The 56,442-nt window shown below is 70.9% G+C and carries 54 protein-coding genes and 1 riboswitch (2 of these 55 running past the window's edge); of the genes, 32 read left to right on the plus strand and 22 right to left on the minus strand.

Annotated features, from left to right (window positions below; all coding sequences use genetic code 11):
- Positions 1-221: the end of a protein kinase gene (locus ACIGXP_RS33425; protein ID WP_399774765.1), read on the plus strand. It extends 1,444 nt beyond the left edge of the window; only the last 221 of its 1,665 coding nucleotides appear in the window; its start codon lies beyond the left edge, outside the window; it ends in the stop codon at positions 219-221.
- Here the strand turns inward: ACIGXP_RS33425 and ACIGXP_RS33430 are convergent.
- Positions 218-532 (minus strand): AzlD domain-containing protein, encoded by a 315-nt coding sequence (locus tag ACIGXP_RS33430; protein WP_363214233.1) that lies wholly within the window; start codon positions 530-532, stop codon positions 218-220. The genes ACIGXP_RS33425 and ACIGXP_RS33430 overlap by 4 nt on opposite strands.
- Positions 529-1,218: an AzlC family ABC transporter permease gene (locus ACIGXP_RS33435; RefSeq protein WP_363214232.1), complete on the minus strand. Its 690-nt coding sequence runs from the start codon at positions 1,216-1,218 to the stop codon at positions 529-531. Before ACIGXP_RS33435 ends, ACIGXP_RS33430 begins: the two co-directional genes overlap by 4 nt.
- A gap of 68 nt (positions 1,219-1,286) precedes the next feature.
- On the opposite strand from ACIGXP_RS33435, the gene ACIGXP_RS33440 reads away from it, so the two are divergent.
- Positions 1,287-1,862: an XRE family transcriptional regulator gene (locus ACIGXP_RS33440; RefSeq protein WP_363214230.1), complete on the plus strand. Its 576-nt coding sequence runs from the start codon at positions 1,287-1,289 to the stop codon at positions 1,860-1,862.
- Positions 1,863-1,987: 125 nt separating this feature from the next.
- Here the strand turns inward: ACIGXP_RS33440 and ACIGXP_RS33445 are convergent, their stop codons facing one another.
- Positions 1,988-2,191, minus strand: coding sequence for a cold-shock protein (locus ACIGXP_RS33445; RefSeq protein WP_003992177.1), 204 nt, complete (start codon positions 2,189-2,191; stop codon positions 1,988-1,990).
- Between the two features lie 297 nt (positions 2,192-2,488).
- Between ACIGXP_RS33445 and ACIGXP_RS33450 the strand changes: the two genes are divergently transcribed.
- The 6 genes from ACIGXP_RS33450 to ACIGXP_RS33475 all read left to right on the plus strand — a co-directional run bounded on the left by ACIGXP_RS33450 (position 2,489) and on the right by ACIGXP_RS33475 (position 8,760).
- Positions 2,489-3,337 carry a menaquinone biosynthetic enzyme MqnA/MqnD family protein gene (locus ACIGXP_RS33450; RefSeq protein WP_399774769.1) on the plus strand — a complete coding sequence of 283 codons (849 nt, stop codon included), beginning with the start codon at positions 2,489-2,491 and terminating at the stop codon, positions 3,335-3,337.
- Between the two features lie 128 nt (positions 3,338-3,465).
- Positions 3,466-5,298, plus strand: a complete 1,833-nt coding sequence (locus tag ACIGXP_RS33455) for a protein kinase (protein WP_399774772.1) — start codon at positions 3,466-3,468, stop codon at positions 5,296-5,298.
- A gap of 31 nt (positions 5,299-5,329) precedes the next feature.
- On the plus strand, positions 5,330-6,082 hold the full coding sequence (locus ACIGXP_RS33460) for a prepilin peptidase (RefSeq protein ID WP_399774775.1): 753 nt from the start codon (positions 5,330-5,332) through the stop codon (positions 6,080-6,082).
- A gap of 72 nt (positions 6,083-6,154) precedes the next feature.
- Positions 6,155-7,354, plus strand: coding sequence for a cyclic dehypoxanthinyl futalosine synthase (gene mqnC / locus ACIGXP_RS33465; RefSeq protein WP_363214226.1), 1,200 nt, complete (start codon positions 6,155-6,157; stop codon positions 7,352-7,354).
- Between the two features lie 7 nt (positions 7,355-7,361).
- Positions 7,362-7,961, plus strand: coding sequence for a hypothetical protein (locus tag ACIGXP_RS33470; protein ID WP_399774777.1), 600 nt, complete (start codon positions 7,362-7,364; stop codon positions 7,959-7,961).
- 103 nt (positions 7,962-8,064) lie between these two features.
- Positions 8,065-8,760, plus strand: coding sequence for a demethylmenaquinone methyltransferase (locus tag ACIGXP_RS33475; RefSeq protein ID WP_399774779.1), 696 nt, complete (start codon positions 8,065-8,067; stop codon positions 8,758-8,760).
- A 25-nt stretch (positions 8,761-8,785) separates the two neighbouring features.
- On the opposite strand, the gene ACIGXP_RS33480 is transcribed toward ACIGXP_RS33475, so the two are convergent.
- Both ACIGXP_RS33480 and ACIGXP_RS33485 read right to left on the minus strand, forming a co-directional pair.
- Positions 8,786-9,094 carry a PASTA domain-containing protein gene (locus tag ACIGXP_RS33480; protein ID WP_399774781.1) on the minus strand — a complete coding sequence of 103 codons (309 nt, stop codon included), beginning with the start codon at positions 9,092-9,094 and terminating at the stop codon, positions 8,786-8,788.
- Positions 9,095-9,203: 109 nt separating this feature from the next.
- Complete coding sequence (locus tag ACIGXP_RS33485; protein WP_399774784.1) at positions 9,204-9,734, minus strand: GNAT family N-acetyltransferase; 531 nt, start codon at positions 9,732-9,734, stop codon at positions 9,204-9,206.
- Positions 9,735-9,832: 98 nt separating this feature from the next.
- Here ACIGXP_RS33485 and ACIGXP_RS33490 point away from each other — a divergent pair, with 98 nt between their 5' ends.
- Positions 9,833-11,149 carry a geranylgeranyl reductase family protein gene (locus ACIGXP_RS33490; protein ID WP_399774786.1) on the plus strand — a complete coding sequence of 439 codons (1,317 nt, stop codon included), beginning with the start codon at positions 9,833-9,835 and terminating at the stop codon, positions 11,147-11,149.
- Here ACIGXP_RS33490 and def read toward each other — a convergent pair.
- Positions 11,115-11,795: a peptide deformylase gene (def, locus tag ACIGXP_RS33495; protein ID WP_399774894.1), complete on the minus strand. Its 681-nt coding sequence runs from the start codon at positions 11,793-11,795 to the stop codon at positions 11,115-11,117. The genes ACIGXP_RS33490 and def overlap by 35 nt on opposite strands.
- Positions 11,796-11,946: 151 nt before the next feature.
- On the minus strand, positions 11,947-12,756 hold the full coding sequence (locus tag ACIGXP_RS33500) for a C40 family peptidase (RefSeq protein WP_399774788.1): 810 nt from the start codon (positions 12,754-12,756) through the stop codon (positions 11,947-11,949).
- A gap of 751 nt (positions 12,757-13,507) precedes the next feature.
- Here ACIGXP_RS33500 and ACIGXP_RS33505 point away from each other — a divergent pair.
- The 15 genes from ACIGXP_RS33505 to recQ all read left to right on the plus strand — a co-directional run bounded on the left by ACIGXP_RS33505 (position 13,508) and on the right by recQ (position 31,902).
- Positions 13,508-13,867, plus strand: coding sequence for an NADH-quinone oxidoreductase subunit A (locus ACIGXP_RS33505; protein ID WP_003992243.1), 360 nt, complete (start codon positions 13,508-13,510; stop codon positions 13,865-13,867).
- A gap of 14 nt (positions 13,868-13,881) precedes the next feature.
- Complete coding sequence (locus tag ACIGXP_RS33510) at positions 13,882-14,436, plus strand: NADH-quinone oxidoreductase subunit B family protein (protein ID WP_143628055.1); 555 nt, start codon at positions 13,882-13,884, stop codon at positions 14,434-14,436.
- Positions 14,433-15,224, plus strand: a complete 792-nt coding sequence (locus tag ACIGXP_RS33515; RefSeq protein ID WP_399774792.1) for an NADH-quinone oxidoreductase subunit C — start codon at positions 14,433-14,435, stop codon at positions 15,222-15,224. The genes ACIGXP_RS33510 and ACIGXP_RS33515 overlap by 4 nt, the downstream gene beginning before the upstream one ends.
- The gene (locus tag ACIGXP_RS33520) at positions 15,221-16,546 is read left to right on the plus strand and encodes an NADH-quinone oxidoreductase subunit D (protein ID WP_399774794.1); all 1,326 of its coding nucleotides are present in this window, start codon (positions 15,221-15,223) and stop codon (positions 16,544-16,546) included. The genes ACIGXP_RS33515 and ACIGXP_RS33520 overlap by 4 nt, the downstream gene beginning before the upstream one ends.
- Entirely contained in the window at positions 16,543-17,409 is an 867-nt protein-coding gene (gene nuoE / locus ACIGXP_RS33525) for an NADH-quinone oxidoreductase subunit NuoE (protein ID WP_363214216.1), read from the plus strand. The genes ACIGXP_RS33520 and nuoE overlap by 4 nt, the downstream gene beginning before the upstream one ends.
- Positions 17,406-18,755 (plus strand): NADH-quinone oxidoreductase subunit NuoF, encoded by a 1,350-nt coding sequence (nuoF, locus tag ACIGXP_RS33530; protein WP_399774797.1) that lies wholly within the window; start codon positions 17,406-17,408, stop codon positions 18,753-18,755. Before nuoE ends, nuoF begins: the two co-directional genes overlap by 4 nt.
- Positions 18,752-21,256: an NADH-quinone oxidoreductase subunit G gene (locus ACIGXP_RS33535; RefSeq protein WP_399774799.1), complete on the plus strand. Its 2,505-nt coding sequence runs from the start codon at positions 18,752-18,754 to the stop codon at positions 21,254-21,256. The genes nuoF and ACIGXP_RS33535 overlap by 4 nt, the downstream gene beginning before the upstream one ends.
- On the plus strand, positions 21,253-22,617 hold the full coding sequence (gene nuoH / locus ACIGXP_RS33540; RefSeq protein ID WP_399774802.1) for an NADH-quinone oxidoreductase subunit NuoH: 1,365 nt from the start codon (positions 21,253-21,255) through the stop codon (positions 22,615-22,617). The genes ACIGXP_RS33535 and nuoH overlap by 4 nt, the downstream gene beginning before the upstream one ends.
- The gene (nuoI, locus tag ACIGXP_RS33545; protein ID WP_399774804.1) at positions 22,610-23,251 is read left to right on the plus strand and encodes an NADH-quinone oxidoreductase subunit NuoI; all 642 of its coding nucleotides are present in this window, start codon (positions 22,610-22,612) and stop codon (positions 23,249-23,251) included. The genes nuoH and nuoI overlap by 8 nt, the downstream gene beginning before the upstream one ends.
- Positions 23,248-24,090 carry an NADH-quinone oxidoreductase subunit J gene (locus ACIGXP_RS33550; RefSeq protein WP_363214212.1) on the plus strand — a complete coding sequence of 281 codons (843 nt, stop codon included), beginning with the start codon at positions 23,248-23,250 and terminating at the stop codon, positions 24,088-24,090. Before nuoI ends, ACIGXP_RS33550 begins: the two co-directional genes overlap by 4 nt.
- Positions 24,087-24,386 carry an NADH-quinone oxidoreductase subunit NuoK gene (nuoK, locus tag ACIGXP_RS33555; protein ID WP_023547474.1) on the plus strand — a complete coding sequence of 100 codons (300 nt, stop codon included), beginning with the start codon at positions 24,087-24,089 and terminating at the stop codon, positions 24,384-24,386. Before ACIGXP_RS33550 ends, nuoK begins: the two co-directional genes overlap by 4 nt.
- Positions 24,387-24,401: 15 nt before the next feature.
- Positions 24,402-26,348: an NADH-quinone oxidoreductase subunit L gene (gene nuoL / locus ACIGXP_RS33560; protein WP_363214211.1), complete on the plus strand. Its 1,947-nt coding sequence runs from the start codon at positions 24,402-24,404 to the stop codon at positions 26,346-26,348.
- A 5-nt stretch (positions 26,349-26,353) separates the two neighbouring features.
- Positions 26,354-27,925: an NADH-quinone oxidoreductase subunit M gene (locus tag ACIGXP_RS33565; protein WP_363214210.1), complete on the plus strand. Its 1,572-nt coding sequence runs from the start codon at positions 26,354-26,356 to the stop codon at positions 27,923-27,925.
- Entirely contained in the window at positions 27,922-29,571 is a 1,650-nt protein-coding gene (gene nuoN / locus ACIGXP_RS33570; RefSeq protein WP_363214209.1) for an NADH-quinone oxidoreductase subunit NuoN, read from the plus strand. The genes ACIGXP_RS33565 and nuoN overlap by 4 nt, the downstream gene beginning before the upstream one ends.
- A gap of 348 nt (positions 29,572-29,919) precedes the next feature.
- Positions 29,920-31,902 (plus strand): DNA helicase RecQ, encoded by a 1,983-nt coding sequence (gene recQ / locus ACIGXP_RS33575; RefSeq protein ID WP_399774809.1) that lies wholly within the window; start codon positions 29,920-29,922, stop codon positions 31,900-31,902.
- A 61-nt stretch (positions 31,903-31,963) separates the two neighbouring features.
- Here recQ and ACIGXP_RS33580 read toward each other — a convergent pair whose 3' ends face one another.
- From ACIGXP_RS33580 to fahA, 10 genes are all read right to left on the minus strand, one after another.
- Positions 31,964-34,729, minus strand: coding sequence for a fumarate reductase/succinate dehydrogenase flavoprotein subunit (locus tag ACIGXP_RS33580; protein ID WP_399774813.1), 2,766 nt, complete (start codon positions 34,727-34,729; stop codon positions 31,964-31,966).
- A gap of 11 nt (positions 34,730-34,740) precedes the next feature.
- Positions 34,741-35,529 carry an ABC transporter ATP-binding protein gene (locus ACIGXP_RS33585; RefSeq protein WP_399774816.1) on the minus strand — a complete coding sequence of 263 codons (789 nt, stop codon included), beginning with the start codon at positions 35,527-35,529 and terminating at the stop codon, positions 34,741-34,743.
- Positions 35,513-36,427 (minus strand): ABC transporter permease, encoded by a 915-nt coding sequence (locus ACIGXP_RS33590; RefSeq protein ID WP_363214205.1) that lies wholly within the window; start codon positions 36,425-36,427, stop codon positions 35,513-35,515. Before ACIGXP_RS33590 ends, ACIGXP_RS33585 begins: the two co-directional genes overlap by 17 nt.
- Positions 36,424-37,767: an ABC transporter substrate-binding protein gene (locus ACIGXP_RS33595; protein WP_399774819.1), complete on the minus strand. Its 1,344-nt coding sequence runs from the start codon at positions 37,765-37,767 to the stop codon at positions 36,424-36,426. Before ACIGXP_RS33595 ends, ACIGXP_RS33590 begins: the two co-directional genes overlap by 4 nt.
- A gap of 14 nt (positions 37,768-37,781) precedes the next feature.
- Positions 37,782-38,009, minus strand: a complete 228-nt coding sequence (locus tag ACIGXP_RS33600; protein WP_031166915.1) for a ferredoxin family protein — start codon at positions 38,007-38,009, stop codon at positions 37,782-37,784.
- 35 nt (positions 38,010-38,044) lie between these two features.
- Positions 38,045-38,833 (minus strand): GntR family transcriptional regulator, encoded by a 789-nt coding sequence (locus tag ACIGXP_RS33605; RefSeq protein WP_399774823.1) that lies wholly within the window; start codon positions 38,831-38,833, stop codon positions 38,045-38,047.
- Between the two features lie 133 nt (positions 38,834-38,966).
- On the minus strand, positions 38,967-39,905 hold the full coding sequence (locus ACIGXP_RS33610) for a M56 family metallopeptidase (RefSeq protein WP_363214202.1): 939 nt from the start codon (positions 39,903-39,905) through the stop codon (positions 38,967-38,969).
- Between the two features lie 278 nt (positions 39,906-40,183).
- A complete protein-coding gene (locus ACIGXP_RS33615; protein WP_399774826.1) occupies positions 40,184-40,570 on the minus strand; it encodes a GntR family transcriptional regulator in 387 nt (128 codons plus the stop codon).
- A complete protein-coding gene (locus ACIGXP_RS33620; protein WP_399774829.1) occupies positions 40,567-41,340 on the minus strand; it encodes a hypothetical protein in 774 nt (257 codons plus the stop codon). The genes ACIGXP_RS33615 and ACIGXP_RS33620 overlap by 4 nt, the downstream gene beginning before the upstream one ends.
- A 108-nt stretch (positions 41,341-41,448) precedes the next feature.
- Positions 41,449-42,666, minus strand: coding sequence for a fumarylacetoacetase (gene fahA / locus ACIGXP_RS33625; protein ID WP_399774831.1), 1,218 nt, complete (start codon positions 42,664-42,666; stop codon positions 41,449-41,451).
- Between the two features lie 305 nt (positions 42,667-42,971).
- On the opposite strand from fahA, the gene ACIGXP_RS33630 reads away from it, so the two are divergent.
- The 3 genes from ACIGXP_RS33630 (at position 42,972) to ACIGXP_RS33640 (ending at position 46,452) form a co-directional block, all read left to right on the plus strand.
- Positions 42,972-44,216 (plus strand): ATP-grasp domain-containing protein, encoded by a 1,245-nt coding sequence (locus tag ACIGXP_RS33630; RefSeq protein ID WP_399774897.1) that lies wholly within the window; start codon positions 42,972-42,974, stop codon positions 44,214-44,216.
- Between the two features lie 45 nt (positions 44,217-44,261).
- Positions 44,262-45,464, plus strand: coding sequence for an FAD-dependent oxidoreductase (locus tag ACIGXP_RS33635; protein ID WP_399774834.1), 1,203 nt, complete (start codon positions 44,262-44,264; stop codon positions 45,462-45,464).
- A gap of 175 nt (positions 45,465-45,639) precedes the next feature.
- Complete coding sequence (locus ACIGXP_RS33640; protein WP_399774836.1) at positions 45,640-46,452, plus strand: HAD family hydrolase; 813 nt, start codon at positions 45,640-45,642, stop codon at positions 46,450-46,452.
- 152 nt (positions 46,453-46,604) lie between these two features.
- Here ACIGXP_RS33640 and ACIGXP_RS33645 read toward each other — a convergent pair whose 3' ends face one another.
- Entirely contained in the window at positions 46,605-47,093 is a 489-nt protein-coding gene (locus tag ACIGXP_RS33645; protein ID WP_363214196.1) for a transglycosylase SLT domain-containing protein, read from the minus strand.
- A 5-nt stretch (positions 47,094-47,098) separates the two neighbouring features.
- Positions 47,099-47,272, minus strand: a riboswitch (cyclic di-AMP (ydaO/yuaA leader).
- Between the two features lie 576 nt (positions 47,273-47,848).
- Here ACIGXP_RS33645 and ACIGXP_RS33650 point away from each other — a divergent pair.
- The 4 genes from ACIGXP_RS33650 to ACIGXP_RS33665 all read left to right on the plus strand — a co-directional run bounded on the left by ACIGXP_RS33650 (position 47,849) and on the right by ACIGXP_RS33665 (position 52,479).
- Entirely contained in the window at positions 47,849-48,859 is a 1,011-nt protein-coding gene (locus tag ACIGXP_RS33650) for a polyprenyl synthetase family protein (RefSeq protein WP_363214195.1), read from the plus strand.
- A gap of 422 nt (positions 48,860-49,281) precedes the next feature.
- Complete coding sequence (locus ACIGXP_RS33655) at positions 49,282-50,487, plus strand: outer membrane lipoprotein carrier protein LolA (protein WP_399774838.1); 1,206 nt, start codon at positions 49,282-49,284, stop codon at positions 50,485-50,487.
- Between the two features lie 107 nt (positions 50,488-50,594).
- Positions 50,595-51,611: an ABC transporter ATP-binding protein gene (locus tag ACIGXP_RS33660; protein WP_399774841.1), complete on the plus strand. Its 1,017-nt coding sequence runs from the start codon at positions 50,595-50,597 to the stop codon at positions 51,609-51,611.
- A complete protein-coding gene (locus tag ACIGXP_RS33665; RefSeq protein ID WP_399774843.1) occupies positions 51,598-52,479 on the plus strand; it encodes an ABC transporter permease in 882 nt (293 codons plus the stop codon). The genes ACIGXP_RS33660 and ACIGXP_RS33665 overlap by 14 nt, the downstream gene beginning before the upstream one ends.
- Positions 52,480-52,540: 61 nt before the next feature.
- Here the strand turns inward: ACIGXP_RS33665 and ACIGXP_RS33670 are convergent, their stop codons facing one another.
- On the minus strand, positions 52,541-53,134 hold the full coding sequence (locus ACIGXP_RS33670; RefSeq protein ID WP_363214191.1) for an NAD(P)H-dependent oxidoreductase: 594 nt from the start codon (positions 53,132-53,134) through the stop codon (positions 52,541-52,543).
- 196 nt (positions 53,135-53,330) lie between these two features.
- Here ACIGXP_RS33670 and ACIGXP_RS33675 point away from each other — a divergent pair, with 196 nt between their 5' ends.
- Positions 53,331-54,665, plus strand: a complete 1,335-nt coding sequence (locus ACIGXP_RS33675; RefSeq protein WP_399774845.1) for a tetratricopeptide repeat protein — start codon at positions 53,331-53,333, stop codon at positions 54,663-54,665.
- Positions 54,666-54,701: 36 nt separating this feature from the next.
- On the opposite strand, the gene ACIGXP_RS33680 is transcribed toward ACIGXP_RS33675, so the two are convergent.
- From ACIGXP_RS33680 to ACIGXP_RS33690, 3 genes are all read right to left on the minus strand, one after another.
- Positions 54,702-55,181 carry a VOC family protein gene (locus ACIGXP_RS33680; protein ID WP_363214189.1) on the minus strand — a complete coding sequence of 160 codons (480 nt, stop codon included), beginning with the start codon at positions 55,179-55,181 and terminating at the stop codon, positions 54,702-54,704.
- A 94-nt stretch (positions 55,182-55,275) separates the two neighbouring features.
- Positions 55,276-56,226, minus strand: a complete 951-nt coding sequence (gene rarD, locus ACIGXP_RS33685; protein ID WP_399774849.1) for an EamA family transporter RarD — start codon at positions 56,224-56,226, stop codon at positions 55,276-55,278.
- Positions 56,227-56,337: 111 nt separating this feature from the next.
- A protein-coding gene (locus ACIGXP_RS33690) for an SDR family oxidoreductase (RefSeq protein ID WP_399774852.1) crosses the window boundary here: on the minus strand, positions 56,338-56,442 show its 3' portion. 750 nt of this gene lie beyond the right edge of the window; the window shows 105 of its 855 coding nt (coding positions 751-855); the start codon falls outside the window, past its right edge; it ends in the stop codon at positions 56,338-56,340.

A 56,442-nucleotide genomic window follows, 5' to 3' on the forward strand; every position in this document is an offset into this window, starting at 1 on the left:
ACGGCACCACCCTCGACGAGTGCCGGCTCATACTCGGCAGCGCCAAGAAGCACAGTTGGACGCTGGCCGGGGCGGCGGCCGGCACCGAGTTCTGCATCAAGGACACCGAGGGCGACATCGGACTGTACGTGATCCAGACCAAGTCCACCGCGCTCCCGGACATCGCCTTCCTGCAGGGAGACCTGACGATCTGGCGGAAGGCGGCCCGGCCGGGGGCCTAGCCCACCCCGGCAAGCCGCAGCAGCGCGGCCGTCGCCGCCGCGCCCAGCACCACCACCGCGAACGGTGCCCGGCGCCAGGCCAGCACGCCGCCGACCAGGACCCCGGCGGGCCGGGCCCAGCCCGCGAAGCCGCCGGACTCCGTCAGCGCACCGGTGGCCAGCAGCGCGACGAGCAGGACCACCGCTCCGGCCGAGGCGAGCTCCTGCGCACGGGCCGGTATCTCGACCCGCCCGTGCAGCACCGGCCCCACCAGCCGGAAGGCGTACGTGCCCACGGCCAGCGCGAGGATCACGACAACAGCGGCGTTCATACGGCGGCCTCCACAGGCTGTCGGCGATACAGGAAGAGCCCCGTCAGGGCGAGCAGCACCGGCACCCCGGCGGGCACGGCGGGCGTCGCCACCAGGGCGACGACCGCGCCGATCACCGCACACCGCCGTACCGCCGCGTCCCCCCGCAGCTGGGGCAGGACCAGGGCGACCAGTACGGCGGGAAACGCGGCGTCGAGCCCGTAGCGGGCCGTGTCGCCCAGCGCACCCCCGGCGAGCGCACCGGCCAGCACCCCGGTGTTCCACACGGCGAACAGCCCGAGCCCGGAGATCCAGAAGGCCCGCCGCTGCCGTACCGGGTCGGGCTGGGCGAGGGCGAAGGCGACCGTCTCGTCGGTGACCAGGTGGGCGCCGAGGAAGCGGGCCACCCGTCCGGTCCCGAGGATCTCGGCGACGGCCAGGCTGAAGGCGGCCGTACGGGTGTTCAGCAACAGTCCGGTCGCCGCCGCCGCGAGCGGGCCGCCCCCGGCGAGCAGCACTCCTACCGCGCTGAACTGGGCCGATCCCGCGTACACCACCAGTGACATCAGTACCGGCACCCACACCGGCAGCCCGCCGGCGACGGAGACTGCACCGAAGGAGACACCGACGACGCCGCTGGCCAGCCAGACCAGAGAGCTGTCGCGGAGCAGGGAACGATCACTGGGTGTTCGGAGAAACGAACGCATGTTTTCTACAATGAACAGCGGGTACTCTGTCCGTCAAGCCGAACGGTCGTACCGATGGAGCGAACGAGATGTCCGAGCCGCCTCCCCGTCCCCCCGCCCGGCTCCCTCTGGAGTGGATCGCCGCATCGCTCAAGCGTGAGCGCACCCGCACCGGGCTGTCCCTGTCCGAGCTGGCCAAACGCGCCGGAATCGCGAAGTCCACGCTCTCCCAGCTGGAGGCGGCGAGCGGCAATCCCAACGTGGAGACGCTCTGGGCGCTCGCGGTCGCCCTGGGGGTGCCGTTCAGCGCACTGGTGGAGCCGCCGGCGCCGAGCATCCAGGTGATCCGGGCAGGCGAGGGCCCGGCGGTCGCCTCGGCGCAGGCGAACTATGTCGCCACCCTGCTGTCCGCGAGCCCGCCGTCGGCCCGGCGGGACATCTACCGCCTGAGCGCCGAGCCCGGGGCGGCCCGGGTGTCGGAACCGCACATCCCCGGCACGGTCGAGCATCTGATCGTGAGCTCCGGCCGGATGAAGGCGGGCCCGGCGGGGGAGGAGGCGGAACTCGGCCCGGGGGATTACATGACCTATAGGGGAGATGTGCCGCACTCCTACGAGGCGCTGGCGCCGGGTACGACCTTCGTTCTCGTCATGCAGCACACGTAGAGAATTCGCACAGAATTCATCAACGGCCGGGACCGGCGGTGGGCCCGGGAAAGGCAGGAGCCCCGTCGCCGGAACGGCGCGGGGCTCCTTGGGTACTGCTCTCAGGTTCTGCGATCAGGCAGTGATCAGACGGGGGTGACGTTCTCCGCCTGCGGACCCTTCGGGCCCTGCGTCACGTCGAAGCTCACCTGCTGGTTCTCCTCGAGGGAGCGGAAGCCGGAGGCGTTGATCGCGGAGTAGTGAACGAAGACGTCGGGGCCGCCGCCCTCCTGGGCGATGAAGCCAAAGCCCTTTTCGGCGTTGAACCACTTAACGGTTCCGGTAGCCATAAGCCCTCCTTGGGCTCAAAAGGGTTGCCCTGCTCCAGAACCTGCACGTGCGAAACGGTGCTGCGCAACTGCATACGTCTGAAAACGACGAGAGCCTGCGGTTACATGCTCCGCAGGCTCTGTACTGCAAGGGAAACCAAACTGCAACTTGCGGCAAGCCTAGCATCCGGGCAGCCGAAAGCAATAGAGGGCAAGATCACTTCACCCGGATGTTTGAACGGCCGTTGGGCCATTTGACGGCGAGGTGACGGCGGGGCCGGTCCCGGCACCGTACCCCACGGGGTCTAGGGTCGCGATGTGGACAATTCTCGCACCCGGCCGCGCGTCGGCCACATCCAGTTCCTGAACTGCCTGCCCCTCTACTGGGGGCTCGCGAGAACCGGCACCCTCCTCGACTTCGAGCTGACCAAGGACACCCCGGAGAAGCTCAGCGAGCAGCTCGTGCGCGGCGACCTCGACATCGGCCCCGTCACCCTCGTCGAGTTCCTGAAGAACGCCGCAGACCTGGTCGCCTTCCCGGACATCGCCGTCGGCTGCGACGGCCCGGTGATGTCCTGCGTGATCGTCTCGCAGGTCCCGCTGGACCAGCTGGACGGCCGCCGGGTCGCCCTGGGCTCGACCTCCCGCACCTCGGTCCGCCTCGCCCAGCTCCTCCTCGCCGACCGCTACGGCGTCCGGCCCGACTACTACACCTGCCCGCCCGACCTCAGCCTGATGATGCAGGAGGCGGACGCGGCGGTCCTGATCGGCGACGCGGCACTGCGGGCGAACCTGCTGGACGGCCCGCGCTACGGCCTTGAGGTCCACGACCTCGGCGCGCTCTGGAAGGAGTGGACCGGACTGCCGTTCGTCTTCGCGGTCTGGGCGGCCCGCCGCGACTACGCCGACCGCGAGCCGGACATCACCCGCCAGGTCCACCAGGCCTTCCTCGAATCCCGCAACCTCTCCCTGGAGGAGGTCGCCAAGGTCGCCGAACAGGCCGCCCGCTGGGAGGCCTTCGACGAGGTGACCCTGGCGCAGTACTTCACCACCCTCGACTTCAGCTTCGGCACCCCGCAGCTGGAGGCGGTCGCCGAGTTCGCCCGCCGGATCGGCCCGACGACCGGCTTCCCGGCGGACGTGAAGGTGGACCTGCTGCGTCGGTGAGCACGCGTCACTAGGCTGAGCGGGACAGGCCTGGACACGGGCCTTGAGTGCGTGTCTTGAGCGCTACGGGCCTTGAGACGTGTCGTGGGTACGGGCCTTGAGGCCGGAGGCGTTGGGGGGAGCGCGCCATGCAGCCGCTGGACGTGGACGAGCCGGCCACCGTCGGGCCCTACCGGTTGCTCGGCCGGCTCGGCGCCGGTGGCATGGGCCGGGTCTACCTCGGCCGCAGCGCGGGGGGCCGTACGGTCGCCGTGAAGATCGTGCATCCGCACTTCGCGCTGGACGAGGAGTTCCGCGCCCGCTTCCGGCGCGAGGTGGCGGCCGCCCGCCGGGTCGGCGGCGCCTGGACCGCGCCCGTCCTGGACGCGGACCCGGACGCCCCGGTGCCCTGGGTCGCCACCGCCTACGCGGCCGGCCCGTCCCTCGCCGCGGCCGTCACCGACACCGGCCCGCTGCCCGCGCACACCGTACGGGCCCTGGGCGCGGGCCTCGCCGAGGCGCTGACGGCCGTGCACGAACGGGAGCTCGTGCACCGGGACGTCAAGCCGTCGAACGTCCTGCTGACCCTCGACGGACCGTTGCTGATCGACTTCGGTATCGCACGGGCCATGGACGGCACGGCGTCCCTGACGTCCACCGGTGTCTCGGTCGGCTCCCCGGGCTACATGTCACCCGAGCAGATCCTCGGCAAGGGCGTCACGGGCGCCGCCGACGTCTTCTCCCTCGGCGCGGTCCTCGTCCACGCGGCCACCGGGCAAGCGCCCTTCCGCGGTGACTCCTCGGCCGCACTGCTCTACAAGGTCGTCCACGAGGAGCCCGAACTGGGCTCGCTCGACGGCGCGTTGCGGGAGGTCGCCATGGCCTGCCTGGCCAAGGACCCGGCGGCCCGGCCGGTGCCCGCCGAGGTGAGCCGACGGCTCGCCCCGGAAGGCGCCACCCGCCTGATCGCCGGCGGCTGGCTGCCGGGTCCCCTGGTGGAACAGGTCAGCCGCAGCGCCGTCCGCCTGCTCAATCTGGACACGGGGGAGACGGTGCGGTCGGGGCCGGTGGCCTTCGACCGGCCGGCGGTGCCGGGGCCGCCGGTGCCTGCGTCAGCGTCTGCTTCGGACTCCGGCTCGGGCCCCGCCTCCGCTCCCGCCCCCGCCGAGCCGGACTCCGTCACCGGGGCCGGTGCTTTCGGGCCCGCGCCCGTGATGAGCCCGCAGGACCCTGGCACGCCGGTGCCTTCCGGGCCGGCGACCGGTGCGGCCGGGAAGGCCCCGGGGACCGCGACCGGTGCGGCCGGGGTTGGCCCGGAGTCCGCGACCGGTGCGGACGGGGTGCCGTCCGGGGCGCCGACCGTCGTGCCCGCGCCGCGGGACGCGTCGCCGCCCGGCCGGGTCTCGGTCAGCCTGGCGGCGGCCTCCGCGCCGGCAGACAGCGGCAGGGGCCGCCGGCTGAGCTGCACGGTGGTGCTGGCCGTCGCGGGAGCGCTGGCCGTGGTGTCCCTGGTGGCCGGCGCGGTGCTGCGGCCCTGGTTCCAGCACGACAGTGACGCGGGCGCGGGCAGCGCCCCCCGCTCCCCGGCGCCGAGTGGGGCGGTCAGCAGTGCCCCCGGCGGGAGTTCCCGGTCCGGTGCGATCCCGGCCCGCTATCTCGGCACCTGGGAAGGGCAGGGCAGCGAACTGGGACTGCCCGCGGGCACCTTCCGGATCACCGTCCACCAGGCGAGCGTGGGGGAGGAGTTGGGGCGGCTGAGGAACACCGACCAGATCGGCGGTGTGTGCACGGACGTCCTCACCCTGAAGAAGGTGACGAAGTCCCGGATCCTCGCGACCTCGGTGGGCGCACGGGACAACCCCGGGCACTGTGTGGCGAGTCCGCGCCAGGTCGAACTGACCCCGGTCGGCGACGACCTGCAGTTCACTTCGGACAGCGCGGCCGAGGGCAACGCGCAGGCCCGGATGTCGAAGGTCGGATGAGAACCGTGAGCGCGACGGGGAGCGGAACCGGATGAGCACAGGGGCGCTGATGGCCGCCGCCGCGCTGTGGGGTGTTCTGACGGGCGCGCTGCTGCCCCGCGCCGCCTACCGTTTCGCCGTCCCCTCCGGTGAGCCGTGGCGCGACCGCTGCCCGGACGGCCACCCGCTGCGGGGCTGGATCGGCCGCACGGGGTGCGGCGCGTGCGGAGAAGAGGGGCAGGTACAGGGGCGGGGGCACGGACAGCGCACCGAGGTACTCCCTGCCGCCCTCGCCACCGCCCTGACCTGCGCCGCTCTCGCCGCCGCCACCGGCACCCGGCCGGAACTGGCGGTATGGCTGCTGCTCGCGCCCGTCGGGGTGCTGCTGGCCGTGGTCGACCTCCGGGTGCAGCGGCTGCCCGATCCGCTGACCCTGCCCCTCGCCGCGGCCGCCCTCGCCCTGCTGGGCCTCGCCGCGCTGCTGCCCGAGCACGCCGGCCACTGGCTCACCGCGCTGTACGGAGCCCTCGCGCTCGGCGCCGGCTACTACGCGCTGTACCGCATCAACCCGGCCGGCATGGGCTTCGGCGACGTGAAACTGGCCGTCGGCATGGGCGTCGTACTCGGCTGGTACGGCTGGTCCACGGTCCTGCTCGGCGCCTTCGCCGGTTTCCTGTTCGGCGCGCTGTACGGCGGCGCGCTCGTCGTCGTACGGCGCGCGGGACGCAAGTCGGCGATCCCGTTCGGCCCGTTCCTGCTGGCCGGTGCCTTGACCGGCCTGCTGATCGGCGCGTACGCGGCCTGACGTCTGTGCGGGGAAAGGGCTGGCGTAGGCTGAGTCAGCCCGTCCACAACCCTTGACGAAAGGGACGCCCTGGTGACCGAGAAGGCCGACCTCCAGTCTGTCCTCGACCGTGCCGCAGCCGGTGGGCGGATCACCCCGGAAGAGGCGCTCGTCCTCTACCGCGACGCCCCGCTGCACGCGCTGGGCGCCGCCGCCGACGCCGTACGCCGCCGCAAGTACGCCGGCACCGAGCACATCGCGACGTACATCATCGAGCGGAACATCAACTACACGAACGTGTGCGTCACGGCGTGCAAGTTCTGCGCCTTCTACGCGGCCCCCAAGGACAAGGACAAGGGCTGGACCCGCGACCTCGACGACATCCTGCGCCGCTGCGCGGAGACCGTCGAGCTGGGCGGCACCCAGATCATGTTCCAGGGCGGCCACCACCCGGACTACGGCGTCGAGTACTACGAGAAGCACTTCAAGGCCATCAAGGACGCCTTCCCGCAGCTGGTCATCCACTCGCTGGGCGCCTCCGAGGTCGAGCACATGGCCCGTATCTCCGGCGTGTCGGTCGAGGAGGCCATCACCCGGATCCACGAGGCCGGCCTGGACTCGTTCGCGGGCGCCGGCGCGGAACTGCTCCCCGAGCGCCCCCGCAAGGCCATCGCGCCCCTCAAGGAGTCCGGCGAGCGCTGGCTGGAGATCATGGAGACCGCGCACCGGCTGGGTGTGGAGTCGACGTCCACGATGCTCATGGGCACGGGTGAGACGAACGCCGAGCGGATCGAGCACCTGCGGATGATCCGGGACGTCCAGGACCGTACGGGCGGCTTCCGCGCGTTCATCCCGTACACCTACCAGCCCGAGAACAACCACCTGAAGGGCCGGACGCAGGCGACGATCTTCGAGTATCTCCGCATGATCGCCATCGCCCGCCTCTTCCTCGACAACGTCCAGCACATCCAGGGCTCCTGGCTGACCACGGGCAAGGAGGTCGGCCAGCTCTCCCTGCACTACGGCGCGGACGACCTCGGCTCCATCATGCTGGAGGAGAACGTCGTCTCCTCGGCCGGCGCCAAGCACCGCTCCAACCGCCTGGAGATCATCGACCTGATCCGCAAGGCGGGCCGCGTCCCGGCGCAGCGGGCCACGACGTACGAGCACCTCGTCGTCCACGACGACCCGGCGAACGACCCCGTGGACGACCGTGTGGTCTCCCACATCTCCTCCACGGCCATCGAGGGCGGCACTGCCCACCCCGAACTGAAGCTGCTGGCGTCGAACTAGGGGTGCCGTGCTGACACTTCACGTCGCCGAGCGGTCTCCCGAGGCGGCGGTTCTGGTCGACGGGGCGTCCGTCGCCGCCGTCGGCCCGTACGGAGAACTGGCCGCCGCCGAGCCCCGGGCCAAGGTGCGGCGCTGGCCCGGCATCCTCACTCCGGGGCTGCTGAACCCGTACGGCCCGGAGCTGCTGGAGGCCACCTACCACCCCGACCCCCGCGAGGCCGACGTCCTCGGCACCGAGCCGATCGGCGGGGCGCGGGCCCGGGAGATCTTCCGCGGCGATCCCGCACGCCTCGGCGCGAGCGCGCGACGCGGGGTGCAGCGGATGCTGGCACACGGCACGGTGGCGGTGGCCGGCGAGTTGCGTTCGCGGGCCGCGGTCGACGCCGTGCGCAGGGCCGGGCTCGCGGTGGGGCAGCGGCCGGACCGCCTTCCGGGCCCGGCGGCGCTGTCCCCGACCCCGCTGATCCTGCTGCCGCGGCTCGTCCCGGGCGGCCCCGCCCGCTTCGCCGTGTTCGACGTGGCGGACCGCGCCGAACTGGTCCGCCGCGGCGCCGGCACCTGCGTGGCAACCGTGATCGGCGGGCGGTTGGTGTACCGGGGCCGCTGATCCCGGGGCACCGGAGGCAGACCTCGTCGGCCGGCTGTGCGCCGCGCGGGCGTGGACGAGGGCGCTGCCGGGGTGCCGTACCCCCTGCTGCCACAATGGGCGGGTGACCCGCGCTTCCCTGAACAAGCAGCCGCACGAAGTCGCCTCGATGTTCGACGACGTGGCGGAACGGTACGACCTGACGAACGACGTGCTGTCGCTCGGCCAGGACCGGCGCTGGCGCAAGGAGGTGGCGAAGGCGGTCGACGCGCGCCCCGCGCAGAAGGTCCTCGACCTGGCCGCCGGCACGGCCACCTCCTCGCTGCCCCTAGCGCGGACGGGCGCGTACGTCGTCCCCTGCGACTTCTCGGTCGGGATGCTCCAGGTCGGCAAGAGGAAGCACACCTGGCTGCCGTTCACGGCCGGGGACGCGACGAAGCTGCCGTTCAAGGACGACACCTTCGACGCCGTCAGCATCTCCTTCGGTCTGCGCAACGTCCAGGACACGGACGCGGCCCTGCGGGAGATGTACCGGGTGACCCGCCCCGGCGGCCGCGTGGTGATCTGCGAGTTCTCGTCCCCGACGTGGGCGCCGTTCCGCACCGTCTACACCGAGTACCTGATGCGTGCCCTGCCGCCGGTCGCCCGCGCGGTGTCCTCGAACCCGGACGCCTACGTCTACCTCGCCGAGTCCATCCGTGCCTGGCCCGACCAGCCCGCCCTCGCCGAAAGGCTGCGCAAGGCGGGCTGGTCGAAGGTGGCCTGGCGCAACCTCACCGGCGGCGTGGTCGCCCTGCACCGGGGCTTCAAGGAGAGCTGAGCCGTCTCTTTCCGGAGCGGCGGGCTCAGCGGTTGATCATCTCGAAGGCGTCGCCGGGCTCACCGAGTTCACGTTGGAGCCCGCCCGCGGGCGGCCGCGGGATCCGTGGCTCGCGCACGCCTCCGCCGCTCTCTCCCTCACCGAAGTCGAACCACACGTACACCATCGACTCCCGCGGCACCTCGGCGCCGGGCTGCGGGTACTGGCGTACGACGTAGTCGACGACCGTGTGGTGGAAGTCCGGGCGGTCCGGCGCGTTGAGGAACAGGCCCCGCGCCCGGGCCGTTTCGCGCGCGTCCACGGCCATCAGTCCGACCAGCCGTGGTACGCGCACTTCGGGTGTTTTGGGTGTTATGCGCACAGATGTCACCCCCAGCGGTACTGGAAGGGTAACTCCCGTACGCCCCGGCCGGAAGGAGTCGGTGTCTTTCTGTAACAGATGACTACGCTGCGTTATTCGCGCGGGTGTTGAGGGCGAGCCGGAAACAGAGTGCCGACTCCTGCAGTGTGGGGTGCGGGTAGGTCTCCGCCGGCCGCATCCCGAGCCGCCGGGTCACCGCGACCGACCGCTCGTTGCCCGGCCGGACCATCGCCACCACCTCCGGCACCCCGGCTGCCCGCACCCGCTCCAGCGTCTCGCGTGCGGCCGCGGTGACATACCCCTTGCCCCAGTGCGCCCGGCCCAGCCGCCAGCCGATCTCGATCTCGCCGACCGGTCCCCAGTCGGGCCGCCACGGCTGCGCCCCGGTGAAGCCGATGACCTCCCCCGCCTCGTCCAGCAAAGTCCACAGGCAGAAGCCGAGTTCCGCGTCGTGCCGCCGCTGGCGCGCGGTGAGTTCCTCGTAGACCGAGAGCGCGGCCGGTCTGCCGCCGTAGAACTCCATCACCTCGGGGTCGTCGAAGACCCGGTGCCAGGCGACCGCGTCCTCGTGAGTGGGAACGCGCAGCCGTACCGCGGGGAGGGATCGGTTCACTGGGCAGCCCTTCAGCCGGGTGATCAATTCTGCTGAATAGACTGCCCATGTCCAGTGCCGGTCGGCACGCAGATTTCGAACCTTGGGGAGATCCCGCCGTGACCGTCGAGACCGAGCCCCACTCCGAGCGAGTCCCCGAGCCCTTCTCCGAGAACACCGCGGACGTCATCGTCGTCGGCGCCGGGCCGGCCGGCTCCACGGCCGCGTACCACCTCGCCAAGGCCGGCCTTGACGTCCTGCTCCTGGAGAAGACCGAGTTCCCGCGTGAGAAGGTCTGCGGCGACGGTCTCACCCCGCGTGCGGTGAAGCAGCTCGTGGCGATGGGCATCGACATCTCCGAGGAGGCCGGCTGGCTGCGCAACAAGGGCCTGCGCATCATCGGCGGCGGCGTCCGCCTCCAGCTGGACTGGCCGGATCTCGCCTCCTACCCGAACTACGGACTGGTCCGCAAGCGCGACGACTTCGACGAGCAGCTCGCCCGCAACGCCCAGAAGGCGGGGGCGCGGCTGTACGAGCGCTGCAACGTGAGCGGTCCGGTCGTCGACGACCGCACCGGCCGTATCACCGGCGTCACCGCCAAGCTCGGCGAGGAGAAGCGCGAGACCACCTTCCACGCGCCGTTGGTGGTGGCCGCCGACGGCAACTCCACCCGCCTGTCCCTGGCGATGGGCCTGCACCGCCGCGAGGACCGCCCGATGGGCGTCGCGGTCCGGACGTATTTCGAGAGCCCCCGCCACGACGACGACTACCTGGAGTCCTGGCTGGAACTGTGGGACCGCCGCGGCCCCCAGGACCGTCTGCTGCCCGGCTACGGCTGGATCTTCGGCATGGGCGACGGCACGTCGAACGTGGGCCTCGGCGTGCTGAACACCTCCGCCGCCTTCAAGGAGCTGGACTGGCGCGAGATCCTCAAGGCCTGGTGCGCCTCCATGCCCGAGGACTGGGGCTACACCCCCGAGAACATGACCGGCCCGATCCGCGGCGCCGCCCTGCCCATGGCCTTCAACCGCCAGCCGCACTACACGCGCGGGCTGCTGCTCGTCGGTGACGCCGGCGGCCTGGTGAACCCGTTCAACGGCGAGGGCATCGCCTACGCCATGGAGTCCGGCCAGATCGCCGCCGACGTCATCGTCCAGGCCCACGCACGGGCCACGCCCGCCCAGCGCGAGATCGCCCTCCAGCGCTACCCGCGCATCCTCAAGGACACCTACGGCGGCTACTACACCCTCGGCCGCGCCTTCGTGAAGCTCATCGGCAACCCGAAGGTCATGCAGGTCGCCGCCCAGCGCGGCCTCACGCATCCGACGCTGATGAAGTTCACCCTCAAGCTCCTCGCGAACCTCACCGACCCCACGGGCGGCGACGCGATGGACCGCATCATCAACGGCCTGAGCAAGGTGGCTCCGAAGGCGTGAGCCCTTCCCGGGCCCCCTCCCAGGCCCGGCTCAGCTCCTCCGCTGTGGCGGTCCGGCGGGCGAAGACCTCGTCCCGCCGGGCCGCCATCTGCCGCAGCGCGTCCTTTTTCTCCCGCTTGGAGAGCCGGTCCAGGTAGATGTACCCGTTGGTGTGGTCCGTCTCGTGGATGAGGCAGCGCGCGAAGTACCCCGTGCCCTCGATGACGACCGGTCGGCCGTCCTTGTCCTGCCCGCGCACCACGGCCCTGTCCGGCCGCGGTACGGCCATCACGGCACCCGGCACCGACAGACAGCCCTCACCCTCGTCCAGCAGCCGTCGCCCGTGCGTGGGCGTTTCGAGCACCGGATTGACGATGTGTCCGACATGCCGGATACCGTCGTCGTCGGGGCAGTCGTACACGAACAGCCGGAGATCGACCCCTACCTGATTCGCCGCCAGTCCCGCTCCCTCGGCGACATACAGGGTGAGGAACATGTCGTCGATGAGTGCGGCGAGATCGGGCCCGAACTCCGTGACGTCCCGGCACGGCTTGTGCAGGACCTCCTCGCCGGCCTCGGTGATCCGGCGCACCGCACCACGCCGGGCCTCCGGGGCGTGGCGGGGGTAGTGGTCGGCGGGCCTTCCCTGTACGAACACGCGTGGCATCGCGCGGTTCCCTTCGCTCATGGACGGACCGCCGGGCGGCGGCCCGTGCCGAGCATGTCAGGAACACCGCCCCGGGCGTGCCGGGAACGGCGCAAGGGCCGCTGCCCCCGAGCGGCTGCGGCCCTACGCGCGTTGAGAGGCGCGGGAGTGCTCAGAGCACCCGCACGGCGCCGGTCGGCGGGTCGTACGACAGCGGGTGCTCCCCGACGCCGCTGGAGGGGTTCTGCGCGCCGACGAACATGCCGTCGCCCACGTACACCGCGACGTGGTAGGCGCTGCCCGCGCTGCCCCAGTACAGGATGTCGCCCGGCTGCAGGTTGCTCAGCGACACCTGGGTGCCGACCGTCGACTGGTCCTGGGAGACGCGCGGCAGGCTGATCCCGACCTGCTTGAACGCCGTCTGCACCAGGCCGGAGCAGTCGTACGCCGACGGGCCGGTGGCACCGGAGACGTAGGCCTTGCCGATCTGCGCCTTGACGAAGGCGATGACGGCTGCGGCCGAACCGGTGGCCGTCGAGGTGCTCGTCGAGGTGCCGGAGTCCGTCGTGGCGGCGAGCGTCGTCCGCTCCGCGTTGCGGGAGGCGCGCGCGGCGGCCTCCTTGCGGGCGGCCTCCTCGGCCTTCTTCTTGGCCGCGGCCGCCTTCTGCTTCGCCTCGGCGAGGTCCGCCTTGGCCTGCTTCGCGGCGTTTGCGGCGGCCGCGTCACGCTCGGCCTGCAGCTGGTAGTTCGCGGCGGCCTGCTGGGTGGCGTCCGCGGACTGGGCCGCCTGAGCGGCCAGGTCGGCCGTCAGGGTGGGCAGTTCGAGGGTCTGCGTCACCGGCTCGGCCGCGTTCGCCGAGCCGGACGCCCCGGCGACTGCCAGGGTGCTGAGGACGCCACCGGCAACTCCGGCCCGCATCGCGAGGGTCGACGCGCTGCGGCGGGGCTTCCGGTGGCTGCGTATGTGAGCGGTGTGGGACATGGGAACAACCGGTACCAGGGGCTCCTTCATATCTTCAAGAAACGTGGGCTGCGCCACAGTTGCTCAATCGAGGCCGGGAATCCCGGGTGTGTTGTTCTTTATTGACGCCGTAACGGACATAGCGGACCTCGGTGATCAAGGCCTTGATCACGGTCTTTGATCATTACGTCCGAATTGCCCCCCACCTACCACCGGTTGGGGTCGTTGGCCAAGCCCGGTTCTTGGGAGCACCTCACCGGTGTGGCGGAGGTCACGGAACGGTTACCGGAAGCGCGGCGTCCTGTGCGCGCGGCGCTCGTGAACGCGTGCACGCGCCCACCCCTCCGTCCACACTGCACGTGCGCCTCCCTCTGATGTGTGAACGCCGTCCTCTACCAGGCCCCCGCGTCCAGCGCCAATTTGCATGCAGCGGAAGTCTCTTGATATTGAGACGCCTGCTCCGGCCTGCAATGACAAGCAAAAATGTCACTTCTGGTGATCAAGTGAACGCTTCGCGTATGAAGATCACTCATCATCCGACTTCATGATCCTTCGTCAGGTGGTGGAGATCACAAAGCTTGTGGAATACCCCGTGTCGCAGATCACAGAGTCGCGGGCATAAGATGCGTGGCAACTGGGCTTGTGACCTGCTTCACATGTTCTCGATCTTCGCACGGGACGACGGGGCTCGTGGGACCGGTGAGGCGGAAGTGAGCGCAGTGCACCAGTGCAACCGCCAGCAGTCAGCGCCGACTGAGAGGAGCGAGGAGCGGTGAACGCGTATGCGCCCATCCTCGTACTGGGAGCCCTCGGGGCAGGCTTTGCGATCTTCTCCGTGGTCATGGCCACGCTGATCGGTCCGAAGCGGTACAACCGCGCCAAGCTCGAGGCCTATGAGTGCGGTATCGAGCCGACCCCCACGCCGGCCGGCGGCGGGCGCTTCCCCATCAAGTACTACCTGACGGCGATGCTCTTCATCGTCTTCGACATCGAGATCGTCTTCCTCTACCCCTGGGCCGTCACCTTCGACGCCCTGGGGATCTTCGGGCTCGTGGAGATGCTGCTCTTCGTGCTCACCGTCTTCGTCGCGTACGCGTACGTATGGCGGCGCGGCGGCCTGGAATGGGACTGAGGGGCCTCAACGACATGGGACTCGAAGAAAAGCTGCCGAGCGGCTTCCTGCTGACCACCGTCGAGCAGGCCGCGGGCTGGGTGCGCAAGGCGTCCGTCTTCCCCGCCACCTTCGGCCTCGCCTGCTGCGCCATCGAGATGATGACCACCGGCGCCGGCCGTTACGACCTGGCGCGCTTCGGCATGGAGGTCTTCCGCGGCTCGCCGCGCCAGGCAGACCTGATGATCGTCGCCGGCCGGGTCAGCCAGAAGATGGCGCCGGTGCTGAGGCAGGTCTACGACCAGATGCCCAACCCGAAATGGGTGATCTCCATGGGCGTCTGCGCCTCCTCGGGCGGCATGTTCAACAACTACGCGATCGTCCAGGGCGTCGACCACATCGTCCCGGTCGACATCTACCTGCCGGGCTGCCCGCCCCGCCCCGAGATGCTGATGGACGCGATCCTCAAGCTCCACCAGAAGATCCAGTCCGCCAAGCTCGGCGTGAACGCCGAGGAAGCGGCCCGCGAGGCGGAGGAGGCGGCGCTCAAGGCCCTGCCCACGATCGAGATGAAGGGGCTGCTGCGGTGAGCGACGCGAACGGCAACGGCACGGGCGGCGTGAACGGGTCCGCGAAGGGGGTGAACGGCTCCGCGAACGGGGTGAACCCCGAGAAGGACCTCTCCGCCTCCAACCTCCCCGGCCAGCGAGGCCAGGGCGGCGAGGAGATCCGCGTCCAGCGCGGCATGTTCGGCGCCAACAACGGCGGCGACACCTCCGGCTACGGCGGCCTGGTCCGCTCGGTCCGACTCCCGGGACCGGCGACCCGCCCCTACGGCGGCTGGTTCGACGAGGTCGCCGACGAACTGGAGGGCGCCCTGGAGGAACAGGGACTCCTCCCCGACAACGCCATCGAGAAGACGGTCGTCGACCGCGGCGAGCTCACCTTCCACATCGAACGCGAGCACCTGCTGCGCGTCGCCCGCACCCTGCGCGACGACCCGGCCCTGCGCTTCGAACTGTGCACCGGCGTCAGCGGCACCCACTACCCGCACGACAAGGGCCGCGAGCTGCACGCCGTCTATCACCTGCGCTCGATCACCCACAACCGGCTGATCCGCCTCGAAGTGAGCGCCCCCGACGCCGACCCGCACATCCCGTCGCTCGTCTCCGTCTACCCGACCAACGACTGGCACGAGCGCGAGACCTACGACTTCTTCGGGATCGTCTTCGACGGTCACCCGGCCCTGACCCGGATCATGATGCCGGACGACTGGCAGGGCCACCCGCAGCGCAAGGACTACCCCCTCGGCGGCATCCCCGTCGAGTACAAGGGCGCCCAGATCCCGGCTCCGGACCAGCGGAGGTCGTACTCGTGAGCAGCACCCAGTCAGCAGCCGCCCGGGAAACCACCGAGGGCACCGTCTACACGGTCACCGGTGGCGACTGGGACGAGGTCGTCCAGTCCGTGACCCGCGCCGACGACGAACGCATCGTCGTCAACATGGGTCCCCAGCACCCCTCCACCCATGGAGTGCTCCGTCTGATCCTGGAGATCGAGGGCGAGACGGTCACCGAGGCCCGCTGCGGCATCGGCTATCTGCACACCGGCATCGAGAAGAACCTCGAGTACCGCACGTGGACGCAGGGCACCACCTTCGTCACGCGCATGGACTACCTGACGTCGTTCTTCAACGAGACCGCCTACTGCCTCGCCGTGGAGAAGCTCCTCGGCATCGAGGACGACATCACCGAACGCGCCAAGATCATCCGGGTGCTCCTGATGGAGCTGAACCGGATGTCCTCCCACCTGGTGTGCATCGCCACCGGCGGCATGGAGCTCGGCGCCACCACGATCATGATCTACGGCTTCCGTGATCGTGAAATGATTCTCGATCTCTACGAGCTCATCACGGGCCTCCGGATGAACCACGCGTACATCCGGCCCGGCGGACTCGCCCAGGACCTGCCGCCCGGCGCGGTGGACCAGATCCGCGAGTTCGTGAAGAAGATGAAGAAGAACCTCCCGGAGTACGACAAGCTCGCCACCGGGAACCCCATCTTCAAGGCCCGCATGCAGGACATCGGCTACCTCGACCTGGCCGGCTGCATGGCCCTCGGCGCAACCGGCCCGATCCTGCGCTCCACCGGCCTGCCGCACGATCTGCGCAAGGCACAGCCGTACTGCGACTACGAGACGTACGACTTCGAGATCCCGACCGCCGACACCTGCGACGCCTACGGCCGCTTCCTGGTCCGGCTGGAGGAGATGCGCCAGTCGCTCGGCATCGTCGAACAGTGCCTGGACCGGCTCGCGCCCGGCCCGGTCATGGTCGCCGACAAGAAGATCGCCTGGCCCGCCCAGCTCGCCCTGGGACCGGACGGTCTCGGCAACTCCCTCGACCACATCAAGAAGATCATGGGCACCTCCATGGAGGCCCTGATCCACCACTTCAAGCTCGTCACCGAGGGCTTCCGCGTCCCGCCGGGACAGGCGTACGCGGCCGTCGAGTCCCCCAAGGGCGAACTCGGCGTGCACGCCGTCTCCGACGGCGGCACCCGCCCCTACCGGGTCCACTTCCGCGACCCGTCCTTCACCAACCTGCAGGCCATGGCGGCGATGTGCGAAGGCGGCCAGGTCGCCGACGTCATCGTCGCCGTCGCGTCCATCGACCCCGTGATGGGAGGCGTCGACCGGTGACCACCTCTTCTTCGGAGCGGGGCGTCAGCCTGGGCATGCCCGCACTGCCCGCGCCCGCGTACCCGGACGACGTCCGGGCCCGGCTGGAGGCGGACGCGCGCGAGGTCATCGCGCGCTACCCGGACTCCCGGTCCGCCCTGCTCCCGCTGCTCCACCTCGTGCAGTCGGAGGAGGGCCATGTCACGCGCACCGGAATGCAGTTCTGCGCGGACATGCTGGACCTGACCACCGCCGAGGTCACCGCCGTCGCCACCTTCTACACCATGTACCGGCGGCGGCCGTCCGGTGACTACCAGGTCGGCGTGTGCACCAACACGCTGTGCGCGGTGATGGGCGGAGACGCGATCTTCGAGACCCTCCAGGAGCACCTGGGTGTCGGCAACGGCGAGACCACCGACGACGGCAAGGTCACCCTGGAGCACATCGAGTGCAACGCGGCCTGCGACTTCGCCCCGGTCGTGATGGTCAACTGGGAGTTCTTCGACAACCAGACGCCGGGCAGCGCCAAGCGCCTGGTCGACGATCTGCGCGCGGGACGGCCCGTACAGCCCACGCGCGGGGCGCGGCTGTGCACCTTCAAGGAGACCGCGCGGATCCTGGCCGGCTTCCCCGACGAGCGGCCCGGGGCCGTCGAGGAGGGCGGCAGTGCGGGACCGGCGTCGCTGGTGGGCCTTCGCCTGGCAAGGGGAGAGACCGCACCCGCGCGCGTGGTCCATCCGCGCGGAGGTCCGCAGGAGGAACGGCAGGACAGGGTGCACGAGCCGTCGCCGGCCGAGCACCTCAGCTCCCATGACGCGCCGCAGGAGACATCGGCCTCCGACCCGGCTCACCCCGCAGGGCCTACTGCAGAGGAGGGGGAGTGATGACCGTGGCACCCGAACTGAAGGACTCGAGCCCCGAGAAGCTGCTCGCACCCGTGCTGTCGGCCTTCTGGGACGAGGACCGGTCCTGGACTCTGGACGTCTACCGGAGGCACGAGGGGTACGAGGGGCTCCGCAAGGCGCTCGCCATGTCACCGGACGACTTGATCGCGTACGTCAAGGAGTCCGGGCTGCGCGGCCGCGGCGGCGCGGGATTCCCGACCGGAATGAAGTGGCAGTTCATTCCGCAGGGTGATGGAAAACCGCACTATCTAGTTGTCAACGCCGACGAATCGGAGCCCGGGACCTGCAAGGACATCCCGCTCCTCTTCGCGAACCCGCACAGCCTCATCGAGGGCATTGTGATCGCGTGCTATGCCATCAGGTCGTCGCATGCCTTCATCTATCTGCGTGGTGAAGTCGTCCCCGTTCTGCGGCGGTTGCACGAGGCCGTGCGCGAGGCCTACGCGGCGGGCTACCTCGGCGAGAACATCCTGGGCAGCGGGCTCGACCTCCAGCTCACCGTGCACGCGGGCGCCGGCGCGTACATCTGCGGTGAGGAGACCGCACTGCTCGACTCGCTCGAAGGCCGCCGTGGTCAACCGCGGCTCCGTCCCCCTTTCCCTGCTGTCGAAGGGCTCTATGCCTGCCCGACTGTTGTGAACAACGTCGAATCGATCGCGTCGGTTCCCGCGATCCTGCACAACGGGAAAGACTGGTTCAGGTCGATGGGCAGCGAGAAGTCGCCGGGCTTCACGCTGTACTCGCTCAGCGGCCACGTCGCCAGCCCCGGCCAGTACGAGGCCCCGCTCGGCATCACGCTCCGCCAGCTCCTCGACATGAGCGGCGGCATGCGGCCCGGCCACCGGCTGAAGTTCTGGACGCCGGGCGGCTCCTCGACACCGATGTTCACCGACGAGCACCTCGACGTCCCCCTGGACTACGAGGGCGTCGGCGCCGCCGGCTCGATGCTCGGCACCAAGGCGCTGCAGTGCTTCGACGAGACGACCTGCGTGGTACGGGCGGTGACCCGCTGGACCGAGTTCTACGCCCACGAGTCCTGCGGCAAGTGCACACCGTGCCGCGAAGGGACGTACTGGCTGGTGCAGCTGCTGCGGGACATCGAGGCCGGCAAGGGCGTCATGTCCGACCTCGACAAGCTCGCCGACATCGCCGACAACATCAACGGCAAGTCCTTCTGCGCCCTCGGCGACGGCGCCGCTTCCCCGATCTTCTCCTCGCTGAAGTACTTCCGCGGGGAGTACGAGCAGCACATCACGGGCCGGGGCTGCCCCTTCGACCCGGCCAAGTCGACGGCCTGGGCGGACCGCCCGGAGGTGAACGCATGACCGTGACCACCAACGCTCCCGCGGGTGGCGGAGAGGCGGCGGTCCCGCCGGAAGACCTCGTCACGCTGACGATCGACGGCATCGAGATCAGCGTGCCCAAGGGCACCCTGGTCATCCGGGCCGCCGAACAGCTCGGCATCGAGATCCCCCGGTTCTGCGACCACCCCCTGCTCGACCCCGCCGGCGCCTGCCGTCAGTGCATCGTCGAGGTCGAGGGCCAGCGCAAACCCATGGCCTCCTGCACCATCACGTGCACCGACGGCATGGTGGTGAAGACCCAGCTCACCTCGCCGGTCGCCGAGAAGGCGCAGCACGGCGTGATGGAGCTGCTGCTCATCAACCACCCGCTGGACTGCCCGGTCTGCGACAAGGGCGGCGAGTGCCCGCTGCAGAACCAGGCGATGTCGCACGGCAACCCCGAGTCCCGCTTCGACGGCAAGAAGCGGACCTACGAAAAGCCCGTGCCGATCTCCACGCAGGTGCTGCTCGACCGCGAGCGGTGCGTGCTGTGCGCCCGCTGCACCCGGTTCTCCAACCAGATCGCGGGCGACCCGATGATCGAGCTGGTCGAGCGGGGCGCGCTGCAGCAGGTCGGCACCGGCGAGGGCGACCCGTTCGAGTCGTACTTCTCCGGCAACACCATCCAGATCTGCCCGGTCGGTGCCCTCACCTCGGCGGCCTATCGTTTCCGCTCCCGCCCCTTCGACCTCGTCTCCTCTCCGTCGGTCTGCGAGCACTGCTCCGGCGGCTGCGCCACCCGCACCGACCACCGGCGCGGCAAGGTCATGCGGCGGCTCGCCGCCAACGACCCCGAGGTCAACGAGGAGTGGATCTGCGACAAGGGACGCTTCGCGTTCCGGTACGCGCAGCTCAGGGACCGCCTCGACACGCCCCTGGTGCGCAACGCGGACGGCGTCCTGGAGCCGGCCTCCTGGCCGGAGGCGCTGGAGGCGGCCGCGCGCGGACTGAGTGCGGCACGTTCCCGTGCCGGTGTCCTCATCGGCGGCCGCCTGACCGTCGAGGACGCCTACGCCTACAGCAAGTTCGCGCGCGTGGCGCTCGACACGAACGACATCGACTTCCGCGCGCGCGTGCACAGCGGCGAGGAGGCCGACTTCCTGGCCTCCCGGGTGGCCGGACGCGGCCGCGACCTCGACGGTACGGGCGTCACGTACACCGCTCTGGAGAAGGCTCCGGCCGTGCTGCTGGTCGGCTTCGAGTCGGAGGAGGAGGCGCCCGGCGTCTTCCTGCGACTGCGCAAGGCCTGGCGCAAGCACAGGCAGCGGGTGTTCGCGCTGGCGACGCACGCGACCCGGGGCCTGCAGAAGGCGGGCGGCACCCTGCTGCCGGCCGCGCCGGGCACCGAGACCGAGTGGCTGGACGCCCTCGCGAGCGGCGCCGGCCTGGAGGAGCCCGGCACACGGGCCGCTGAGGCCCTGCGCACCGACGGCGCGGTCATCGTCGTCGGCGAGCGGCTCGCGTCGGTCGCCGGCGGCCTCACCGCCGCCGTACGGGCCGCCACCGCGACCGGCGCCCAGCTGGTGTGGATTCCGCGCCGGGCCGGTGAGCGGGGCGCCATCGAGGTGGGTGCACTGCCGTCGCTGCTGCCGGGCGGCCGCCCGGCGACCGACCCGCGCGCGCGGGAGGAGGTCGCGGCCGTCTGGGGGCTCGCCGAACTCCCGCTGCGCTACGGCCGCGACACCCACCACATCGTCGAGGCCGCCGCCACCGGCGAACTCTCCGCACTCGTGGTCGCCGGGGTGGAGGTCGCCGACCTGCCCGACCCGGCACGCGCGCGTGAAGCACTCGAGAGTGTCGGCTTCCTGGTGTCGCTGGAACTGCGGCCCAGCGAGGTCACCGAGCACGCCGACGTCGTCCTGCCGGTCGCCGCGGTCGCCGAGAAGGCGGGCACCTTCCTCAACTGGGAAGGCAGGGTGCGTCTCTTCGAGGCGGCCCTCAAGCCGGAGCAGATGACCCGCCGCCTGGCACCGACCGACGCGCGCGTGCTGCAGATGCTGGCCGACGCCATGGACGTCCACCTGGGCCTGCCGGATCTGCGCACCACGCGCGCGGAGATCGACCGGCTCGGCTCCTGGGACGGCCCGCGCGCCGCCGAGCCCCAGGAGTCCGCGGGCACGCTGCCCCGCCCGGCCGTCGGCGAGGCCGTACTCGCCGGGCACCGGCTGCTGCTCGACCACGGCGTCCTCCAGGAGGGCGACGAGGCGCTCGCCGGTACCCGGCACGCCGCACGCGCGCGCGTGTCCGCCGCGACGGCTGCCGAGGCAGGCATCAAGGACGGTGACGTGCTCGCCGTCACCGGCCCCGCCGGCACCGTCGGACTCCCGCTGCAGATCACCGAGATGCCCGACCGGGTGGTCTGGCTGCCGCTGAACTCCGTCGGTGCGGGCGTCGCCTCCGGCACCGGGGCACAGCCCGGCTCACTCGTCCGTATCGGCCCGGCGGCACTCGCCGAACAGGCCCCCAAGGAGGTGGAGGCATGAGCCCGTACCTCGCAGCTGAAGACCTCTCGATGTTCGGCCGCGACCCGTGGTGGCTGGTCGTCGTCAAGGCCGTGTTCTGCTTCGCCTTCCTGATGGTGACCGTGCTGTTCTCCATCGTCTGGGAGCGCAAGGTCGTCGCCTGGATGCAGCTGCGCATCGGCCCCAACCGGCACGGCCCGTGGGGGATGCTCCAGTCGCTGGCCGACGGTGTGAAGCTGATGCTCAAGGAAGACATCATCGTCAAGCGCGCGGACAAGGTGGTCTACGTCCTCGCGCCGATCGTCGCGGCCATCCCGGCCTTCATGGCGATCGCGGTGATCCCCTTCGGACCGGCCGGCAACGAGATCTCGATCTTCGGCCACCGCACCACGATGCAGCTGACCGACCTGCCGATCGCGATGCTCTACATCCTTGCGGTCGCCTCCGTCGGCATCTACGGCATCGTTCTTGCGGGTTGGAGTTCTGGATCCACCTATCCGCTCCTCGGCGGCCTGCGCTCCTGCGCGCAGATGATCTCCTACGAGATCGCCATGGGCGCCGCGTTCGCCTCGGTGTTCCTCTACTCGGGGTCGATGTCGACGTCCAGGATCGTGGAACAGCAGCACGACCGCTGGTACATCCTGCTGCTGCCGGTCTCCTTCATCCTGTACATCGTCACGATGGTCGGTGAGACCAACCGCGCCCCCTTCGACATGCCGGAGTCCGAGGGCGACCTGGTGGGCGGATTCAACACCGAGTACTCGTCGATCAAGTTCGCGATGTTCATGCTCGCCGAGTACGTGAACATGGTGACGGTCTCGGCCGTCTCGACCACCCTGTTCCTCGGCGGCTGGCGCGCCCCCTGGCCGCTCAGCTCCTTCTGGGCGGGCGCGAACCACGGCTGGTGGCCGTTGCTGTGGTTCGTCATCAAGGTCCAGCTGCTGCTGTTCTTCTTCATCTGGCTGCGCGGCACGCTCCCGCGGGTCCGCTACGACCAGCTGATGAAGCTCGGCTGGAAGGTTCTCATCCCGGTCTCCGTGACCTGGCTGATGCTGGTGGCGACCGTGCGGGCCCTGCGCAACGAGCACTACGACTTCGCCGACATCGCCCTTTATGTGGGCGGCGGAGTCCTCGCCCTGCTGCTGATCTCCTTCGTCGCCGACATGTTCCGCGAGAAGGCCAGGGCGGTCGGTCGGTCCGCCGCCGAGCAGCCCGGATTCGACCCGATGGCGGGCGGATTCCCCGTGCCGCCGCTGCCGGGACAGGAGCTGCCCCCGGTGCCGAGGCGCCGCCCGCACCGCGGACGGGAGCTGATTGTCAGTGGCGGGTCGGACACTGTCAGTGACGGATCTTCGGATGGAAAGGAGGCGTCCGATGGCTGAGGAGCCCAAGGAGACCAAGCCCGGTTTCCTGAACCCCGTGGCCGGCTTCGGCGTGACCTTCAAGGCCATGTTCAAGAAGCGGCTGACCGAGCAGTATCCGGAGCAGAAGAAGACCACGGCTCCGCGGTTCCACGGACGGCACCAGCTCAACCGCCATCCGGACGGCCTGGAGAAGTGCGTCGGCTGCGAGCTGTGCGCGTGGGCCTGCCCCGCCGACGCCATCTACGTGGAGGGCGCCGACAACACCGACGAGGAACGCTACTCGCCGGGCGAGCGGTACGGCCGCGTCTACCAGATCAACTACGCCCGCTGCATCCTGTGCGGGCTGTGCATCGAGGCGTGCCCCACGCGCGCGCTGACGATGACCAACGAGTTCGAACTGGCCGACTCCAGCCGCGCCAACCTCATCTACACCAAGGAACAGCTCCTCGCCGGCCTAGAGGAGGGCATGGTCGACACACCGCACGCGATCTTCCCGGGGACGGACGAACAGGACTACTACCGGGGCCTCGTCACGCACGCCGCGCCCGGCACGGTCCGCCAGGTCGCCCTCTCCGAGGGCGAGGTCCCGCAGGAGGCCGCGTCGACCTTCGGTGAGGAAGAGCCGGCCTCGGAGAAGGTGATCGGCCGATGATGACGCACCTCGCCGCCTACACCACCTCCACCGGTGAGGCCTTCCAGTTCTGGGTCCTCGGCACGGTCGCCGTGATCGGCGCCCTGTGCACCGTCTTCATGAAGAAGGCCGTGCACAGCGCGCTGTGCCTCGCCGGGACCATGATCGTCCTGGCGGTGTTCTACCTCGCCAACGGCGCCTATTTCCTGGGGATCGTGCAGATCGTCGTCTACACCGGCGCGATCATGATGCTGTTCCTGTTCGTGGTGATGCTCGTCGGCGTGACGGCAGCGGACTCGTTGAAGGAGACCATCAAGGGCCAGCGCTGGCTGGCCCTTCTGTGTGGGGTCGGCTTCGGCGTCCTGCTGCTCACCGGCATCGGGAACGCATCCCTGAAAGAGTTCGACGGCGCCGGCCAGGCCAATGCGAACGGCAATGTGGAGGGCCTCGCCTCCCTCATCTTCACCAAGTACGTCTTCGCCTTCGAAATCACCGGCGCCCTCCTGATCACGGCCGCCGTCGGCGCCATGGTGCTCACCCACCGCGAGCGCACCGAGCGCGCCAAGACCCAGCGCGAGCTGTCCGAACAGCGCGTCCGCGAGGGCACGCACCTGCCGCCGCTGCCCGCCCCGGGTGTCTACGCCCGGCACAACGCGGTCGACATCGCGGGCCTGCTCCCCGACGGCACCCCGTCCGAGCTGACCGTCAACAAGACGCTGCGCGAGCGCGGCCAGATCCGTGACGTGTCCGCGGAGGCGCTCAACGATCTGCGTGCACTGGAACAGCGCGCGGAGGAACGCCTGGAACGCACGGCGATCGAACCGGCGACGTTCAAGCGGCCCGAGGAGGCGTCGAAGTGAACCCGGTCAACTACCTCTACCTCGCCGCCCTGTTGTTCACGATCGGCGCGACCGGCGTACTGATCCGGCGCAACGCCATCGTGGTCTTCATGTGCATCGAGCTGATGCTGAACGCCTGCAACCTCGCGTTCGTCACCTTCTCCCGGATGCACGGCAACCTCGACGGCCAGATCATCGCCTTCTTCACGATGGTCGTCGCCGCCGCGGAGGTCGTGGTGGGCCTCGCGATCATCGTGTCGCTGTTCCGTACCCGCCACTCGGCCTCGGTCGACGACGCCAGCCTGATGAAGCTGTAAGGGGTCGGAAGAATCGTGGAGAACCTGATCGCGCTGCTCATCGCGGCGCCCCTGCTCGGAGCGGCCGTCCTCCTGGTCGGCGGCCGGCGGCTCGACGCCGTCGGCCACTGGATCGGCACGCTGCTCTCGTTCGTCTCCTTCGCCTTCGGTGTCGTCCTTTTCGCCGACCTGCTGGGCAAGGGGGCCGAACACCGCACGCTGACGCAGCACCTGTTCAGCTGGGTCCCGGTGGCCGGCTTCCAGGCGGACGTCACCTTCCGCCTGGACCAGCTGTCGATGACGTTCGTGCTGCTGATCACCGGCGTCGGCTCGCTGATCCACCTGTACTCGGTCGGGTACATGGAGCACGACGAGCGGCGCCGCCGCTTCTTCGGCTACCTGAACCTGTTCCTCGCGGCGATGCTGCTGCTCGTCCTCGCCGACAACTACCTGCTGCTGTACGTCGGCTGGGAGGGCGTCGGTCTCGCCTCGTATCTGCTGATCGGCTTCTGGCAGCACAAGCCCAGCGCCGCGACGGCCGCGAAAAAGGCCTTCCTGGTCAACCGCGTCGGCGACATGGGCCTGTCGATCGCGATCATGCTGATGTTCACCACCTTCGGCAGCTTCGCCTTCGGCCCGGTCCTCAGCCACGCGACCGAGGCCTCCGAGGGCAAGCTCACCGCGATCGGCCTCATGCTGCTCCTCGCCGCCTGCGGCAAGTCCGCCCAGGTGCCGCTGCAGTCCTGGCTCGGTGACGCCATGGAGGGCCCGACCCCGGTTTCCGCCCTGATCCACGCGGCGACGATGGTGACGGCGGGCGTGTACCTCATCGTCCGCTCCGGCGCCGTCTTCAACGCGGCGCCCGACGCTCAGCTCGCGGTCACCGTGGTCGGTGCGGTCACGCTCCTGTTCGGTGCGATCGTCGGTTGCGCGAAGGACGACATCAAGAAGGCACTGGCCGGCTCGACCATGTCGCAGATCGGCTACATGGTCCTCGCCGCGGGCCTCGGCCCCATCGGCTACGTCTTCGCGATCATGCACCTGGTGACGCACGGCTTCTTCAAGGCCGGGCTGTTCCTCGGCGCCGGCTCCGTCATGCACGGCATGAACGACGAGGTCGACATGCGCAAGTACGGCGGCCTGCGCAGGTACATGCCGGTCACCTTCGTCACCTTCGGCCTCGGCTACCTCGCCATCATCGGGTTCCCGGGCCTGTCCGGGTTCTTCTCCAAGGACAAGATCATCGAGGCGGCCTTCGCCAAGGGCGGCACCGAGGGCTGGATCCTCGGCGGTGCGGCCCTGCTGGGCGCGGCCATCACCGCTTTCTACATGACGCGTGTGATGCTGATGACCTTCTTCGGAGAGGAGCGTTGGAAGAACCAACCCACTCGCTCCCCGGAGGCACCGAGCGCCGAGCCCGCCGCCGAGCACCGCGGCGAGCACGCCGAGCCCCACCCGCACGAGTCCCCGAAGGTCATGACGATCCCGATGATCGTGCTGGCCGTCGGCTCCGTCCTGGGCGGTGGCTTCTTCAGCATCGGCGACCGCTTCCTGCACTGGCTCGAGCCGGTCACCGGACACAGCGAGGGCAACTCCCCGGTCGGCACCTGGACGGTCACCGGCGCGACCATGCTCTGCCTCGTCATCGGCGTCGGCATCGCCTGGGCCCAGTACGGCCGCAAGCCCGTCCCCGTCGTCGCCCCGCGCGGCTCCCTGCTCACCCGCGCGGCCCGCCGCGACCTGCTGCAGGACGACTTCAACCACGTCGTCCTGGTACGCGGCGGCGAACACCTCACACGCTCCCTGGTGTACGTCGATCACACCCTGGTCGACGGCGTCGTCAACGGCACGGCAGCCGGCTTCGGCGGCCTGTCCGGACGGCTCCGCCGGATCCAGAACGGCTTCGCCCGCTCCTACGCGGTCTCGATGTTCGGCGGTGCGGCACTTCTGGTCGCCGCGACCCTGCTGATGAGGGCGGTCTGATACCGATGTCCTTTCCTCTGCTGACAGCGACGGCGGCGCTCCCGGCCGTCGGGGCCGTCGCCACGGCCGCCGTACCGGCCGCGGGACGCACCGCCGCCAAGTGGCTGGCGCTGCTCGTCTCGCTCGCCACGCTCGCCCTGGCGATCACCGTCCTGGTCCGCTTCGACCCGGACGGCGCCCGCTACCAGCTCACCGAATCGCACGCCTGGATCAAGGACTTCGGGGTGCGGTACGAGCTGGGTGTCGACGGCATCGCGGTGGCGCTGGTCGCGCTGACCGCCCTGCTGATCCCGTTCATCATCCTCGCCGGCTGGAACGACGCCGACCCGCTGGAGACCGGCAGCCGCCGCTGGCGGCCCACCCAGGGTTTCTTCGCGCTGATCCTGGCCGTCGAGGCGATGGTGCTCATCTCCTTCGAGGCCACCGACGTCTTCGTCTTCTACATCTTCTTCGAAGCCATGCTCATCCCGATGTACTTCCTCATCGGCGGCTTCGGAGACCGCGCCCACGCACAGGGCGAGGCGGCGGCGTCGACACAGCGGTCGTACGCGGCGGTGAAGTTCCTGCTCTACAACCTGGTCGGCGGTCTGATCATGCTGGCCGCGGTGATCGGCGTCTACGTAGTGGCCGGGAACTTCAGCCTCCAGGAGATCGCGCAGGCCCGCGCCAACGGTTCACTGCACATGGCGACGAGCACCGAACGCTGGCTGTTCCTGGGCTTCTTCTTCGCCTTCGCGGTGAAGGCGCCGCTGTGGCCGCTGCACACCTGGCTGCCCAACGCCATGCAGGAGGCCACCGCTCCGGTCGCCGTCCTCATCACCGCGGTCGTCGACAAGGTCGGCACCTTCGCGATGCTCCGCTTCTGCCTCCAGCTGTTCCCCCAGGCCAGCAAGTGGGCGACGCCCGTGATCCTCGTACTGGCCCTGATCAGCATCGTCTACGGCGCGCTGCTAGCCGTCGGCCAGCGGGACATCAAGCGCCTGGTGGCCTACGCGTCGATCTCGCACTTCGGCTTCATCATCATGGGCATCTTCGCGATGACCAGCCAGGGCCAGTCCGGCGCGACGCTCTACATGGTCAACCACGGCATCTCGACGGCCGCGCTGATGCTGGTGGCAGGCTTCCTGATCTCCCGGCGCGGGTCGCGGCTCATCGCCGACTACGGAGGTGTGCAGAAGGTGGCCCCGGTGCTCGCCGGCACCTTCCTGATCGGCGGCCTCGCCACGCTGTCCCTGCCCGGCCTCGCCCCGTTCGTGAGCGAGTTCCTGGTCCTGGTCGGCACCTTCACCCGCTACCCGGTGATCGGCATCATCGCCACCTTCGGCATCGTCCTCGCCGCGCTCTACACCCTCGTCCTGTACCAGCGGACGATGACGGGCCCGGTGAAACCCGAGGTATCGGCGATGCCCGACCTGCGCGCGCGTGAACTCGTGGTCGTCGCCCCGCTGATCGTCCTGCTGATCTTCCTGGGCGTCTATCCGAAGCCCGTCACGGACATCGTCAATCCGGCGGTCAAGCAGACCATGTCAGACGTACACAAGAAGGACCCCAAGCCCGAGGTGGAGGCGGCCAAGTGAGCACAGCAGCCGTCCACAGCCTGTGGACAACCGCGGCCGATCCGATCTCGAAGATCCCGGCACCGAAGATCGAATACGGACAATTGTCGCCGACACTGATCGTCGTCGGCGCGGCGCTGGTCGGAGTGCTCATCGAGGCGCTCCTCCCGCGCAGGTCCCGCTACTACGCGCAGGTGTTCGTGTCCGTCGTCGCCCTGTGCGCCGCGTTCGCCGCGGTGGTCGGGCTGGCGGCCGACGGCTACGGCACGACCAAAGCCCACATCGCCGCGATGGGTGCCATCGCGGTCGACGGCCCGTCCCTGTTCCTGCAGGGCACGATCCTGCTGGCCGGCCTGGTCGGCTTGTTCACCTTCGCCGAGCGGCGCCTGGACCCGGCCGCGCACGGCAACCGCGTCGACTCCTTCGCCGCCCAGGCCGCCTCCGTACCGGGCAGCGACAGCGAGAAAGCCGCAGTGAAGGCCGGCTTCACCACCACCGAGGTCTTCCCGCTGCTGCTCTTCGCCATCGCCGGCATGCTGGTCTTCCCCTCGGCCAACGACCTGCTGACGCTGTTCGTGGCCCTGGAGGTCTTCTCCCTGCCGCTGTACCTGCTGTGCGCGCTGGCCCGCCGCAAGCGGCTGATGTCACAGGAAGCCGCAGTCAAGTACTTCCTGCTCGGTGCGTTCGCCTCCGCGTTCACGCTCTTCGGCATCGCCCTGCTCTACGGCTACGCCGGCTCCGTGTCGTACGCGGGCATCGCCCAGGTCGTCGACGGCACGGTCAGCAACGTCGACCCGGCACTCGCCAACACCATGGGCAACGACGTGCTGCTGCTGCTCGGCAGCGCCCTGATCGTGATGGGCCTGCTGTTCAAGGTGGGCGCGGTGCCGTTCCACATGTGGACGCCGGACGTCTACCAGGGCGCGCCGACGCCCGTGACCGGCTTCATGGCGGCGGCGACGAAGGTGGCCGCATTCGGAGCGCTGCTGCGCCTCCTGTACGTCGTTCTGCCGGGCATGCGCTGGGACTGGCGGCCGGTCATGTGGGCGGTGGCGATCGTCACCATGCTCGGCGGTGCGATCGTCGCGATCACGCAGACCGACATCAAGCGGCTGCTGGCGTACTCGTCCATCGCGCACGCCGGATTCATCCTCGCGGGTGTCATCGCCACCTCGAAGGACGGCGTCTCGTCGGTCCTCTTCTACCTGGCCGGCTACTCCTTCGTGACGATCGGCGCCTTCGCGGTGGTCACGCTGGTGCGTGACGCGGGCGGCGAAGCGACCCACCTGTCCAAGTGGGCCGGGCTCGGCCGCAGGTCGCCGCTGGTGGCGGCCGTGTTCGCGGTGTTCCTGCTGGCCTTCGCGGGCATCCCGCTGACCTCCGGCTTCGCGGGGAAGTTCGCCGTGTTCAAGGCGGCGGCGGACGGTGGTGCAGCACCGCTGGTCGTGATCGGTGTGATCTCCTCGGCGATCGCAGCGTTCTTCTACATCCGCGTGATCGTGCTGATGTTCTTCAGCGAACCAAAGCCGGAAGGCCCGACCGTGGCCGTGCCGTCCCCGCTGACCATGGCGGCGATCGCCGTGGGCGTCGCGGTCACGCTGGTACTCGGTGTGGCCCCGCAGTACTTCCTGGACCTGGCGAGCCAGGCAGGGGTGTTCGTGCGCTGAGTCCCTGCACCGGGCCCCGGTTCCCCAGGGAACCGGGGCCTTCGCACGCCGTCACCCCGGTGCTCCGGGGTACGGGTTGCCCGCCCGTTCGACGGGGTCCGGATCGGCGGCACCGGCGGTCTGTGCGGCGGGCCCCCGCTTGTCCCGCCCGAGCAGCACGTCCCCACTGTGACCGCCGGGCCGTCCCGGACGCCCGATGAAAGGACCGGGCTGCTCCGTGCGAGGACGTGCACGGTGCCTGCTGATCTCCCCGGGCCTGTGGATAACTCCGAGGCTGTCGGTCCGGACCCCTATGGTGGAGGCAGCGGTCGAGAGACGACACACGGGGGACCGACGGGGGACAGGACGATGGGCGTGACGGGCGGGATCAGCGAGATGCCACAGGTGACCGAGGGGCTGGGCGCGGCCGACAGCGAGGCGCTGGCCACGCTGCACCGGGTCTTCGGATACGAGGCCTTCCGGGGCGAGCAGAAAGCGATCATCGAACATGTGGTGGCGGGCGGCGACGCCGTCGTCCTCATGCCCACCGGCGGCGGCAAGTCGCTGTGCTACCAGATCCCGGCCCTGGTCAGACCCGGCACGGGCATCGTGATCTCCCCGCTGATCGCGCTCATGCAGGACCAGGTGGACGCCCTGCGCGCCCTCGGCGTGCGGGCCGGCTTCATCAACTCCACGCAGGACTTCGACGAGCGGCGCATGGTCGAGGCCGAGTTCCTGGCCGGCGAGCTGGACCTGCTGTACCTGGCACCCGAGCGGCTGCGTCTGGACGCCACGCGGGATCTCCTCTCACGCGGCAAGATCTCCGTCTTCGCGATCGACGAGGCGCACTGCGTCTCCCAGTGGGGCCACGACTTCCGCCCCGACTACCTCACCCTGTCCCTCCTCGGCGAGCGCTGGCCGGACGTCCCGCGGATCGCCCTCACCGCCACGGCCACCCGCGCCACCCACGAGGAGATCACCCAGCGGCTGAACCTGCCGACGGCCCGCCACTTCGTCGCCAGTTTCGACCGGCCCAACATCCAGTACCGGATCGTGCCCAAGGCCGACCCCAGGAAGCAGCTGCTCGCCTTCCTGCGGCAGGAGCACGCGGGCGACGCCGGCATCGTGTACTGCCTGTCGCGCAACTCGGTGGAGCGGACAGCGGAGTTCCTGACCGCCAACGGCATCGAGGCCGTGCCGTATCACGCGGGTCTGGAGGCGGGCACACGCGCCGCCCACCAGTCGCGGTTCCTGCGCGAGGACGGCCTGGTCGTGGTGGCGACCATCGCCTTCGGCATGGGCATCGACAAGCCGGACGTACGGTTCGTCGCCCACCTGGACCTGCCCAAGTCGATCGAGGGCTACTACCAGGAGACCGGCCGCGCCGGCCGCGACGGACTGCCGTCCACGGCCTGGATGGCCTACGGCCTGAACGACGTCATACAGCAGCGCAAGCTGATCCAGTCCGGCGAGGGCGACGAGGCGTTCCGCCGCCGGGCCGCTGCCCACCTCGACGCCATGCTCGCGCTGTGCGAGACGGCCCGGTGCCGCCGCGGCCAGCTGCTCGCCTACTTCGGCCAGGACCCCGACGCCGCGGGCTGCGGCAACTGCGACACCTGCCTCACCCCGCCCGAGACCTGGGACGGCACGATCGCCGCGCAGAAGGTGCTGTCGACGGTGGTCCGGCTGCAGCGGGAGCGCGGGCAGAAGTTCGGCGCCCTGCAGATCGTCGACATCCTGCTCGGCAAGCGCACCGGCAAAGTCATCCAGTTCGACCACGACCAGCTGTCCGTCTTCGGCATCGGCCAGGACCTCGCCGAGGCCGAGTGGCGTGGCGTCATCCGGCAGCTGCTGGCTCAGGGACTGCTCGCGGTCGAGGGGGAGTACGGCACTCTGGTGCTCACCGAGGCGAGCGGCTCGGTGCTGCGGCGTGAGCGGGAGGTGCCGCTGCGCAAGGAACCGAAGAAGCCGGCCGCCTCCCGGTCGCGATCCGCAGGCTCCTCCGGAGGCGACCGCAAGGACAGGACAGCCGCGGCGGAACTGCCCGACGAACTGCTGCCCGCCTTCGAGGCGCTGCGTGCCTGGCGCGCCGAACAGGCCCGCGAGCAGGGCGTGCCGGCGTACGTCATCTTCCACGACGCGACTCTGCGGGAGATCGTCAGCCGGCGGCCCGGGTCGGTGCGCGAGCTGGGCACGGTGAGCGGTGTCGGCGAGAAGAAGCTGGCGACGTACGGGGAGGGCGTGCTGGCCGTACTGGCCTCCCTGGACGGGTCGGCCCCGGCCGCCGGCGACGCACAGGACGCCGACTGGCCGGAGCCGGACGAGGACCCGGAGCCGGACGCCTGGATATAGCGCATCACCGGCCGGCGCCGGTACAGGAGCCGCGGGGGCGGGGAGTCGCTGGGTACGGGAGTCACAGCCCCCGCGCCGCGTAGGCCCTGACGTCCGCGTCCGAGTCGCTGGTGGCCGTGGCGAGGACAGCTCGTGCCTCCGCCGTGGCCTGGTGCCGGGTCAGGGCCAGCACGGCCGCCTTGCGCACGTCGGCGTTCGGGTCGCCCAGAGCCTTGGCCAGGGCGGGGACGGCGGTCTCGGCGGACGCGACCGACAGCGCGGTGGCGGCGCCGGAGCGGACCTGCCAGGCCGGGTCCGACAGGGCGGCCACGGCTCGGGTGGCGAGCGGGGCCGGGCAGCCGGTGCCGGTCAGCGCGGCGAACGCGGCACCGCGCACCAGAGGATCGATGTCCCCGGTGAGCCGGTCCAGGGCGGCGGTGAGCAACTCCCGGTCGGCAGCGGTGAGGGACGCCGGGCCGACGGCGGCCAGGGCCTTGGCCACGGTGACCCGGACCTCCCGGGAGGGATCGTCCGCGGCATCCGCCAGCGGTCGTACCGCGTCGACGGAGACGAGCGCCCGTACGGCCTCGGTGCGTACGGCGATGTCGGGGTCGGCCAGCGCCGCCGCGAACACCCCGGCGTCGCCGAGTCGCAGAGCGCGCAGCACATCGAGGGCGGCGGCACGGACGACGGGGTCGGCTGCGGCGAGGGCGCCGGTGAGGGCGGAGCCCAGAGCCGGTTCGGGCGGCAGGGTCTCGACCAGCTCGCGCAGTGAGGCCGCGGCGGTCGCGCGGACCTCGGCGTCGGAGTCGGCTAGGGCACCGGCCAGGGCCTGCCCGGTGCCGGGGGGCACGGTCTCGGTGAGGACCGAGACGGCCGTACGCCGGACGGCGGGGTCATTGTCCGCCAAGTACGGCTCGACGAGGTCGAGTTCCGGCTCCGCCTCGGCCAGCTCCAGCAGCTGCAGGAGCCGGGGCGAGGCGGTGCCCGGCGTGCCGGGCCGGTCGGCGGAGGCGGTGGCACGCGCGGACGTCGGTCCAGCGGCGACCGGCGCCACCTCGCGCGGCCCGGCCGTGGCCACCTGCTCGGCATGGACCTCGCCCAACCGCCGGGAGGGACCGCCGGCCGGCGAGAACTCCTCGACGGGAACGAGATAAGGAGCCACGGGACGGGCCGTGAACTCCATTGCACCAGAGGGGGACTTGTGCAGATCGAGATGGTGGAACCAGGAGACGTCGTCACGGCCGGGGTGGTCGAGACGGTCGTGGTACAGGCCCCAGCGGGACTCCGTGCGGGCGAGCGAGGCGCGGGCGGCCATCTCGGCGCAGTCACGGATGAAGGTGACCTCCGCGCAGCGCATCAGCTCGTGCGGGGTGCGGGCGCCCATGGCGGAGATGTCGGCGCGCATCCGCTCGAAGGCCTCGAGAGCGAGGGAGAGACGCGCACCGGACTTCGGCGGGGCCACGTAATCGTTCACGAATCGGCGCAGCTTGTACTCGACCTGGGTCTGCGGCGGGCCGTCCGGGTTGCGCAGCGGGCGGTAGATCAGCTCGTGTGCCTCACGGACCTGGTCCGCGGGAAGCTCGCCCTGGTAGGCGGTGTACTGGGCGGCGTCCGCGCCTGCGAGGTCGCCGAAGACAAAGGCGCCGATCATGTAGTTGTGCGGGACGCAGGCGAGGTCGCCGGCGGCGTACAGGCGGGAGACGGTCGTACGCGCGTGGTCGTCGACGCGGACGCCGGAGGCGGAGTGGCCGCCGCACAGGCCGATCTCGGAGATGTGCATCTCGACGTCGTGGGTGCGGTAGTCGTGCCCGCGGCCGGCGTGGAAAGTGCCGCGGGTGGGCCGCTCGGTGGAGTGCAGGATCGACTCCAGCGCGGAGACAGACTCCTCGGGGAGATGGCTGAGTTTGAGGAAGACCGGCCCGCGGTCGCTGGCGACCTCGGCGGCGAACTCGGCCATCATCTGCCCCGACCAGTAGTCGGAGTCGACGAAGCGCTCGCCGTGCCGGTTGACCTGGTAGCCGCCGAAGGGGTTGGCGACGTAGGCGCAGGCCGGGCCGTTGTAGTCCTTGATCAGCGGGTTGATCTGGAAGCACTCGATACCGGTCAGCTCGGCGCCCGCGTGGTAGGCCATGGCGTACCCGTCACCGGCGTTGGTGGGGTTCTCGTAGGTGCCGTACAGGTAACCGGAGGCGGGCAGACCGAGCCGGCCGCAGGCGCCGGTGGCGAGGATGACCGCACCCGCGCGAACGGTGACGAAGGCGCCGGTACGGGTGTGGAAGCCGACGGCGCCCACGGCCCGCCCCTCGGCGGTGAGGATCCGGACCGGCATCACCCGGTTCTCGATCCGGATCCGCTCCCGCATCTCGCGCCGCCGCAGTTGCCGGTAGAGGACCTTTTTGACGTCCTTGCCCTCTGGCATCGGCAGTACGTACGAGCCGGAGCGATGCACCTGGCGCACCGCGTACTCACCGTGCTCGTCCTTCTCGAACTTGACGCCGTACGACTCCAGCCGCTGGACCATCGCGAAGCCGCGGGTGGCGGTCTGGCGGACGGTGGACTGGTCGACGATGCCGTCATTGGCGCGGGTGATCTCGGCGACATAGTCGTCGGGCTCGGCGCGACCGGGGATGACGGCGTTGTTGACGCCGTCCATGCCCATGGCGAGCGCGCCGGAGTGGCGGACGTGGGCCTTCTCCAGCAGCAGCACGTTCGCACCGCGCTCGGCGGCGGTCAGGGCGGCCATGGTGCCGGCGGTGCCGCCGCCGATCACGAGGACGTCGCAGGCCAGCTCCTCGGCGTCGGCGACGGCGGGAATCTCCAGGGAAGTGGACGCGGGGGTGGTCACCGGGGTGCCTTTCACGAGCCGAGCGAGGTGAGGATGTCGCGGCGCAGGGCCACACGGGCCGGGTCGTCGACGGCCCCACGGTCACGCGGCCCGGGTACGTCGCGTACGGCGGCCACCCGGCCGGAGCCGAGCAGGGCCACACGGTCGCCGAGGAAGAGGGCCTCGTCCACGTCGTGCGTGACGAAGACGACGGTCGCGCCCGTGCCGCGCAGCACCTCCACCAGCAGGTCCTGCATGCCGGAGCGGGTCTGCGCGTCGAGGGCTCCGAAAGGCTCGTCCATCAGGACGGCGCGGGGGCTGTCGGCCAGCGCGCGGGCCAACTGGGCGCGCTGGCGCTGCCCGCCGGAGACCCGGTGCGGCAACTGCCCGGCCTGCGCACTGAGTCCGACACGGGCGAGCCAGGACTCGGCCCGGGAACGGCGTGCGGAGCGCGGTACGCCGCTGATGGCGAGCGGCAGTTCGACATTCCCGCGCAAGGTGCGCCAGGGCAGCAGCGCGTCCTCCTGGAAGACCAGCGCACGGTCGGCCGAGGGCCCCGCCAGCGGGACGCCGTCCACCTCGGCGGCGCCGCCCAGGGGAGGCAGCAGCCCGGCGAGGGTGCGCAGCAGCGTGGACTTGCCGCAGCCGGAAGGGCCCACGACGGTCAGGATCTCGCCGGGAGAGACGTCCAGGTCGACGTCGTACAGCACCGGCGCGTCCGGGCGGCCGAGCACGGCGGAACGGAAGGTGAGCCGGGTGCCGCGCACGGCCTTCGAGGACGGCGCGACGGGCGCGGTGACGGTCTCAGACGAGGTGCTCATCACGGGCCTCCTCGGTGTCCTTCTGGCCCTCCTGCTCGCGCTGGGCCTGGTGCTCGGGATCGCCGTCGGCGCGCACGGGGGCGGCGACGGGCCGGGGCACGCGGGTGCGGCCACCGGGGACGTACGAGGTGCGGGGCAGCCAGCGGGTCAGACGCCGGCCGAGGAGTTCCACGGCCGTGGAGGTGACCCAGCCGAGGACACCGATCGTGACCATGCCGACGAAGACCCCCGGATAGTTCACCACCGTGTAGTCCTGCCAGGTGCGGTAGCCGACGCCGTACTGGCCGGAGATCATCTCGGCGGAGATCACGCAGATCCACGACACGCCGATGCCGACCGAGAGCCCGCCGAAAATGCCGGGCAGTGCGCCCGGCAGTACCACCGAGCCGAGGATCCGCAGCCGGCTGCCGCCCATGGTGCGCACCGCCTCCTCCCAGACGGGGGTGAGCGCGCGGACCGCGTGCCGGGTGGAGACCAGCACCGGGAAGAAGGCTGCGGTGCAGGTGATGAAGACGATGCCCTGCTCATTGGAGGGGAAGAGGAGGATCGCGACGGGGACGAGGGCGATCGCCGGTATCGGGCGGATCACCTCCAGGACCGGACCGAGCAGATCCTCGGCGAGGTGCGAGCGGGCCACGAGCACGCCCGTTGCCACGCCCAGGACGGCCGCCAGCGCGAAGCCGGTGAGGATCCGGGTGAGGCTGTCGGTGAGGTCGGTCCAGTAGTCGCCGCCGGAGAGCCGGCCGGCGAAGGCGCGGGCCACGTCGGTGACCGTCGGGAACTGCGAGAACCGCAGCCACAGGGTCACGTCGAGGCTGGTCAGCAACTGCCACAGGCCGAGGAAAGCAGCCAGGGAGGCCGTCCGCAGCGCATACCTGGCCAAGGGCCGCCGGGTCATGAGGACCGCTCCAGTGCGTCGCGGTACGACACCGTCCGGGCGCCGCCGTGGGCGGTGACATAGTCCTGTGCGGTCGCCCCGGTGACGAACGGCAGCAACTGGTCGCCATCGGCCACCCACACCGCCTTGTCGGCGAACCAGAGGGTGCCGGTGGTGGCGTCGGGTACGTAGGAGGCGCGGATGCCGGCCTGGTGACCGGCCACGTAGGCCAGCAGCTCCTTCGGGGACTTGAAGGAGACGGCCTTCTCGCTGCCCTTGGGCCACACCTCGCTCGCGGCCGGCGGGGGTGCGGCGGCCAGGCGCTTGGCGTAGGTGGAGCCGAGGGCCTTCTTGACGTACTGGTCGTCGACGAAGGAGTCCACGTCGATGTCACCGGTCAGTTTGGCGGCCTTCAGCACGGACACGTCCTGCTTGAGCGCGGAAACGAGCTGCGGCTTGACGGCCGGGTCGAAGGTGGCGATGCCGTGGGCACCGTTGTAGAGATAGACCACTTCGGCGGGCAGGCTGGTGGCCTCGGCGACCTTCTCGGAAGCGGCGACGGGGTGGGCGTTGAGGTAGTCCGTCGCCTCCGCCTGGGCCTTGAGGAAGGCTTCCAGGACAGCCGGACGCTGCTGGGCGAAGTCCTCGCGGGCGGTGACGCCGTGGAAAGTGGGCAGGTTCAGCTGGGCGCCGTCGTACAGGGCCTTGGCCCGGCCCTGGTAGGCGAGGAGGCCCGGCCAGGCGACGAACTGCGACAGGGCGTCCACGCTGCCGGAGGAGAGCGCAGAGGCGCCGACGGCAGGCTGTTGGTTGAGTTTGGAGATCCCCTTGTCCGGGTCGATGCCGGCGCGTTGCAGGGCCCGTACGAGAGTGCCGTCCGCGGCGGAACCGACGCTGGTGGAGACCTTCTTGCCCTTCAGGTCCTTCAGAGAGGCGAGTGTCGAGCCGGGCGCGGTGACCACGGTGTTGAGGCCGCCGCGCAGGTTGTAGCCGGTCACCGAGACCAGGTGGGTGGGCCGGCCGAGTTGTTTGCCGCGGGCCGCGTTGAGCAGCAGCGGGAAGTCGCCCATCGAGCCGATGTCGATCTTGCCGGCGGTCATCTGGGCGGTGATCGGGGCGCCGGTGGCGTAGTCCTGCCAGTCGACCTTGTAGGTGTGGCCGTCGTGCAGGGAGTTGAGCTGCTTCTCGAAGTAGCCGAGGGAGCGCAGCAGCGTGCCCGCGGTGACGGTGTTGATGGTCTTGGACTGGTAGCCGACGGTCACGGTGACCGTGGAGCCGCTGCCCGCTTCGGCGCTGCCGCCGCAGGCGGACAGGGGCAGGAGGAGTGCGGCGGCGGATACGGCGACTGTGGTTCGTTTCATGGTGGTTGTACCTCTCACCGCAGCAGATAGGGCATGTTGACCGTGACGGCTCCGGTGGGGCAGCGGGCCGCGCACGGGCCGCAGTACCAGCACTCGTCGACGTGCATGTACGCCTTGCCGTTGGTCTCGTCGATGGCCAGGGAGTCCAGCGGGCACATGTCCACGCAGAGGGTGCAGCCGTCGATGCACTTCGACTCGTCGATGGTCACGGGCACGTCGGCCCGCTGGGGCGCCAAGGGCATGGCTGTCTCCAGGAAACGTGCAGGCAGGGGGCGTGTTACGACCGGTGGAGCAGGCCGCTCATGGTGATCCGGTCGCCGCGGAAGCGAATGAACTCCAGGTCGACGGGGCGGCCGTCGGCGAGGTGTGTGAGGCGTTCCAGCATCAGTACGGCGGCGCCGCGCGGGGCCTGGAGTACGGCGGCGGAGTGAGTGTCCGCGTTCACCGCCTCCAGGGAGATCTCGGCGTGGCCGAGGCGCTGGCCGGTGATGGCTTCCAGGAGGCGGAAGACATCGGTGTTCTCCAGGTCGGCACCGAGCAGGGCGGTGCCGATGTCGAGCGGGATGTAGGTGAGGTCGAGGGAGAGCGGGAGGCCGTTCAGGCGGCGCAGGCGTTCGATGTAGAGGACGTCGGCGCCGGCGGGGATGCGGAGGCGGTCGGCCACCGGTGCGGGTGCGGGGGCGGGGCCCATGGTGCGGACCTCGTTGGTGACGCGGCCGTGTTCGCGGAGGGTTTCCGCGAGGCCCATCAGGCGGTCGAGCCCGTGCGGGTACTTCTGGGCGACGACCACGGTGCCGACCCCGGGCAGCCGCTCCACCAGGCCTTCGGCCCGGAGGAGGTCCAGGGCCTGACGGACGGTGTTGCGGGAGGCGCGGTAGTCGGCGGCGAGGGTCGACTCGTGGGGGAGGGGGCCGTTCCGGAAGGCGCCGGTGAGGATCTGGTGGCGCAGCAGGTCGGCCAGCTGCCGGGCCCGGTCCGCACGCAGCCGTCGACGCGCGCGGTGGGCGGCGACGGTGGTCGCTGCGCCCTGACCTGCGTGGTCTCGGGAACGTTCGGTGGGTGGCATGGCCGAAACCATACCGACCCGGTAGGGAATAGGGTGTTGCTGCAGTGTTGCGCCAGGTGAGGGGGCGTTGGATACGGCGCTGAGCTGCGCGTTTCCCGCTGGGAGCGGGAAGATCTGCCACCCGGCGGTCCGGTCAGGACAGTGCCGTCAGCCCCGGCGCGAACGTGATCAGGAGCGGCAGCAACGGCACCAGCGCGGCCACCGTCGTCGTCAGCGCCCGGTGCCGGCGCAGCAGCCGTGGCGGCGGCTCCAGCAGGCGGTCCACGCGCTCGCCGAGGAGGCGCCGGCTGGAGTCGCAGGACAGGACGCCCCGGTGCTGGTTCAGTTCGATCAGCGCGAGGGCCGTCGTGAGGTGTCCGCAGCGCCGGGACGCCGTGTCGTCGGCGGCCAGCTCGACCAGGCGGTGCGTCTGGTCGCAGAAGTGCGCGAAGAGCGGCACGCGCGGGAAGCCCGTGGCGAGCGCGGTGGACAGGTGCAGCAGCCAGTCGTGGTGGGCACGCGCGTGCCCGCGCTCATGGGTGAGGACGGCGTCCAGCTGGTGGTCGGTGAGGCGCTGCAGCGCTCCCGTCGTGACGACCAGTTGCGGTGGGTGTCCCGGCATCCACCAGGCGTCCGGGTATTCGTCCTCCAGCACCAGCATCGGGCCGCGCGCCGCCGGCAGGCCGGCCGGCAGATCGGGGGCGCGCTCCTGGAGCTGTGCGCGGGCCTGGCCGCGGCTGCGGCGGGCCTCGACGAGTTCCCGGCCCAGCATCGCCGTCGTCCAGGCGGCTCCGCAGGCCAGCAGCACGGTGAGGGCGGCGGCCCACACCGGCGCGGCGGAGAGGTCGTAGGCGGCGGTGACGGAGGGCGGCGCGGGGGCGAAGACACGGTCGCGGACGGTGTGGAAGACGGCCGCCGTGCCCAGCACCAGTGCCGCCAGGCAGCACAGCAGGACGGTGGCGACCAGGCACTGCCACACCCACAACGCGACCACCGGTTCCCGCTCGGGCCAGGCCGCACGGGTCAGCGCGCGTGGCGCCGGCAGGGCGGCCGTCAGGGCGACGACGCTCAGCAGGAGCAGGCAGACGGTCATGCCGGGGCTCCGGTTCCTGGTCGGAGAGTTGTGCGGGTGTCGGTGGTGCGGGTGACGCGCCGAGGGCGCGTCGCGTGTGGTGCGTGTCCGCCCAGTATGACGGTGAGAGGCGGCGAGAGTCAGGTCTCGGCGGTGATCGGTCCCGCGGTTGCGGACGCCCGCACTTCTTCCCGTCGGGCGTGCCCGCTTTTCCTGCCGCCGGGGTGCCCGGTTTCCTTCCGTCGGGCGCGCCCGGTTTCCTTTCCGTCCGGCGTGCCCGGCCGTCGGGTGCGGAAGCGCTACGTCTCCCGCTCCTGGAACGCGCGCCGTACCGCCTCCAGGACCTCGTCCTCTGTGAAGCCCAAGGCTGCCGCCCAGGCGACGAAGTCCCGCGTACCGTCGGTGAGTGCCGCCGTCTCGTGGCGGCGGGCGCCCGGGGGAGGCGGCGCCACCCGCGTCCCCGCGCCGCGCCGGGTCCGGATCAGGGACGCCGCCTCCAGTTCGCGGTAGGCGCGGGCGACGGTGCCCGCTGCGAGGCCGAGGTCCGCGGCCAGTTGCCGTACCGTCGGCAGCCGCTCTCCCTCGGCCAGCCGTCCGCTGCTGATCAGGGCGGCGAGCTGGGCGCGGATCTGCTCGTAGGGCGGTACGGGGCTGGTCGTGTCGACCCGGACGGCGGTGCCGCTCACCGGCGTGTCCCCGCCCGGCGGCGCCACCCCGCCCGCGGCGAGCAGACGGTGAAGACCATCCACGGCGCGGTCGCCAGCGAGATCAGCGTGAGCGGCAGCAGGACCGCGTCGGCCGCGGTGCCCGCGGCGCCGTCGCACGTCATGCTCGAAAGGGCGCCCGAGGCCGTTGAGGCCGCGCCCAGCAGCGAGGTGGAGACGACGATCCCCCAGGCGGCCACGATCGCCAGCGAGCGGTCGCGGCGGGACTGTTCGTCGCCGGGCCGGGTGGCGATCCGCCGCAGCGCCCAGCCGCACGCCCCCGTGGCGACGGCGAGGGAGGCCAGCATCGGCAGGCCGTAGTAAAGACCGGGCCAGGGGCCGTGTGTCTCGGTCATGCCCCGGCAGGCCAGGGTGAGTTCACGGCCGGCCCGGCCCAGATCGTCCGGCGAGGCCACCGCGCCCGCCGTCGCCAGCAGTGCCACCAGGGCGATCGCGAGGACGGCCAGCAGCCGGGTCATCCGCGGCGGTACGTAGTCGCGGACGCGGCGTGGTACGAGCCCGGCGGTACGGACGGCTCCCCGGGCCGGCGCGGTCAGCGCGTCGCCCACCAGGACGCCGGCGACCGCGCACAGACCGAACGCCGGGACGGCGTACAGCACGCCGTCGCCGTGGTCGAGTGTGGACAGCCAGACGGCCGCCAGGGCGCCCGTGGCCAGTCCCGTCCAGCGGGCGTAGCGGTCGACCGGCGCCCGGGAAGCGGCCGCCGGCGTCGTCGTGTCGAGATCGGTCATGGAAATCCCCCGTGAGCAGCACCACTTGTACTCACCGCTTGTATCAAGCGGTGAGTACAAGATGCTCGTCCGGCGGGCTTGTGTCAACTTCTTGCTACAAGAGCCTGCTCATCCCGCCACGACCCGGCCGCTGACCTCACCCAGGCCGACACGGCGCCCGTCCGCCCCGGGGGCCCATGCCGACAGGGTGACCACGTCGCCGTCCTCCAGGAAGGCCCGCTTGCCGTCGGGCAGTTCGAGGGGGTCGCGGCCGTTCCAGGTCAGCTCCAGCAGTGAGCCGCGCTGACGCTCCTCGGGGCCGCTCACCGTGCCCGAGCCGTACAGGTCGCCGGTGCGCAGCGAGGCGCCGTTCACCGTCATGTGGGCGAGTTGCTGGGCGGCGGTCCAGTACATGGTCGAAAAAGGCGGCTCGGAGACCACATGGCCGTTGATCGCGACGGAGATCCGCAGGTCGTAGCCGCCCGGCTCGGTGCCGGGTGCCGAGTCGTCCAGGTACGGCAGCAGCGCGTGCGTGCGCTGCGGAGGCGCCACGCGCGCGTGCTCCAGCGCTTCCAGCGGGGTGATCCACGCCGACACCGAGGTCGCGAAGGACTTGCCGAGGAAGGGGCCGAGGGGGACGTACTCCCAGGCCTGGATGTCGCGCGCGGACCAGTCGTTCAGCAGGCACAGCCCGAAGACGTGGTCGCGGAAGTCGGCCAGCGCGACCGGACTGCCCATCGCGGACGGCACGCCCACGACGAAGCCGACCTCCGCCTCGATGTCCAGCCGGATCGACGGCCCGAAGACGGGTGCCGGGTCGGCCGGGGCCTTGCGCTGCCCGGAGGGCCGTACGACGTCCGTGCCGGAGACGACGACCGTGCCGGAACGGCCGTGGTAACCGATCGGCAGATGCTTCCAGTTGGGGGTGAGGGAGTCCTCGGCGTCCGGGCGGAAGATCTGGCCGACGTTGCGGGCGTGGTTCTCCGAGGCGTAGAAGTCGACGTAGTCCGCCACCTCGAAGGGCAGGTGCAGGGTCACCTCGGACAGGGGGTGGAACAGCGGCTCGACGGCCTCGCGGTGCGCGGGGTCCGTGACCCAGGCGGTGACGGCGCGCCGTACCTCCGACCAGGTGGGGCGACCGGCGGCCAGCAGCGCGTTGAGGGTGGGGCGCGCGAGCAGCGCGTGGTGGGGCGAGCGGAGGGCGGCGGCAGCGGCGCCCGCGTCGAGGACGTGGTCCCCGAGCCGGACGCCGACCCTCCGCTCCGTGCTGCCGGAGGGCGAGAACACGCCATAGGGAAGGTTGTGCGGGCCGAAGGGGTCGCCCTCGGGGACGTCGAAGGGGGGCATGGGGTGCTGCCTCACTCTCATCCGGGCCGTGCGCGGCGATCGTTCCATGTGGTCGCGCCACACGTTACGGCTGTGATGCGTGTCTTGGGCAGAGCCCCCTGCGGCACCCGGGACGGTGTCCGAAAGGTGCGAGTCGAAGAAGCTTCGAAAGGTTGCTCGCATCCTGTCTAAAGAGTTCGCAATGTCCGGAAAAGCCTTGTCGGAGGCGGCAATTCCGGCTTAGCGTCCTTTGGGGACACGGACGGGGTGGGTCCGTTCCATTGGGGGGACGCGTGGGGGGACCCGTGGCCGGAGACACCGTCGGTGTGCCGTTCGAGGCGGACCGGGACGTACCAGGACTGATCGTCAAGTTCGGCGACTATCCGCTGCACCACGGCGGCGTGGGGGCGATCCGCAGTCTGGGCCGGCTCGGCGTGCCCATGTATGCCATCACCGAGGACGCGTACACGCCCGCGGCCTCCTCGCGTTATCTGAAGAAGGCCTTCGTGTGGCCGACGACCGGTGCGGAGGACCCGGGCCGCCTGGTCGAGGGCCTGCTGCGCATCGGCCGCCGTATCGGCCGCCCCACCGTCCTCGTCCCGACGGACGAGGAAGCCGCCGTACTGATCGCCGAGCACCAGGACGAGCTGGCCGGTTCTTTTCTCTTCTCGCGGGTCGACTCCGCCCTGCCGCGCCGGCTCGCCAGCAAGCAGGGCCTGCACGAACTGTGCGTGGAGCACGGCATCGCGAGTCCCGCGTCGGCGTTCCCCGAGTCGTACGAGGACGTCGTCGCCTTCGCCGACACGGCCCGCTTCCCGGTGGTGGCCAAGAACCGGGAGGCGTTCGTCCGGCGCACCCGGCCCGCCGTCAACGGCACCACGCGGATCGCCACCCGTGAGGGCCTGCTCGCGCTCGCCCGCGACTGGGGCACGCGGCCGGGTGTGATCCTCCAGGAGTACCTGCCGCGCGAGGAGGCCGAGGACTGGATCGTGCACGCCTGCTTCGACCAGGACTCCAGCCCTCTCGCCCTGTTCACCGGCGTCAAGGTCCGCTCGTGGCCGCCGCACGCCGGCATGACGGCGAACGCGTACGTCGTCGACAACCCGGAACTCGCCGACCTCGCCGCACGTTTCATCAAGCAGATCGGCTTCAGCGGCATCATCGACCTCGACCTGCGCTTCGACCGGCGCGACGGACAGTACAAGCTCCTCGACTTCAACCCCCGCATGGGCGCCCAGTTCCGGCTCTTCGAGAACGAGTCGGGTGTGGACGTCGTACGCGCCATGCATCTGAACCTGACCGGCCGCCCCGTTCCGGAGGGGGAACAGCGCGCCGGCCACCGCTACATCGTGGAGAACATCGACCTCCCCGCCCTCCTCGCCTACCGCCGCAGCGGCTATACGACGCCGCACGCGCCGGCGAGGGCGAGCGGGACGGAGCTGGCCTGGCTCGCGGGTGACGACCCGCTGCCGTTCCTCACGATGCTCGCCCGCTTCGTGCGCCCGGGCGCGAAGCACCTCTATCAGCTGTGGCGGACCAACCGCCGCGGCAGCAGCACCACCACGAAGTAGGAAAGGCCACCAAGCGTGGCGCACCGTGTCCTGGGGAGGGACTTCGTGACACGACCGGTTGCAGTCATCGGGGCCGGGCCGTTCGGCCTGTCCACCGCCGCCCATCTGAGGGCGCGCGGCATCCCCGTCCGCGTCTTCGGCGACCCCATGGTCAGCTGGCGCGACCACATGCCCGAGGGCATGCTCCTGAAGTCGACGCCCGCCGCCTCCAACCTCGACTGCCCGCAGCCCGGCCACACACTCGCCGACTACTGCGACGCGGCCGGGATCCGCCGTCTGGTGACCGACGAGGACATCATCCCGGTGGAGACGTTCATCGCCTACGGCGAGTGGTTCCAGCAGAAGCTGGTCCCCGGCCTGGAGCGGGTGCGGGTCGTCTCCGTGGACCGCGACAAGAGCGGCGGCTTCGAACTGAAGCTGGATTCGGGCGAGATGTTCACCGCGCGCGCCGTCGTCGTCGCCACCGGCCTGTCGGGCCTGGCGCACCTCCCGGCGGAGCTCGCGGGAGCCGCGGCCGACGGACCGGCGCCCACGGGCCCGGTCTCGCACAGCTCCCAGCACCACGACCTGGGCCGCTTCGCCCGCAAGGAGCTGATCGTGATCGGCGCCGGCCAGTCCGCGCTGGAGACGGCCGCGCTCGCCGCCGAGGCGGGGGCACGCGTGCGTGTCGTCGCGCGCGGCCGCGGCCGGGTCGCCTTCGGCGCCCCGCCCTGGGACCAGCCGAAGCTGCGCCCCGAGTCCCCCTTCGGCCGGGCCTGGTCGCTGTGGGCGCTCAGCTACTACCCGCACCCCTACCGCTATCTGCCCGAGGCCACCCGTCACCTCCTGGTCCGCCGGGTCCTCGGACCGCTCGGCGCCTGGTGGCTGCGTGAGCGCTTCCAGAGCGCCGTGCTGGTCCAGGACGTCGAGCGGGTCGTGGGCGCCGAGGCGCCGGACGGCAGCCCCGTCCTCACCGTCCGCACCCACGGCGGCCGTACCGAGCGGCTCACCGCCGACCATGTCATCGCCGCCACCGGCTACCGCGTCGACATCGCAGCGATGGACTTCCTCGGCCACGAACTGCGCACCCGGCTCGCCGTGAGCCGCGGCACGCCCAAGCTCGGCCCCGGTTACGTCTCCTCCGTCCCCGGGCTGTATTTCACGGGACTGCCGGCGGCGTCGTCGTACGGCCCGGTGATGCGCTTCGTCTGCGGTACGGAGTTCGCCTCTCCGCGCCTGACGAAACACCTGGCGGCGGCCCACGGCTGAAGCCTCCGGGAAATCCGGCCCGGGTCCGTCACATCTCCCGCCCGCGAACCACCGTGTTCGACCGCAGCCACACCGCCATCGGGGAGCCGGCACACACCAGTTGGGGCTGGGCAGTACGTAAGTGCGCAGGACCACAAGGTGAGTCGGCGGGGTGAGGTATCCGTATTCTCTGATCATGGCAGCCTCCCCCGCGTACGCTCTGATCGCCACCGACCTGGACGGAACGCTGCTGCGCGGCGACGACACGGTCTCCGACCGGTCGCTCGCCGCGCTCGCGCGGGTGGCGCGGGCCGGTGTCCGGCATCTGGTGGTGACGGGCCGCCCGGCCCCGCGGGTACGGCCCCTGCTCGAGCAGCTCGGCTGCACGGGGCTCGCGGTGTGCGGACAGGGCGCGCAGGTCTACGACGCCGCGTCCGGTCGTCTGCTGTGGTCGGTCCGGCTGGACCGGGAGCTGGCCGAGACCGCGCTCGGCAAGATCGAGGCCGAGGTGGGGCAGGTCTACGCGGCCGTCGACCAGGACGGCGTCGACGGGCTCACGCTCATCGAGCCGGGCTATCTGATGCCGCACCCGACCCTGCCCGCGGTACGGGTCGGCCGGCGCGACGACCTGTGGTGCGAGCCCATCAGCAAGGTGCTGTTGCGCCATGCCGAGCTGTCCGACGACGAGTTGGCGTCGGTCGCGCGCGCGGTGGTCGGCTCGCTGGCGACGGTCACCATGTCGGGGCCGGGAACCGTGGAGCTGCAGCCGTCCGGGGTGACCAAGGCGACCGGCCTCGCGCTGGCCGCCGAGCGGCTCGGGATCGCCGCGGAGGAGGCCCTGGCGTTCGGCGACATGCCCAACGACATCCCGATGTTCGACTGGGCCGGACACGGGGTCGCCATGGCCAACGCGCACCCCGAACTCAAGGCGGTGGCCGACGAGGTCACCCTGTCGAACGAGGACGACGGCATCGCCGTCGTCCTCGAAAGACTGTTTCCGACCGGCTGACCGGCACCGACCGACTGGCCGGCCCTTCAGTACGCGGCCGTCCGGCGCAGGCCCGGAGGATGCACGGCGGCCGCCCGGCACGCCCCCGTCCGTCAGGTGCGGGGGCGTGCCGGGCGGCCGGTGTCCGTCCCGCCTGCCGGCCGGCGGAGCTGTCAGTACGCGCCGAAGACGTTGTCGATCGACCCGTACCGCTTGGCCGCGTAGTTGCAGGCGGCGGTGATGTTCGCGACCGGGTCGTAGATGTTGAAGGAGGTTCCGGCCACGTGGTACGCGTTGAACGTCGGGTCGATGACCTGGAGCAGGCCCTTGGACGGGATGCCCTTGGCGGCGTTGGAGTCCCAGAGGTTGATGGCGTTGGGGTTGCCCGAGGACTCCCGCATGATGTTGCGGTAGATGCCGTTGTAGCTGCCCGGGATGCCCTTCTGGGCCATGATCGCGAGGGACTCGCGGATCCAGCCGTCAAGGGTGTTCGGGTAACCGGCGGGGGTGGTGGAGACCGTGGTGGCGGCCGGGGTCGCGGCGGAGGCGCTGGTCGCCCCGATGAGCGGCAGGGCGAGGACGGCGGCACCGGTACCGGCGGCGGCGAGGGCGCGGACGATGCGGTTGTTCCGGGTACGGCGGTGCTGAGCGGCAGCAGGCATGGGGAAGTTCCTCTCCGGCGCCTGCGAGGTGAGCTGTCGGGTTCGGGCGGGGAGGTGCCCGACCGTGCCCGGGAAGGCACGGCTTCACCCCTAGCCGTTCCGGTGCGACGTGTGCCGTCCGGCCCGGCGACTTACCTGGGTCCCCCGCTCCTGCCATACGGATGAGTCCGTGGATGGTTATGCGGGCGGTGGCAGGATTCGGCGTCCGCCCGACGGCCCGGAACGTATGCGAGAGCACATGTCGGAAACAAGTACCGGATTCACACAACGTCCTATTTGACCTTGATCTATGCCCTATGAGGCGCTTGATCCTTTGCGGTTGCCAACCCTCAACTCGCCAGTGGGCCAAGGGGAGAAGGCGGGGTCGACGGGGATGGGGTGCCGACGGGTGCTCGTGACCCAACTCACGAAATAGCAAAACGCTTCAAGTCGGACATGGGGGATTCAGGTGGGTCGACTGGATGGCGGAACCCGCGACCTGGCGCCCGTCGTTGTCCCGGGAGAGGAAGGTGCAGGCGTTACTCCGCTCGCCTCTCGTCTCGCGACAAAGCGGACAGATTCCCGTTAAGTCGATAAATATACGTTCATATCGCTTGATCAAAAGCATCCCGGTCATGACCCGATACCTCCCAGGCTGGACCGGTGGGCGCTATCGGTGATCGAAAGAGGACCGGATACGCTGACTTGAGTGATGGCAGCGACCTATCGACAAACCGTGTAATCGCCAGCAGACACCAGCAGACAGGAGACCCCTCGTGACCGTCGTCGGGCCGTTCGGGCTGAGCGTGCGGGACCAGGCTCTGGAAGCCGATGTCCAGGCCGGATTGACGGCTGTCGAGGAAGGCTTGCTCGAGGCCACCAAGAGCGAGGTCCCGTTCATCACGGAGGCCGCGCAGCACCTGGTACGGGCCGGCGGGAAGCGGTTCCGGCCGCTGCTCGTGATGCTCGCGGCCCAGTTCGGCGACCCCTACGCGCCGGGCATCGTGCCGTCGGCCGTGGTCGTGGAGCTGACCCACCTCGCCACGCTGTACCACGACGACGTCATGGACGAGGCGGCCGTACGGCGTGGCGTGGACAGCGCCAACACCCGCTGGGGCAACTCGGTGGCGGTCCTCACCGGCGACTTCCTCTTCGCCCGGGCCTCCCAGATCCTCGCCGACCTCGGCCCCGAGGCCGTCCGGGTGCAGGCCCTCGCGTTCGAGCGGCTGGTCACGGGCCAGATCCTGGAGACCGCCGGCCCCGCGGACGGCCGTGACCCGGTCGAGCACTACCTGGACGTGCTCGGCGGCAAGACCGGCTCGCTGGTGGCGGTGTCGTGCCGGTTCGGCGCGATGATGTCCGGCGCCGACGAGACGGTCGTCGACGTGCTCACCCAGTACGGCGAGCGGCTCGGCGTCGCCTTCCAGCTCGCCGACGACGTCCTGGACATCGCCTCCGACTCGCACGAGTCCGGCAAGACCCCCGGCACCGACCTGCGCGAGGGCATTCCTACGCTGCCCGTGCTGCGGCTGCGCGAGCGGGCGGCCCGGCTGGGGCTGCCCGAGGACATCGCGCTGTGCCGCCTGCTGGACTCCGACCTCAGCGACGACGCCCGGCACGCCGAGGCGCTGGCCGCGCTGCGCGCCCACCCCGCGCTGGAGCAGGCCCGCCGGGACACCGTCCGGTACGCGGAGGAGGCCCGCGCCGCGCTGGCGCCCCTACGGGAGTGCGACGCCAAGGCGGCGCTGATGGAGCTGTGCGACGCGGTGGTGCACCGCGCCGGCTGACCCGGCCGTCCGCGCGGGCCACGCTTCACGGCGGCGACCGGCCGTACGACCTCTGTACGGCCCCTACGGCCCAGCGGTCCGGCCTGCTGGGATGACCCGGTCTCCGCGGATGCCCGACCCCCGGCGGACGCCCGTCTCCCGGTCGCGCGGATACCCGCCCGGCGCCGGCTGCGCCGATGCCCATGCCCCCGTACGGCCCCCTCCGTTCCGGTGAGACCCCTACGGGTCGGGGGAGCCGCTGCCCCTACGTGTCATACCGCAGGCGTACACGGAGTTGGCTCCGAGGTCTGACGCTTCCTCATGGCCGATTTGGTGAGATGGACACCACGGACATCACCACTCCTCACCGATTCGGGTGAGAATGGCGGCTCTGGTGGACCAGCGTGAGGACAGCCGCCGCCGACGACGGAGGTAAGGCACACATGGCACCGTACGAAACCGACGACGCAGTGGACGTCGCGCAGGAGGAAACTCCGCGCGCCGGACGCCGCAAGGCCGCCCGCTACGCGGTCCCGGTCGCGGTGGTGGGGGTGGCGGCGGCCACGATCGGGCTGGTCCCGGCGCTCGCCGCCTCCGGTGACCCCGACCTGCCCAGGATCACCGCACAACAGCTCATCGAGAAGATCGCCAAGTCGGACGTGCAGCAGCTGTCCGGCACCGTGCGGATCAGCACCGACCTCGGCCTGCCCAGCCTGGGCGGCCTGGAGAGCAGCCTGGCCTCGGGGGCGGCCAAGGGCTCCGGCGACGGCTCCTCCGCCGACCCGCAGTCCAAGCTCACCTCGCTGGTCTCCGGCACGCACACGCTGCGCGTCGCCGCGGACGGCCCGCAGAAGCAGAAACTGTCGCTGCTGGAGAGCGGCTCGGAGTACAGCCTCATCCACAACGGCAAGGACGTGTGGGGCTACGACAGCAAGAGCAACGAGGTCCACCACGGCATCTCGGCCGACTCCGGCAAGGACCACAGGGCCGAGCCCCCGGCCACACCCAAGGACTTCGCCGACGAGGCGCTGAAGTCGGTGGACGACACCACGTCCGTCACCGTCGACGGCACCGAGCAGGTCGCCGGCCGCGACGCCTACAAGTTGCTGATCAAGCCCCGGCAGTCCGGCACCACGGTCGGCGCGATCAGCATCGCGGTCGACGCGAAGACGGGCATGCCGCTGAAGTTCACGCTGACCCCGAAGAGCGGCGGCGCCGCGGTCCTCGACGCGGGCTTCACCCAGGTCTCCTTCGCGAGGCCGGACGCCTCCGCCTTCGCCTTCACCCCGCCCAGGGGCGCGAAGGTGACGGAGGAGAAGCAGGAGAAGAAGGGGCCTGAGGCGCGGCAGCACGCGCCGAGGCCGGGCGAGTTCGGCCAGGGCCTCGGCGGCACCGCCGTCCTCGGCAAGGGCTGGACGTCCGTCGCCACCTTCGACACCGGAGCCAAGGGCGGCCTGCCGACCGGCTCCAAGGCCGGTGACCTCGGCGGCTTCCTCGGCTCGCTCGGGGACAAGGTCTCCGGCAAGTTCGGCAAGGGCACCGTCTTCTCCACCCGGCTGGTCAACGCCCTGATCACCGACGACGGCAAGGTCTACGCCGGCATGGTGACCAAGGACGCCCTGGTGAAGGCGGCGGACACGGGAAAGTAGCCCGTTTCGGGCACCACGAGCCGTGACTGAACGTTGACCCTTTCGGGGTCTCCGGGGGCTTGGGGGCTTGGGGCCTTTCGGGGGCAGGACGAATCGAGGGGGAGCCGATGGACGAACCGTCCGCGACGGAGCGGGAGGCGGGGGAAGCCGGGGAATCGGGGGACGCGCAGCGGCGTGCCCCGGCCCGGGCGGAGGCGGGCGTCATCGTCACCCGCGGCCTCACCAAGCGCTACCGCGGCGGACAGCTTGCCGTCGACAGCCTCGACCTGACCGTCCCGGCGGGCAGCGTCTTCGGCTTCCTCGGCCCCAATGGCTCCGGCAAGACCTCCACCATCCGCATGCTGATGGGCCTGATCGAGCCGACGGCGGGCACGGCCCGCGTGCTGGGCCGCCCGATGCCCCGGGCGGCCCGTGCCGTTCTCCCGCAGGTCGGCGCGCTCATCGAGGGCCCCGCCCTGTACGGCTTCCTCTCCGGCCGGGACAACCTGCTGCGCTACGACGCCGCCGACCCGACCGCCGACCCCCGCACCCGGCGCGCCCGCGTCGCCGCCGCTCTGGACCGGGTGGGCCTCACGGCGGCCGCGGGCAAGAAGGCGAAGGCGTACTCGCTCGGCATGAAACAGCGCCTCGGCCTGGCTGCCGCGCTGCTCCAGCCGCGCCGGCTGCTCGTCCTGGACGAGCCCACCAACGGCCTGGATCCGCAGGGCATGCGCGAGATCCGCACCTTGATCCGGGAGCTGGCCGCCGACGGCACGACCGTCTTCCTCTCCTCCCACCTCCTCGACGAGATCGAGCAGGTCTGCACCCATGCGGCGGTCATGGCGCGGGGCCGGCTCGTCACCCAGGGCGCGGTGGCCGACCTGGCTGCCGGGGCGCGGGGCCGGCTGGTGGTGACCACCCCGGATCCGGCCGAGGCGGCCCGGGTGCTGAAGGAGCAGGGTGTCGGGGACGTCATCGCCGACGGCGACCGGGTCGGCGGTGAACCACCGGCACGGGACCTCGCCGAGGTGAACGCGGCCCTGGTCGCGGCGGGGGTGCGGGTCCGGGGCTTCACACTCGAACGGGCCTCGCTGGAGGACGCGTTCGTGGCGCTGACGGGGGAGGGCTTCGATGTCGCGGGCTGAGACGGTCCCGGTGACCGCCGCCCGGCGGCCGAGTCCGCTGTGGACGCTCGGGCTGCTGCGCAGCGAGCTGGTCACGACCCTCCGGCGCTGGCGCACCCTCGCCCTGCTCGGCGTGCTGACCGCGGTGCCGGTGCTGGTCGGGATCGCGGTGAAGATCCAGACGGGTGGCGGCGGGACGGCGGACCACAGTGGCCAGGGCCCGGCGTTCCTCACCCAGATCACCAACAACGGCCTGTTCCTTGTGTTCACGGCGCTGGCCGCGACGCTGCCGTTCTTCCTGCCGATGGCCGTCGGGGTCGTCGCGGGCGACGCGATAGCCGGCGAGGCGGGGGCGGGCACCCTGCGGTATCTGCTGGTCGCCCCGGCCGGCCGAACGCGGCTGCTGCTCACCAAGTACACGACCGTGATGGCCTTCTGTCTGCTGGCCACCCTGGTCGTCGCCGTCTCCGCTCTGATCGTCGGCGCGCTGCTCTTCCCGCTGGGCGACCTGACGACCATCTCCGGCACCCGGATCAGCTTCGCCGAGGGCCTGGGCCGGGCGCTGCTGATAGCCCTGGCGGTCGCCGCCTCACTGATCGGGGTGGCGGCGCTGGGTCTGTTCGTTTCGACGCTGACGGGCAGCGGCGTCGCGGCGATGGCGACCACCGTCGGCCTGCTCATCAGCGTCCAGATCCTCGACCAGATACCTCAGCTGCACGCGCTGCAGCCGTACTTCTTCTCGCACTACTGGCTGTCCTTCGCCGATCTGATGCGCGAGCCCGTCTACTGGGACGACCTGGAGAAGAACCTCGGCCTGCAGGCGCTGTACGCGGCGGTGTTCGGCTCGGCGGCCTGGGCGCGGTTCACGACGAAGGACATCAGCGCGTAGGGCCCAGGGGGTGTCGTTCGGATCATCCCGGCGTCGCGGGGTCTGATCCGAACGACACCCCCTAGCCGGCGGCCTTCTCGTACGGGAAGCGGGCGAGGGGTGCGTTCTGGGCGAAGAAGGTCTTCGCGCGGGCCAGCGCCTCGGTGTCCCTCAGTACGTCGCCGGGCGCGCTGCCGTTGCCGAGCAGCACCCCGCCGAACCGCATCCCCATGTAGGCGGCGGAGTTGCTGAGTGTGCCGACGTAGGGGTCGGCGACGGACGGTTCGTCGTGTGCCAGCGCCGCGATGCCCCAGAGGGTGCGGCCGGCCAGGGTCGCCCTGAAGTCGAGGCCCGGGGTGCGCAGCCAGCCGGACCAGTGGTCCAGGTAGCGCTTGGTGAGACCGGACACGGAGTACCAGTACAGCGGCGAGGCGATCACGATGTCCGTGGCCGCGAGGGTGGCGTCCAGCAGCAGGCCGGTGGGGCTGTCCGACGGCGGCCGTACGTGGTCGCTGTCGTGCCGCAGGTCCGTGAAGTCGGGGAGCGGGTGCTCGGCCAGGTGGATCCAGCGCTGTTCGACGTCACCGGGCAACTGCTCGGCGGCCCTGCGGGCCAGCAGCTCGGTGTTGCCCCCGGCGCGGGAGCTGCCCAGGACGAAGAGGAAGCGGCGGGTCATGGGTCCCCCAGGTGAGTGCTGCCGTACGGAAGATTGAAGCACATGCATCTTATGCATACGCAAGCAGTTTGGTCCAGGGTGCGGCTGGTGCGAGGCTGTGACGCTGCGGTGACGTGGAATGCGAGGGAAACCGACACACTGGTCGGCAGGGACGCGTACGACCGGATCGCGACGCCGGGGGAGTGAGGGAAAACCGATGGCCCGACTCAGCTTCGAGAAGAAGCGGGTGCAGCAGCCCGTGGTGCATCCGGCGGTGGTGGCCGTGCGGGTGTTCGGCCCGGGTAACGCGTCGGTGGGCGGGGCGTCGGTGGTGGCGGCGCCGGGCGAGGAGATCCAGCAGGCCGTGCTCAACCACCTCCAGCGGCTGGCCATCAGCCTCGGCGCCCCGATACGCGCCACCATCCACGACGACCGCGCGGGCTGTGTGGTTCCCCTGGAGGTCTCGGCGGACGGTTCCAGCCGGGTCACGGGACGGGCGGTGCGGGTGGCTGCGCAGAGCGGGACGAGCGGGTCGGGCGGGCCGCGCCCGGCGGACGGGGTGTCACCGGCGGCCGTGCCTGCGCAGGGTGCGCCGGGCTCGGCCGACGTGGCGTCACCGGCGGGCGTGGCCGTGGTGGAGGGCGCGCGGGACGTGCCCCGCGCGGCGCAGCCGGAGCCCGTGCCGGCCGGCACGGTGCAGGCGCCGACGGGACAGTTCGGCCCCGCGCCGGTCATGCCCTGCAGGGAGGCGCCGTTGCCCGTCGCCGACGCCCCCCGGCCCGAGCCCATGACCTACGTCCCCGCGGCATACGCCCCCATGGCCCCGGCCCCCTCCGCTCCCGCGGCTCCGGTCTCCACGGCTTCCGCCCCCGCGGCCCCGGCTTCGGCGCCTGCGGCTCCGGTCTCCATGGATTCCACCCCTGCAACCCCGGCCTCCACGGTCTCCGCCCCCGCGGCCCTGGCCTCCATGGCCTCTGCCCTCACCGCCTCCGTCTGCGACTCCGCGCCGACCCACACCCCCGCCCGGGGCTTCGACGCCGTCGCCGAGGAGGTGCTCGGGGACCGGCCCGTGACCGAGACCGCGGAGGGGGCCGAGTTGCTCACCGAGCCGATGACGCGGATCAATGAGGCCGTGCGGGACGGCCGTATCGAGGCGGCGGCGGAACTCGCCGACCGTACGGTCGCCGAGGCGTCCGCCGTGCTGGGACCCCGCCACGCGGAGGTGCTGCATCTGCGGGAACTGTCCGCGTACATCGCCTACTTGGCGGGCGATCCGGTCCGTGCCTGCCGGCTGTCCCTGGACCTCGCCCGGTTGCGCCGGCAGGCGCGGGACGCGGAGGCCGCCTACGGCAACGTGCAGAGCGCGGCGACCGCCTGGCGTGCGGTGCGCGACCCGGAGGAGGGGCTGCGGCTGGGCCGGGAGCTGATCGACCTGTGGGCGGAGCTCGGCACCGAGCCGGGCCCCGCCGCCGACGACCCGCGCCCGCTGGAGTCCGCCCGCGCCCGCATGGTGCGCCTCACCGACCGGGCGGCCCGCGCCGCGCAGGGCTGACAACCGGCCCTGCCGGGGCCGGTCCCGGGGGCGGCCCTACTGCACGCAGAACTCGTTGCCCTCCGGGTCCGTCATCAGTACCCACTCGCCGCCGGGTTCCTTCACCTCGCGCAGTACCTGGGCGCCCAGCGCCCGCAGCCGTGCCACCTCGTCCGCGCGCTGCCCGGCACCGGCGTGCAGGTCGAGGTGGAGCCGGTTCTTGACGGTCTTCGGCTCCGGTACGCGCTGGAACAGCAGTCGCCGCCCGAGTCCCGTGCCGGTCTCCGGGTCGTACGGGTCGTCGGGGTGCCGTACGGCGATCAGATCACGGAAGGCGGGGCGGCCGTGGTACTCGACGGTGGCCTCCCCGGGCAACGCGCCGAGGGACAGCAGCCGTTCGACGAGGGCGCTGTTGTCCTCGGCCGTGTAGTGCAGCGCGGCGGCCCAGAAGTCGGCCTGGGTGTGCGGGTCGGCCGCGTCGATGACGAGCTTCCAGTGCAGCGGGGCGGGGGCCTCGACGGGCGCATGAGTCGACATGCTCACCACTTATAGCGGGGAGCACTGACATCAGCGGCGTTCACGGGAGCGGAGTCCCCCGGTTCACGCAACCACGGTGAGCGCAGCCCCCGGTTCACGCATCCACGGGCGCGGAGTCCGGCGTGTTCACCCGCGGTACCCCGAGCGGCTCCCTCGGCCTGCGTGCGGAGCGCAGCGCATCACCCGTGAGCAGGAAAAGGGCCAGCCAGACCAGGGCGAATCCGGCCCAGCGCTCGGGCGGCATGGCCTCGTGGAAGTAGAGGATGCCGCACAGGAACTGGAAGACGGGCGCCAGGTACTGCAGCAGGCCCAGTGTGGACAGGGGCACGCGGATCGCCGCCGCGCCGAAGCAGACCAGCGGCAGCGCGGTGACGACACCGGTGGAGGCGAGCAGGGCGGCGTGTCCGGCGCCGTCGTTCAGGAAGCTCGCGTCGCCGTGCGCGCCGAGCCACAGCAGATAGCCGAGCGCGGGCAGGAACTGGATCGCGGTCTCGGCGGCCAGCGACTCCAGACCGCCGAGGGCGACCTTCTTCTTGACCAGGCCGTAGGTGGCGAAGGAGAACGCGAGGACGAGCGAGATCCACGGCGGGTGGCCGTAGCCGACGGTCAGGACGACGACGGCGGCGAGGCCGGTCGCGACCGCGGCCCACTGCACGGGCCGCAGCCGCTCCTTCAGCAGCAGCACGCCCATCGCGATGGTCACCAGGGGGTTGATGAAGTACCCGAGGGAGGACTCGACCACATGGCCGGAGTTCACGGACCAGATGTACACGCCCCAGTTCACGGTGATGACGGCGGCGGCCACGGCGATGAGCCCGAGCCGGCGGGGCTGGCGCAGCAGCTCTCCGGCCCACGCCCAGCGCCGGACGAAGAGCAGGGCGACGGCGACGACGACGAGGGACCACACCATGCGGTGGGCGAGGATCTCCACCGCCCCGGCGGGCTTCAGCAGGGGCCAGAACAGGGGCACCAGGCCCCACAGGCCGTAGGCGGCGAAGCCGTTCAGCAGGCCTATCCGGTGCTCACCCTTGGACTTCCCGGCCACAGCCCCTCCCTCTCACATCAGGCACGCGAGAACGAAGGTAGCGCCGAACACCCCCGGCTGTCATGGCCGTATCGCCATACGGTCATGACAGCCCGGGTGCTGCCGGATCGCTCAGCCCTTGAGCGCGGCGGTGATCGCCTCCGACAGCGGGGTGGTGGAACGGCCGATCAGCCGCGACAGATCCCCGGAGGAGACCACCAGCTCGCCCTTCTCGAT

Origin of the sequence: Streptomyces sp. NPDC053069, from assembly GCF_044546895.1 — a bacterium.
GTDB lineage: Bacteria > Actinomycetota > Actinomycetes > Streptomycetales > Streptomycetaceae > Streptomyces.

Coding starts and splice junctions, on each gene's coding strand:
- ACIGXP_RS33430 (WP_363214233.1), bottom strand. CDS start 532: ATGAACGCCGCTGTTGTCGTGATCCTCGCGCTGGCCGTGGGCACGTAC.
- ACIGXP_RS33435 (WP_363214232.1), bottom strand. CDS start 1,218: ATGCGTTCGTTTCTCCGAACACCCAGTGATCGTTCCCTGCTCCGCGAC.
- ACIGXP_RS33440 (WP_363214230.1), top strand. CDS start 1,287: ATGTCCGAGCCGCCTCCCCGTCCCCCCGCCCGGCTCCCTCTGGAGTGG.
- ACIGXP_RS33445 (WP_003992177.1), bottom strand. CDS start 2,191: ATGGCTACCGGAACCGTTAAGTGGTTCAACGCCGAAAAGGGCTTTGGC.
- ACIGXP_RS33455 (WP_399774772.1), top strand. CDS start 3,466: ATGCAGCCGCTGGACGTGGACGAGCCGGCCACCGTCGGGCCCTACCGG.
- ACIGXP_RS33460 (WP_399774775.1), top strand. CDS start 5,330: ATGAGCACAGGGGCGCTGATGGCCGCCGCCGCGCTGTGGGGTGTTCTG.
- def (WP_399774894.1), bottom strand. CDS start 11,795: ATGCCACGCGTGTTCGTACAGGGAAGGCCCGCCGACCACTACCCCCGC.
- ACIGXP_RS33500 (WP_399774788.1), bottom strand. CDS start 12,756: ATGTCCCACACCGCTCACATACGCAGCCACCGGAAGCCCCGCCGCAGC.
- ACIGXP_RS33510 (WP_143628055.1), top strand. CDS start 13,882: ATGGGACTCGAAGAAAAGCTGCCGAGCGGCTTCCTGCTGACCACCGTC.
- ACIGXP_RS33535 (WP_399774799.1), top strand. CDS start 18,752: ATGACCGTGACCACCAACGCTCCCGCGGGTGGCGGAGAGGCGGCGGTC.
- nuoH (WP_399774802.1), top strand. CDS start 21,253: ATGAGCCCGTACCTCGCAGCTGAAGACCTCTCGATGTTCGGCCGCGAC.
- nuoI (WP_399774804.1), top strand. CDS start 22,610: ATGGCTGAGGAGCCCAAGGAGACCAAGCCCGGTTTCCTGAACCCCGTG.
- ACIGXP_RS33550 (WP_363214212.1), top strand. CDS start 23,248: ATGATGACGCACCTCGCCGCCTACACCACCTCCACCGGTGAGGCCTTC.
- ACIGXP_RS33565 (WP_363214210.1), top strand. CDS start 26,354: ATGTCCTTTCCTCTGCTGACAGCGACGGCGGCGCTCCCGGCCGTCGGG.
- recQ (WP_399774809.1), top strand. CDS start 29,920: ATGGGCGTGACGGGCGGGATCAGCGAGATGCCACAGGTGACCGAGGGG.
- ACIGXP_RS33585 (WP_399774816.1), bottom strand. CDS start 35,529: ATGAGCACCTCGTCTGAGACCGTCACCGCGCCCGTCGCGCCGTCCTCG.
- ACIGXP_RS33590 (WP_363214205.1), bottom strand. CDS start 36,427: ATGACCCGGCGGCCCTTGGCCAGGTATGCGCTGCGGACGGCCTCCCTG.
- ACIGXP_RS33595 (WP_399774819.1), bottom strand. CDS start 37,767: ATGAAACGAACCACAGTCGCCGTATCCGCCGCCGCACTCCTCCTGCCC.
- ACIGXP_RS33600 (WP_031166915.1), bottom strand. CDS start 38,009: ATGCCCTTGGCGCCCCAGCGGGCCGACGTGCCCGTGACCATCGACGAG.
- ACIGXP_RS33605 (WP_399774823.1), bottom strand. CDS start 38,833: ATGCCACCCACCGAACGTTCCCGAGACCACGCAGGTCAGGGCGCAGCG.
- ACIGXP_RS33610 (WP_363214202.1), bottom strand. CDS start 39,905: ATGACCGTCTGCCTGCTCCTGCTGAGCGTCGTCGCCCTGACGGCCGCC.
- ACIGXP_RS33620 (WP_399774829.1), bottom strand. CDS start 41,340: ATGACCGATCTCGACACGACGACGCCGGCGGCCGCTTCCCGGGCGCCG.
- fahA (WP_399774831.1), bottom strand. CDS start 42,666: ATGCCCCCCTTCGACGTCCCCGAGGGCGACCCCTTCGGCCCGCACAAC.
- ACIGXP_RS33640 (WP_399774836.1), top strand. CDS start 45,640: ATGGCAGCCTCCCCCGCGTACGCTCTGATCGCCACCGACCTGGACGGA.
- ACIGXP_RS33645 (WP_363214196.1), bottom strand. CDS start 47,093: ATGCCTGCTGCCGCTCAGCACCGCCGTACCCGGAACAACCGCATCGTC.
- ACIGXP_RS33655 (WP_399774838.1), top strand. CDS start 49,282: ATGGCACCGTACGAAACCGACGACGCAGTGGACGTCGCGCAGGAGGAA.
- ACIGXP_RS33660 (WP_399774841.1), top strand. CDS start 50,595: ATGGACGAACCGTCCGCGACGGAGCGGGAGGCGGGGGAAGCCGGGGAA.
- ACIGXP_RS33665 (WP_399774843.1), top strand. CDS start 51,598: ATGTCGCGGGCTGAGACGGTCCCGGTGACCGCCGCCCGGCGGCCGAGT.
- ACIGXP_RS33670 (WP_363214191.1), bottom strand. CDS start 53,134: ATGACCCGCCGCTTCCTCTTCGTCCTGGGCAGCTCCCGCGCCGGGGGC.
- ACIGXP_RS33675 (WP_399774845.1), top strand. CDS start 53,331: ATGGCCCGACTCAGCTTCGAGAAGAAGCGGGTGCAGCAGCCCGTGGTG.
- ACIGXP_RS33680 (WP_363214189.1), bottom strand. CDS start 55,181: ATGTCGACTCATGCGCCCGTCGAGGCCCCCGCCCCGCTGCACTGGAAG.